Source organism: Streptomyces sp. NPDC048255 (assembly GCF_040652415.1).
In the GTDB taxonomy this organism is placed as follows: Bacteria; Actinomycetota; Actinomycetes; order Streptomycetales; family Streptomycetaceae; genus Streptomyces.
The window spans coordinates 172,829-229,109 of record NZ_JBEZMA010000003.1 but is presented as its reverse complement, the minus strand read 5'-3'; the positions used below and the strand labels follow the sequence as shown (position 1 = coordinate 229,109).

The following is a 56,281-nucleotide window of genomic DNA, read 5'->3' as shown; positions in this document are numbered from 1 at the left end:
TACCGGCACTTCGCGGGCAAGGACGCCATGCTCGCCGAGCTCCTGGTGGGCATCAGCGAGCGGCTGCTGACCGGCGGCCGGCACCGGGTGGCGGAGGCGGCGGGCGACCCGGCCCAGGTCCTGGCCTCCCTCATCGACGGGCACATCGACTTTGCGCTGGACGACCGGGCGCTGATCACCCTGCACGACCGCGAGCTCGACCGGCTGCGCGACGCCGACCGCAAGCTCGTCCGGCAGCTCCAGCGCCAGTACGTGGAGCTGTGGGTGGACGTCGTGGGGCAGCTGCACCCCGAGGTCGGCGAGGCGGAGGTACGGGTGTCCGTGCACGCGGTCTTCGGGCTGCTGAACTCCACCCCGCACCTGGCCGCCCTGGGCCGGGAGGCCACGGAATCCCTGTTGCGGCGGCTCGCGAACGGGGCCTTCGGGGCGCTGTCGGGGTGAGGAGGCTCGTCCGCTGGGCGAAACGGGCGGGACGGCTCCGGCCGGGCGGCGGCAGAATGGGCCGCATGCCGAAGCCGATAGAGACGCCCGACCACTCCGACGCAACGCCGAGCCGCGCCGAACTCATCGACCACCTCGTCCGCACGCGGATCGCGGGGCAGGTCGCCACCCCGCGCGAGAACAACCTCTCCCACTACCGCAAGCTCGCCAACGGCGACCGGCACTACTGGCTCGGCCTGGAACTGGGCGACCGCTGGAGCGACGAGCAGGACGTGCTCGCCGTGATGGCGGAGCGCTGCGGGGTCGTGGACGACCCGGCCCACCGCTTCGGCCAGGACACCATCGACCCCGAACTGACCGTGGCCGGCCTCGACCGGCTGGCGGCGCGGCTGCGCAAGGCCGCGCTGGACCGGCAGAGCGTGCTCTTCGCCACCGGGCACCCCGGCGGCCTGCTGGACGTCCACCGGGCCACGGCGGCGGCCCTGCGCGCCGCGGGCTGCGAGATCGTGGTCATCCCGGGCGGGCTGACGGCCGACGAGGGCTCGGTGTGGCAGTTCGCGGACGTGGCCGTGCTGGAGCGCGGCGCGACCCTGTGGCACACCCATTCGCCGGAACCCATGGCCGCGATCCTGGACGGGCTGGCCGCGCTCGGCCGCCCCCAGCCCGACCTGGTCGTCGCCGACCACGGCTGGGCCGGCTGCGCGGCCCAGCGGGGCCTGGACGCGGTGGGCTACGCGGACTGCAACGACCCGGCGCTCTTCCTCGGCGAGGCCGAGGGCACCCTCCAGGTGGCGATCCCCCTGGACGACCACGTCCGCGACCCGCGCCACTACGACCCGATGGTCGCCTACCTGCTCTCCGCCGCGGGCCTGGCGGCGTAACGGCCCTTGTCAGTGGCGGCGGTTACCTTCGATCGCATGCCGACCGAGCCGAAGCCGCACCACTCGCTGACCGTACTGGCCGACGATCCCCAAGGGCGTTCCCTGGGGCTGGAGTTGCCGCCGGGATCCCTGGTGGACCGCCCCGGAAGGCGGTGGCGGCGCGCGCCGCTGCTCTGGATATCCGACGGGCCCGTGGGCCCCGGCGTCCTCGCCGCGTACCGGAGCCTGCCGGCCCTGGCCGCCGCGGGCCTCCAGGCGGTGCTGCTCCAGGACCGCAGCGGCCTGGAGACCTGGTGGGACGACAGGGACCTGGCCCCGGAGCGGATGTCCGACCCCGACGACCACCACGTCGAGCCGGTGCTGCGCGAGTTCTGGGCCGCCGTGGTCCCCGATCCCGGGGAAGGCGCGGAGGGCGCGGAGCTGATCGCCCCCTTCGGCCGGGACTGGCCGGGGCTGGCGGCGGCCGGGACCCCGGTGGAGGACCCGGAGGCGGCGGCCGGGGAACTGGCCGACGAGCTGATCCTTCAGGGCGTCCTCAAGAGCCCCCGGCTCGCGCTGGTCCCGGCCGGCCGGGGCGCCGACGTGCTCGCCGCGATGGGCTGGTGCGGACCGCTGAACCACGAGAACGACGTGGCCCTCATCAGCGCCGTCCTGCGCTCCTGGGAGGAGCGCTTCGGCGCCCGCGTCATCGCCCTCGGCTTCGACGAGCTCCACGTCTCGGTGGCCGCCCCGCCCCGGACCACGGCCGAGGCCCTTCCCGTGGCCGCGGAGCACTTCGCCTTCTGCCCGGACAACGTCTGGCAGGGCTCCGGCAGCGTGCGCGCCTACACGGACGAGGCGGTCACCGGAAGCAGCCACTGGGCGTTCTGGTGGGACTGAGCCCCGAAGGAGCGCCGGGCGGGGACGCCCGCCGGGCGGGGACGCCGTGACGGCATCCCCGGTCAGCCGCGCGGGACGCGTACGACACCCTCCTGGATGACGGTCACGGCCAGGCGGCCGTCCTGCGTCCAGATGCGGGCCTGGCCCAGGCCCCGGCCCGCCGCCGCCGAGGGCGACTCCTGGTCGTACAGCAGCCACTCGTCCGCGCGGAACGGCCGGTGGAACCACATGGCGTGGTCCAGCGAGGCGCCGACCACGTCGCCGACCGCCCAGCCGCCCCGGCCGTGCGCGAGCAGCACCGAGTCCAGCAGGGTCATGTCGGAGACGTACGTGGCCAGGCAGGTGTGCAGCAGGGCGTCGTCGCGCTCCAGCTTGCCGGCCGTGCGGAACCACACCTGGGTGCGCGGCTCCACCGGTTCGCCGATGCTGCCCCAGGGCGGGGTCGTGGCGTACCGCAGGTCCACCGCGCCGCGGGCCTCGATCAGGCGCTCCACGGTGCCCGGGTCGCGGAAGATCTCCCGGTACGCGGGCAGGGACTCGGCCGCGGTGGGCAGGGTCTCCGGATCGGGGGCCGGGGGCATGGCGGCCTGGTGGTCGAGTCCCTCCTCGTACGTCTGGAAGGACGCGGAGAGGTGGAAGATCGGCTGGCCGTGCTGGACGGCGACGACCCGGCGCGTGGTGAAGGAGCGCCCGTCGCGGATCCGGTCGACCGAGTACACGATGGGCGCGCCCGTGTCCCCGGTGCGCAGGAAGTACGAGTGGAGCGAGTGCGCGGTGCGGTCCGCGGGGACGGTCCGGCCGGCCGCGACGAGCGCCTGGGCCGCGACCTGACCGCCGAAGACGCGCGGTACCAGCGAAGGCCGGCTGGTACCGCGGAAGATGTTCTCCTCGATCTGCTCCAGGTCGAGCAGATCGAGGAGCGACGTCAGTGCCTCGTTCATGGGGGAAGGGTAGGTCCGGGGGACCCGGATTCCTCTGAGTTCCTTACAGGCCCATCGACTTGGCGATGATGGACTTCATGACCTCGCTGGTGCCGCCGTAGATGCGGTTCACGCGGTTGTCGGCGTACAGGCGGGCGATCGGGTACTCGTTCATGTAGCCGTAACCGCCGTGCAGCTGGAGGCACTTGTCGATGACGCGGTGCGCGACCTCGGTGCAGAACAGCTTCGCGGAGGCGGCCTCGGCGGCGGTCAGCTCACCGGCGTCCAGGGCCTCCAGCGCGCGGTCGGCGACCGCCTCGGCGGCGTCCACCTCGGCCTGGCAGGCGGCCAGTTCGAACTTGGTGTTCTGGAAGTGCGCGACCGGCTTGCCGAAGACGGTGCGCTCCGTCACGTACTGCTGGGCGAACCGGATGGCGGCCTTGGCCTGCGCGTACGCGCCGAAGGCGATGCCCCAGCGCTCGGAGGGCAGGTTGGCGCCGAGGTAGTAGAAGCCCTTGTTCTCCTCGCCGAGCAGGTCCTCGACGGGGACCTTCACGTCGACGAACGCCAGCTCGGCGGTGTCGGAGGTGCGCAGGCCGAGCTTGTCCAGCTTGCGGCCGATGGAGTAGCCCTCGGACTTGGTGTCCACGGCGAACAGGGAGATGCCGAAGCGGCGGTCCTCGGCCGAGGGGGCGGAGGTGCGGGCGCAGACGATCACGCGGTCGGCGTGCACACCACCGGTGATGAAGGTCTTGGCGCCGTTGAGGACGTAGTGGGTGCCGTCCTCGGAGAGCTTGGCGGTGGTCTTCATGCCCGCGACGTCGGAGCCGGTGCCCGGCTCGGTCATCGCCAGGGCCCACATCTCCTCGCCGGAGACGAACTTCGGGAGGTAACGCTTCTTCTGCTCGTCGTCGGCGAGCATCTTGATGTAGGGGAGGGCGAGCAGCACGTGCACGCCGGAGCCGCCGAAGTTCACGCCCGCGCGCGAGGTCTCCTCGTAGAGCACGGCCTCGAACTTGTGCGTGTCCAGGCCCGCGCCGCCGAACTCCTCGGGGACGTTGATGCCGAAGACGCCCAGCTCACCGAGCTGGTAGTAGAACTCGCGCGGCGCCTGGCCGGCCTGGAACCACTCGTCGTAGACGGGGACGACCTCGGCCTCGATGAAGGCGCGGATGGTCTCGCGGAACGCCTCGTGGTCCTCGTTGAAAACGGTACGGCGCACGGCCGGCCTCCCTTTTGCGGCTAAACCGCCGCCGCTCTCGCGGAGGTGGCTGCGCGCCGTCGTGGTTGCTCAATTGATGGCAGATGTCTAAGCGCTTGCTCAATTAAGTTACCGGCGGGTTGTCCTGCGTGTCCAGAGTACGTAGCGCAAACCACAGTTCCATCCGGGTGTCCGGGTCGTCGAGGTCGGTGGCGAGGAGCGCCGCGGCGCGCGCGATGCGCTGGCGGACCGTGTTGCGGTGGACGGACAGGGCGGTGGCGGTGCGGTCCCAGCTGCCGTGGTGGGCCAGCCAGGCGCGGAGGGTTTCGCGCAGGGCGGGCGACAGGGGTCCGAGCAGGGCCTCGGCGTGGGCGCGGGCCTCGGCCGGGTCCAGCAGGGTGCCCAGGCCGCCGTCGGTGTGGCGGGCCAGCGCGGTGCGGGCCGCCTCCGCCCGGCGCAGTGCCCGCCGGGCCTGCGCCTCGGCCGTGGGCAGCTCCGCGGGCGCGGCCGGTGCGCTCACCCCGAGGCGCCAGCCGGGCTGCGGGCCGGGCTCGCGGTCGGTGAGCAGGCGTACGGAGTCCCCGCGCGCGTCCAGCAGTACGGTGCCCAGCGCTGCCGCGAGGGCCTGCGGGTCGCCGGAGCCGTGGGCGAGCACGACGTGCCAGGGGCCTGGCGGCAGGGCGGAGGCGGGGTCGCGGTCGAGGAGCAGGCGGGTGAGGGCGGCGGCCTCTGTCCTGGCCGGACGGTGCGCGGTGAGCAGGGTCAGCAGCACCGCCGCGACGGAGGCGATGGTGTGGTCGCCCGGGGCCCGGGCCGGGGTGGCGAGGGCCAGCACGTGGCCGCCGCCGACGGCGTAGGCGGCCAGGTGCGTGCCGCCGAGGGTGTCGGTGGCCGTGGTGACGGTGCCGGGCGCGACCCGGCGGGCCAGTGCCGAGAGGGCGGCGAGCGCGTCCGGGGCGGGGGCGGGGCCGGCGGCGGCGAATGGCTCCGCCGGGGTGGCGGGGGTGGCCGTCGTGGCCGCGGGGCCGGGGGCAGTCGGGGTGCGGGGTGGGGTGGGGCCCCGCCGGAGGGTCTCCTCGGCTCGCGCACTTGGGTCCGGCTGCGTCAGTTCGGCCCGGGTTGCGCGCTCGTCCTGCGGGGACCCTCCGGCGTGTCCCCACCCCACGCTCTGGCTCCGGGAGTTCGGGGCGGCCGCTGTCGGGGGTTCGGCCCGGGTTGCGCGCTCGTCCTGCGGGGACCCTCCGGCGTGTCCCCACCCCACGCTTTGGCTCCGGGAGTTCGGGGCGGCCGCTGTCGAGGGTTCGGCCTGGGTTGCGCGCTCGGCCTGTGGGGGGAGCAGTGCGGCCCAGCCGGTCAGGGTTGCCGCCAGGCGGGACAGTACGGAACGGACCGGGTCGGGGCGGGCCGCGGCCGCCGCGAGGGACTGCTGGGCCTCGGTGACCCGGCGCAGTTCGCGCGTACGGGCCTCCGCCATCAGCCGCCAGACCGTACGGGCCACCGCGGTGAAGGGGGTCCCCGGCGGGACCTCCAGCAGCGGCAGCCCGTACCGGTCGCAGGCCTCGGCGAGGCCGGCCGGCACCTGCTCGTGCACGGGCGCCACGCCGAAGCCGAGCGCCGCGACCCCGGCCCCGGCGAGCCGGGCGACGTAGGCCTCGGCGTCGCCCGGGGCGGTGCCGGCCGTCAGGAGCAGCTCGCCGCCCAGCAGGTAGGGGGAGGGGTCGGCCATCTCGGAGGCGTGCACCCCGTGCACCTCGGCTCCCGCGGGCCCCGCGAGGTGCGCCAGGCCCAGCTCGCGGTCGCGCAGCAGCGCGCCGAGCGGCACCGGAGGGGTGGGCGGGGCTTCCATGGATACTCCGTACAGGTCGGGGACCTTCTATGGATAGAACGTACACTTCGCCGCCTTGTGGGCACCGGCTTACGCTCGAAGCACCGCACTCGTAGGACCTTCAGAAGGGCACCCCCCATGAGCACGCAGCCGCGCGGCCCCGTCGACTCCTCCCGCATCCCGCGCTACGCGGGCCCCGCGACCTTCGCCCGGCTGCCGCGCCTCGACGAGGTCGGCTCCGCCGACGTCGCCGTCGTCGGCGTGCCCTTCGACTCCGGCGTCTCCTACCGCCCCGGCGCCCGCTTCGGCGGCAACGCCATCCGCGAGGCCTCGCGCCTGCTGCGCCCGTACAACCCGGCCCAGGACGCCTCCCCCTTCGCGCTCGCGCAGGTCGCCGACGCCGGCGACATCGCCGTGAACCCCTTCAACATCAACGAGGCCGTCGAGACGGTCGAGGCCGCCGCCGACGAGCTGCTCGGCGCGGGCTCCCGTCTGATGACCCTCGGCGGCGACCACACCATCGCCCTGCCCCTGCTGCGCTCCGTCGCCAAGAAGCACGGCCCGGTCGCCCTGCTGCACTTCGACGCGCACCTGGACACCTGGGACACCTACTTCGGCGCCGAGTACACCCACGGCACCCCGTTCCGCCGCGCCGTCGAGGAGGGCATCCTCGACACCGAGGCGCTCTCCCACGTCGGTACCCGCGGCCCGCTCTACGGCAAGCAGGACCTGGACGACGACGCCAAGATGGGCTTCGGCATCGTCACCTCCGCCGACGTCTACCGGCGCGGCGCCGACGAGGTCGCGGACCAGCTGCGCCAGCGCATCGGCGACCGTCCGCTGTACATCTCCATCGACATCGACGTGCTGGACCCGGCCCACGCGCCCGGCACCGGCACCCCCGAGGCGGGCGGCATGACCTCCCGCGAGCTGCTGGAGATCATCCGCGGCCTGTCCTCCTGCAACCTGGTTTCGGCGGATGTCGTCGAGGTCGCCCCGGCGTACGATCACGCCGAGATCACCTCGGTCGCGGCCTCGCACACCGCGTACGAGCTCACCACGATCATGAGCCGTCAGATCGCGGCGGCGAAGGCGAAGGGCAACTAAGCACCGTGACGCACGACCACGACCTGGTACTCCGTCCCACCGAGGCCCAGACGGCGGCCGCACTCGCGCCGCCGCCGGGCCGCACGGGCGGGGACCTGGTCGTGGAGACGCTGCGCTCGCTCGGCGCGACGACCGTGTTCGGGCTGCCCGGCCAGCACGCGCTCGGCATGTTCGACGCGGTGGGCCGCTCCGACCTGCGGCTGATCGGCCTGCGTACGGAGAACAACGCCGGCTTCGCCGCCGACGCCTACGGCCGGATCACGGGCGAGGCCGTGCCCCTGCTGCTGTCGACCGGCCCGGGCGCCCTGATGGCCCTGCCGGCCCTGGCCGAGGCGGCGGCCGCGTCCGCGCCGGTGCTCGCGATCGCCTCCCAGGTACCGGTCGCGGGCCTGGGCGGCGGCCGCCGGGGCCATCTGCACGAGCTGCGCGACCAGGCGGCCTCCTTCCGGGACGTGGTCAAGTCCGTCCACGTGGCCCGCACCCCCTCCCAGATCCCCTCGGTGGTCGCCGAGGCCTGGGAGTCGGCGCTCACCGCCCCGCACGGCCCCGTCTGGGTGGAGATCCCCGAGGACGTCCTGCGGGCCGAGACCCTCGTCCCGCAGGTCACGGGCATGGACGCGACCCCGCACGAGCTGGCTCCGCGCCCCGAGCTGACGGCGGTGGCCGCGCACTGGCTGGCGAAGGCCGCCCGCCCGGTGATCGTCGCGGGCGGCGGGGTCGTCCGCGCCGACGCCGCGGGCAAGCTCAAGCAGCTCGCCGAACGGCTGAACGCGCCCGTGGTCACCACCTTCGGCGGCAAGGGCGCCTTCCCCTGGACCCACCCGCTCTCCCTCCAGTCCTGGCTGGAGGACCGCCACATGACCGACTTCCTGGAGGATGCGGACGTCCTGCTGGTCGTCGGCTCGGGCCTGGGCGAGCTGTCCTCGAACTACCACACCTTCTTCCCCACCGGCCGGGTCATCCAGATCGAGGCCGACCTCGGCAAGCTGGAGTCCAACCACCCGGGGCTGGGCATCCACGCGGACGCCCGCCTGGCGCTCCAGGCCCTGCTGGAGACGGTCCCCGTACGCGAGGACCCGTACGCCCCCGACCGCGTCAAGCTGGTCCTCTCGGACATCGCCGAGCGGCTGTCCGGCCAGGACGTGGGCCTGGAGCAGCAGCTCCTCACCTCGATCCGTGCGGCCCTGCCCGCCCGCTCCCCGTCCTTCTGGGACATGACGATCCTGTCCTACTGGGCGTGGTCGGCCTTCGACGCCAAGCACCCCAACACGATGCACTCGGCCCAGGGCGCGGGCGGCCTCGGCTACGCCTTCCCGGCGGCCCTCGGCGCGTGCGTGGCGGAGCCCGGCACCCCGGTCCTGGCGGTCTCCGGCGACGGCGGCGCGATGTACTCGATCGCGGAGCTGGCCACGGCCCGCCAGCACGACCTGGACGTCACCTGGCTCATCGTGGACGACGGCGGTTACGGGATCCTGCGCGAGTACATGACGGACTCCTTCGGCCGCGCCACGGGCACGGAACTCACCCGCCCCGACTTCGTCGCCCTGGCCGCCTCCTTCGGCGTCCCGGCGGCCACCACGACCCCGCAATCGCTGAAGGACGACCTGAAGAAGGCCCTCGCCACTCCAGGACCCTCGCTGCTGCTGCTCCCGGCCACGCTCAGGATGTTCGCCCCGACCCACCTTTAGGGTCCGCCCGGCGGGCCGCAGGGCCGGAGGGTCCGATGCGCCTCAGATGACCTCGGCGTAGAGGGTGACGGCCAGCATCCAGGTCGCCGACAGGATCCCCGCGCACCACCTGCGGGCCTTCGGCCAGTCGCACTCCATGACCGCGGGGATCCCCCACGGGGGCATCAGGACCAGGGCGGCCACGAGCAGGCCCGCCGGGTAGTGCGGGGGCACGGGCCGCTTCGCGCGCAGGCGCTCGCGGCGCCGGCGCCGGCGCAGTGCGCGCTGCTGCTGAGGTGTACGAGGTCTCGGCATGCCGTCGCGGTCCCCGGGAGCCCGTGATTCCAAACGCGCGGCCGATCGGGTGAAGCCGGGCCGCCTCCGGTCGCGGACCCGCGCGTAAACCCGTTCGATTGTTGCGTCGGGATGAAATCCGCCGGTCGGCGTGTTGGGGGAGGCGGCAGGACAGGACCAACGGGGAGGCACCACGTGGCGGCGGCGCAGACGGCGGCTGGGGACAAACAGGGCTGGGGCAGGAGGCTCGCCGCCTATACCTGGCGGTACAAGGTCAACGTCCTGCTCGCGCTCGGATCCTCGCTGGCCGGCATGGCCGTCATGGCCCTCGTACCGCTGGTCACCAAGGTCATCATCGACGACGTCATCGGCGACCGGAGCAAGCCCATGGGGCTCTGGGCCGGTCTGCTCATAGGCGCCGCGCTCCTGGTCTACGTACTGACCTACATACGCAGGTACTACGGCGGGCGTCTCGCCCTCGACGTGCAGCACGACCTGCGCTCCGACATGTACGACACCATCGCCCGGCTCGACGGGCGGCGGCAGGACGAGCTGTCCACCGGGCAGGTCGTCGGGCGGGCGACCAGCGACCTCCAGCTGATCCAGGGCCTCCTCTTCATGCTGCCGATGACCATCGGCAACTTCCTGCTCTTCGGGATATCCCTGGGCATCATGCTGTGGCTGTCGCCGCTGCTGACCCTCGTCGCCCTGCTCATGGCACCCGCCCTCTGGTTCATCGCCAAGCGCAGCCGCAAGAAGCTCTTCCCCGCCACCTGGTACGCCCAGAGCCAGGCCGCCGCCGTCGCGAGCGTCGTCGACGGAGCGGTGACCGGCGTCCGCGTCGTCAAGGGCTTCGGGCAGGAGGAGCAGGAGACCGGCAAGCTGCGCGCCGCCGGACGGCGCCTGTTCGCCGGGCGGATGCGCTCCATCCGCCTCAACTCGCGGTACACCCCCGCGCTCCAGGCCGTACCCGCCCTCGGGCAGGTGGCCATCCTGGCCCTCGGCGGCTGGATGGCCACCAGGGGACAGGTGACCCTCGGCACCTTCGTCGCCTTCTCCACCTACCTCGCCCAGCTCGTCGGCCCCGTCCGCATGCTCGCCATGGTCCTCACCGTCGCGCAGCAGGCCCGCGCGGGCGTCGAGCGGGTCGTCGAGCTCATCGACACCGAACCCGTCATCGCGGAGGGCACCCACACCCTGCCCGCCGACGCGCCGGCGACCGTCGAGTTCGACCGGGTCGTATTCGGGTACGACCCCGAGCGGCCCGTCCTCGACGGGTTCTCCCTGTCCGTCGCGGCAGGCGAGACCGTCGCCGTCGTGGGCGCCTCCGGCAGCGGCAAGTCCACCCTCTCGCTGCTCCTGCCGCGCTTCTACGATGCCGACAGCGGCGCCGTCCGCGTCGGCGGGCACGACGTCCGCGACCTGACCTACGCCTCGCTGCGCGCCGCCATCGGGCTGGTCCCCGAGGACTCCTTCCTCTTCTCCGACACCATCCGCGCGAACCTCGCCTACGGGCACCCGGACGCGACCGACGAACAGGTCGAGGCCGCCGCCCGCGCCGCCCAGGCGGACGGCTTCATCCGGGCCCTGCCCGCCGGGTACGACACCAAGGTCGGCGAACAGGGGCTCACCCTCTCCGGCGGCCAGCGCCAGCGCATCGCGCTCGCCCGCGCCCTCCTCACCGACCCGCGGCTGCTGCTCCTCGACGACGCCACCTCGGCCGTCGACGCCCGCGTCGAGCACGAGATCCACGAGGCGCTGCGGGCCGTCATGGCCGGCCGCACCACCGTGCTCATCGCCCACCGCCGCTCCACGCTCGCCCTGGCCGACCGGATCGCCGTACTCGACCGCGGGCGGCTCGCAGACATCGGCACGCACGAGGAGCTGGAGCGCCGCTCGGCCCTGTACCGCAGGCTGCTCACCGACCCCGACGCCCTCGGGGTCGCCTCGCCGCGGACCCCCGAGGCGCTGCCGATGGGCGAGTTCGAGCGCGACGTGGAGCGGGACCGCGCGCAGGACCTGGAACGGGACATCGAACTCGAAGCCGAGATCGACTCCGAGCCGGTCAACGCCAAGCGCAGGGTCGCGGGCGGGATCACCCCCGAGCTGTGGCGGCGCCAGGAGGAGCGCGCCGGAGCCGCCGGTCCGGGCGCTGCGGCCGCCGCTCCCGCAGGCGGGAGCGGTGCCCCGGGGCATTCCATGGCCGGGTCCGTCGCCGGGATGCCCGCCACCCCCGAACTGCTCGCGCAGGTGGCCGCGCTGCCGCCCGCCGACGACACGCCCGACGTGGACGAGACGCGGGCCGCGGCCGCCGAGGAGAGCTACGGCCTGCGCCGGCTGCTGGGCGGGTTCTGGGCGCCCCTCGCCATCAGCCTGGGCCTCGTCGCCGCCGACGCGGGCGCCGGGCTGCTCCTGCCGATCCTGATCCGGTACGGCATCGACCAGGGGGTGGAGCAGGCCGCCCTCGGCGCCGTCTGGGCGGCCGCCGCCGTCGCCCTCGTGGTGGTCGTCGGGCAGTGGGCCGCGCAGTTCGCCGAGACCCGGATGACGGGCCGGACCGGCGAGCGCGTCCTCTACGCCCTCCGCGTCAAGATCTTCGCCCAGCTCCAGCGACTCGGACTCGACTACTACGAGCGTGAGCTGACCGGCAAGATCATGACCCGGATGACCACCGACGTGGACGCCCTGGCCACCTTCCTGCAGACCGGACTCGTCACCGCCGTCGTCTCCGTCTTCACCTTCTTCGGCATCCTCGTCGCCCTGCTCGTCCTCGACGCCGGGCTGGCGCTGATCGTCTTCGCCACCCTCCCGGTGCTGGTGATCGGCACGATCGTGTTCCGCCGCAAGTCGGTCGCCGCGTACGAACTCGCCCGCGACCGGGTCAGCCTCGTCAACGCCGACCTCCAGGAGTCCGTCGCCGGGCTGCGCATCGTGCAGGCCTTCCGCCGCGAGCGCTCGGGCGCCGCCCGCTTCGCGGAGCGCAGCGACTCCTACCGCCAGGCCCGCGTCCGCGGCCAGTGGCTGATATCGGTCTACTTCCCCTTCGTCCAGCTGCTCTCCTCGGGAGCCGCGGCCGCCGTGCTGATCGTCGGCGCGGGCCGGGTGGAGGCCGGGACCCTGACCACCGGCGCGCTGGTCGCCTACCTGCTCTACATCGACCTGTTCTTCGCCCCCGTGCAGCAGCTCTCCCAGGTCTTCGACGGCTACCAGCAGGCCACCGTCTCCCTCGGCCGGATCCAGGGTCTGCTGCGCGAGCCCACCACCACGCCGCGCCCCGCCGACCCCCGCGAGGTGCCGGAGCTGCGCGGCGAGATCGCCTTCGAGGACGTCCGCTTCCAGTACGGCACCGCCGAGGAGCGGGGCGAGAAGGGGGAGGCGCTGGCCGGAATCAGCCTGCGCATACCCGCCGGGCAGACCGTCGCCTTCGTCGGCGAGACCGGAGCCGGCAAGTCCACGCTGGTCAAGATGGTGGCCCGGTTCTACGATCCGACCTCCGGCCGGATCACCGCCGACGGCGCCGACCTGCGGGAGCTCGACCTGACGGCGTACCGCCACCGGCTCGGGGTCGTCCCCCAGGAGTCCTACCTCTTCCAGGGGACCGTCCGCGACGCCATCGCCTACGGGCGGCCCGAGTCGAGCGACGCCGAGGTGGAGGCCGCCGCCCGCGCGGTCGGCGCCCACGACATGATCGCCACCCTCGACGGCGGCTACCTGCACACCGTCGCCGAGCGCGGCCGCAACCTCTCCGCCGGGCAGCGCCAGCTGATCGCGCTCGCCCGCGCCGAACTCGTCGACCCGGACGTGCTGCTCCTCGACGAGGCCACCGCCGCGCTGGACCTGGCCACCGAGGCCCAGGTCAACCAGGCCACCGACCGGCTGGCGGGCAAGCGGACCACCCTGGTGGTCGCCCACCGGCTGACCACCGCCGCCCGCGCCGACCGGGTCGTGCTGATGGACCGCGGCCGGGTCGTGGAGGACGGCACCCACGCCGAACTCCTGGCCCGCGGCGGCCGGTACGCGGAGCTGTGGCGCACCTTCGCCGGAGAGGACGAGCGCGCCGCGGCCTGACGGGGGACGACCGCGGCTTGCGGCCCCCGTGGTCCAGGCCGCGGCCCGTGGCTCAGAGTTCGCCGAAGAGCAGGTTGCCCGGGGCGTCCTCGTCGGTGCTCGTGTAGTACTCGCGGACGGCGGCGAGGAGTTCGTCCACGGACAGGGTGCCGTCGCCGTCCGCGTCGATCCGCCGGAAGAAGGCCTCGGTGTCGGCCAGGCTCAGCCTCGTGTCGAAGGCCTCCTGGCCCTTGTGGAACTCCTCCGGGCTGATGAGGCCGTCGCCGTCGGTGTCCACGACCGTCAGGAAGGCCTTCACCATCGGCCGGAAGGAGCGGTCGTAGGCCGGACCGCCGTCCGCGTAGAGCCGCGTCATGCCCAGCTTGTACTCCTCGGGCGTGACCTTGCCGTCCCGGTCGAGGTCCAGCTCGGTGAAGAGTTCCTGCCAGAAGTCGACGAGCCCGGTCATCACCTGCGTGGCCTTCGGCGAGTTGGCGGGCTCCGCCAGGGCCGACAGCAGCCGGGACCCGAGCGCGATGATGTCGTGCTCGTCGATGACCCCGCTCCCGTCGGCGTCCAGGTGCGTGAAGGCGCGCTCCAGCTTGCGGTCGAGGAGATCGGTCGTCATGTGAGTGGCCTTTCGCGGCTACGGTGAGCTGGTGACTGGTCACCTAGCGTAATCTCCTCGCTGATCGTGAACTCCCGCTCTCCCGCCAGGGAGTTGTGGATGCACTCTTACGAGGTATGACCGGCCGGTGCGCAGGGGCCCGGAACCCGATCCGATGTCCTTGCCCACTGCAACCTTCGGGGAGGTACGGGCGTCGTACGTGCGTGCGTTCGTTGTACGTACGACCGATCGGGGGACGCGGTGGTGAAGGGGCGGAAGGGGCGCGGGCGGCGGGTCGCGGTCCTGGGGGTGTTCGGGGCGGCGCTGTGGCTCAGCGTCGGCGGGCTGTTCTCGGCGCCGCCCGCGCAGGCCGCGACGGGGGGCTGTGCGGGCCGGCTGGCCAAGACCCTGCCCTTCGCGACGGGTGAGGTGCGCGTGTACAAGAGCCGCAACCAGGCCTGTGCGGTGACGGTGGCCCGCGAGCCCGGGAAGCGCCGGCAGATGACGGTGAGCATCCAGCCGCGCGGCGGGGTCCCTGTCCGGGACTCCGGGCGATTCACCCGTTATGCCGGGCCCGTCGTCGTCGGTGCGATCAGCCGCTGTGTGTATGTAAAGGGGGACGTGAGCGGCGGATCGGCTGATTCCGGCTGGATCCTGTGCTGAGGGTGCGACCCAACTAGGTCTGTTCAGCAGCGTGTTGACCCGGCTAGGTTCACGGCGACCGAAGTGAACTCAAGGGGAGGGTGAATGCGCAAGACGCTCGGATGGCTGCTGTCGCTCGTGGTGCTGATCGGCACCATGGGTGCGGCCGGCTCCACGGCACATGCGGCCACCGCCGCCACGCCGGCGGCCGCCACGGACATCAAGGACCAGATCCTCGGCATTCCGGGGATGAGCCTGATCGAGGAGAAGCCGTACCCCGGCTACCGCTTCTTCGTACTGAACTACGAGCAGCCGGTCGACCACCGGCAGCCGTGGAAGGGCACCTTCAAGCAGCGCCTGACCCTGCTGCACAAGGACGTCTCGCGCCCGACGGTGTTCTTCACCTCCGGCTACAACGTCAACACCAACCCGCGCCGCAGTGAGCCGACGACCATCGTCGACGGCAACCAGGTGTCCATGGAGTATCGGTTCTTCACGCCCTCCCGGCCCGACGCGGCCAACTGGGCGAACCTGGACATCTGGCAGGCCGCCAGCGACCAGCACCGCATCTTCACCGCCCTGAAGAAGATCTACACCAAGAACTGGCTGGCCACGGGCGGCAGCAAGGGCGGCATGACGGCGACCTACTACGAGCGCTTCTACCCGCGCGACATGGACGGCGTCGTCGCGTACGTCGCGCCCAACGACGTCGTCAACAACGAGGACTCGGCCTACGACCGGTTCTTCGCCAAGGTCGGCACCAAGGAGTGCCGCGACCGGCTGAACGCCGTGCAGCGCGAGGCGCTCGTACGCCGCGAGCCGCTGGAGGCCAAGTACGCGGTCGCCGCCGCCGAGAACGGCTGGACCTTCACCACGGTCGGCGACCTCGACAAGGCCTACGAGGCCGTCGTGCTCGACTACGTGTGGGCCTTCTGGCAGTACAGCCTGCTCGCCGACTGCGCCGCCATCCCGGCCGCCGCCACCGCCACGGACCAGGAGATCTGGGACACGATCGACGCGATCTCCGGCTTCTCCGCCTACTCCGACCAGGGCCTGGCGACGTACACCCCGTACTACTACCAGGCGGGCACCCAGCTCGGTTCCCCGGACATCAAGCAGCCGCACCTCAAGGGCCTGAGCCGCTACGGCTACCAGCCGCCGCGCAACTTCGTGCCCCGCGACATCCCCATGACCTTCCAGCCGGGAGCCATGAAGGACATCGACACCTGGGTGCGCGACAACGCGAACCAGATGCTGTTCGTGTACGGGCAGAACGACCCCTGGGGCGCCGAGCCGTTCCACCTCGGCTACAAGGTCCGCGACAGCTACGTCATGACCGCGCCGGGCGCCAACCACGGGGCCAACGTCGCCCAGCTCCTCGACGGCGAGAAGGCCCTCGCGACCGCGAAGATCCTCAAGTGGGCCGGGGTCGCCCCGGCCGCCGCGCTCGCCGACGCCGGCAAGGCGGCGCCGCTGGCGGCGCCGGACGCGCAGCTCGACCAGCGCGACCTGGAGCGCGAGCCGCAGCTGCGCCCGTAGGGGCATCTCCCCGCCGGGCCACGGACTAGTAGGTCAGTCCGTGGCCCAGCGGGTAGCGGCCCGGGACGGGCACCGGGAGGCGGCCCGAGGGGCGCACCGCCCCGGTCAGCACCCGGGCCGCCGCCCGCATCTCCACGTCGGTCCAGGAGTACGTCGCCAGCTCCGCGGCACACTGCGGCAGCCGGGCCGGGTCGTACGGGTTGCGGACCGCCACCACGACCACCGGCACCCCGGTGGCCAGCAGTTCCGTCACCAGCGTGCGCTGGGCGCTGTCCCCCTCGGGGACGTTGTACGTGCACACCAGGACCGCCGTGTGGCCGGGCGCCCCGGCCACCGCGCGGGCCGGCGGCGTCGCCGCGGCCCGGCAGCCCAGGGCGGTCAGCTCCCGGGCCAGTACGGCCGTAGGGGGCCCCGTCGTACCGCTGGGGGAGGCCGGGTCGGTCCCGGTGACCAGCAGCCGGGGGCCCGCCGCCGCGTCCAGCGGGAGCAGCTTCACCGGATTGGCCAGCAGGGTCGTCGTACCGGCCGCGATCTCGTCGGCCGCGGCCAGGTGCTCCGGGATGCCGACCGCCCGGTCCACCCCTTGCGCCGTGGGCCGCGCCTCCTCGAACAGGCCCCGGCGGACCTTCAGTTCCAGGATCCGCAGCACCGACTGCTCGATCCGCTCCTCCGTCAGCTCGCCCGCCTCGACGGCGGCCAGCACGCTGCGGTGCGCGAGTCCCAGGTCCGGCGGGTTCAGCAGCTGGTCGCAGCCCGCCTTCAGGGCCAGTACGGGCACCCGGTCGTCCCCGTACTTCTGACGGACCCCGGCCATGTCGAGGGCGTCGGTGACCACCACCCCCCGGAAACCCAGGCGTTCGCGCAGGATGCCGGTGACGATCGGCCTGGAGAGGGTCGCCGGGTCCCCCGAGGGATCCAGCGCGGGGAAGACGATGTGCGCCGTCATGACGGCGTCCACGCCCGCCTCCACCGCGGCCCGGAAGGGCGGCTCGTCCAGCTCCTCCCAGACGGCACGGGTGTGGCGCATGACCGGCAGGCCGACGTGGCTGTCGGTCTCGGTGTCCCCGTGGCCGGGGAAGTGCTTGGCGGTGGCCGCCACCCCGGCGCCCTGGTAGCCGCGGACCTGGGCGGCGACCAGAGCCGCCACCGCGCGCGGGTCCGAGCCGAAGGAGCGGACGCCGATGACCGGATTGGCCGGGTTGACGTTGACGTCCGCCACCGGCGCGTAGTCCTGCCGGATGCCCATGGCGGCCAGTTCGGTCCCCGCGATGTGCGCGGCCCGGCGGACCTCACCGGTGGCACCGGCCGCGCCGTGCAGGGCGCCCAGCGCCATCGCCCCCGGGAACAGGGTGGCGGGCCTGCCGATCCGGGCGATGATGCCGTGCTCCTGGTCGGTGGAGAGCAGCAGCGGGATCCGCGCGCCGCTGTCCAGGGCGGCCCGCTGGAGGCCGGCCGAGAGCTCGGCGATCTGGTGCGGGGTACGGGTGTTGTGGGCCCACGCGAAGTAGATGATCCCGCCGAGGTGGTAGCGGGCGACCAGCTCGGCCCCGGTGCGCACCCCGAACAGCTCCAGGTTCTTCTCGGCGTCCGCCGGATCGGGGTCGGTCGCCGCATGCCCGTAGGCCCGGGAGACGAACAGCTGCCCGACCTTCTCGGCCAGGCTCATCCCCTCCACCAGGCGGCGCAGCCGGGCCCGGTCGGGCCGCCGGCCCGGGCGGTCCAGGGGGTCCCGGCCGGGGTTGCGCGAGTCGTCGGGAGCGGACGCGGGACTGCCCCCGACGGCGGCGGAGGCGGCCCCGGCGGCCGTGACGGCGACCATGGCGGCCGCGGTGAGCAGGGTCCGGCGGGAGGCTTCGTTCGGCACGCGCCGGACCCTACTGCCGGGCCGGGCCCCGGGGCGTCAGGGACACTCGGGAGGTCCCCCGGAAGTGGGCCCCGGCCGCGACGGTTCCGGCTGGGCGGCCCAGTGCTCCTGCAGGACCCGTACGGCCTCGGTGATCGCCGGGCGGCGGGCCGCCCCGGTCCTCCACAGGGCGTACAGCCGCCGTACGGGGCCCGGCTCCAGGCGGACGGCCACCGCTCCGGGCGGCAGCGCGCCGGTGCCCAGCCGGGGGACGACCGCCACCCCGAGCCCGGCCGCGACCAGGGCGACGATGGTGTGGTTCTCCTCGGCCACGTGCGCGATGTCGGGCTCGAAGCCGGCCGTGCGCAGGGTCCGTACGAGCCAGTCGTGGCAGACCCGGCCGGGCGGCTGGCACACCCAGCGCTGACCGCCGAGCTCGGCCCGGCTGACGGCCCGCCGGGTGGTGAAGGGATGCCCGGCCGGGACCACCAGTTCGCACAGGTCGTCCCCGATCACCGCCTGCTCGATCCCCTCGGGCGCCGGCAGGGGCGCGATGTCCCAGTCGTGGGCCACCGCCAGATCGGTCACGCCGCGGGCCACCAGGTCCACGGACAGGTGGGGGTCCACCTCCGTGAGGCGTACGTCCAGCGCCGGATGACGGCGGGCCAGGTCGGCCAGCACGCCCGGCAGCAGCCCGCGCGCCGCCGAGGCGAAGGCGGCCACCGTCAGCAGCCCGCTCGGCTGCCCGCGCCGCTCCTCCAGGGTGGTCTCGGCCCGTTCGACGATGGCGAGCAGCTCCTGGGCCGTGTCCGCCAGGTGCCGGGCCTCCTCGGTCAGCGCGACACCCCGGCCCCGCCGTTCCAGCAGGGTGGTCCGGGTCTCCCGCTCCAGCTTGGCGATCTGCTGCGAGACCGCGGAGGGGGTGTAGCCGAGGGCGGCCGCCGCGCCCGCGACCGAACCGTGGACGGAGACGGCGTGCAGGGCGCGCAGCCGGGCGAGGTCGAGCACGGATCCATCGTGGCAGGAGCCCCACCCGTAAGCAATGCTTCATCCATCCCGGAAGAGATCCGTGCTGGTGCTTCACTGTCGCGGCGCCGATGCTCGGATCATGCGTCCCGTACACACCGCACTCGCCGTGCTCGTCGCCGCCGTCTGGGGCTTCAACTTCGTCGTCATCGAGATCGGGCTCGGCCACTTCCCGCCGCTGCTGCTGTCCGCCCTGCGCTTCCTCGTCGCGGCCCTGCCCGCGGTGTTCCTCGTCGGGCCCCCCAAGGTCGCCTGGAAGTGGATCCTCGGGGTCGGCGCGGTCCTCGGCATCGCCAAGTTCGGGCTGCTGTTCACCGGCATGGACGCCGGGATGCCGGCCGGGCTGTCCTCCCTCGTGCTCCAGGTCCAGGCCGTGTTCACGGCCGTCCTCGCGGCGGTGCTGCTGCGCGAGCGGCCGGGCCGGATCCGGGTGCTCGGCATGGGCGTGGCCCTCGCGGGGATCGCCGTGGCCGCGGCGGACGGGGGGACCTCCGGGCCGGTGCTCGGCTTCGCGCTGGTCGTCGCGGCCGCCGCCTGCTGGGGCGTCTCCAACGTCCTGACCCGCAAGGCCTCCCCGCCCGACGCGCTGAACTTCATGGTGTGGGTGTGCACGGTCCCGGTGCTGCCGCTGTTCGCGCTCTCGCTGCTGCTGGAGGGGCCCGAGCGGGACCTGGCCGCACTGCGCGCCCTGGACTGGTCCGGGCTCGCCGTCATCGGGTACGTCGCCTGGGTGTCCACTGTGTTCGGCTTCGGCGCCTGGGGGTACCTGCTGCGCCGCTACCCGGCCTCAGCCGTGGCCCCGTTCTCGCTGCTGGTGCCGGTGTTCGGGATGTCCTCGGCGGCGCTGGTGCTGGGGGAGCAGGTCTCGGGCACGCGATGGCTGGCGGCGGTGCTCCTGGTCGGCGGGGTGGCGCTCACCTCACTGGCCCCGGCCCGTGCCCCGGACCGTACGGGGGCCGGTGCGGGCGTCAGCGCGGGGAGTCCTCCTGCAGCGGCAGCCGCCAGTCCTGCCCCGTGAGGGTGACCCCGTACGAGCGGTGGGGGCGCTCGGCGACCAGGGTGAAGCCCGCCCGCAGGTACAGGGAACGGGCCCCGTGCAGTACGTCGTTGGTCCACAGCACCAGCTCGCGGTAGCCCACCGAGCGGGCGAAGGCGACGACCGCGTCGACGAGGCGGGTGCCGATGCCGTGGCCCCGGCCCGCCGGGTCCACCAGCAGCAGCCGCAGCCGGGCGGTGCCCGGAGCGCCGTCCTCGCGCACGCACATCACCGAGCCGACCGGGCGGCCGTCCAGCTCGGCGATCCAGACGCGTTCCAGATACGGGTCGTGGTCCTGGGCGAAGTCCGCGACGATCCGGGCCACCAGGCCCTCGAACTCGGCGTTCCAGCCGTACTCGGCGGCGTAGAGCGCCCCGTGCGCCTGCACGATCCAGCCCAGGTCGCCGGGCTCGGGATCGCGCAGCCGCACCGCTGCTGCCTCGGGCGTGTCCATGGCCTCCGAGGATAGCCCGCTACTTCTTCCCGCCGCCCAGGATCTGGCCCAGCAGGTCGCCCAGGCCGCCGCCCGCCGGGGCCGCGCCGGGGGCCGCAGCTCCGGGGGCGGGGGCTCCGGCGGCCGGGGCGCCCGCGCCCTTTCCTGCGGCCGCGCGCTTGGCGAAGACCGCCAGCAGCACGGGGATCAGCATCTCGATGACCCGGCTGATGGTGGGGGCGGGGATGCCGGTCTTCTTCGAGACGGCGTTGGCCACGGGCTTGGCCACCTTGGCGAGCACCCCGGCCATCATTCCGCCGCTGAGCATCCCGCCGACACCGCCGAGCGTGGCCACGCCCTGGAGCGGGGGCTCGGTGACCTCCGCGAGGGCCTGGCGCACCTCCACCCCGTCCTCGTCCTCGGCGCCGGCCTTCTGCTGGAGGTCGCCGGTCATGGCGCCGACGGTCTCCGTGACGGTGCTGCGGGCGCCGTCTTTGTCCGTGCCGAGCAGTCCGGCGATCTCGGTCAGCTTGTCGTCGCCGAGCTCGTGGAGCACGTCGTCCTGGAATGAAGATTCGCTCATGTCCGAAACGCTACTTCCGTGCCGATTCACCGGCACCTTGGGTAGGCGTTTGGTAACGGAAAGGTAAATCTGTAGATCAGAGTGCAACCCTCCACCGGCATCGGGGGTCGTATGTTGCGTCGGGACTTCCGGGAGGGGATCTGGGGGGATCGGGAAGTCCGGCACGGGAGGGGTAACCGTGAGGGGGTCCGGCCGCGAGGCCGGACCCCCTTTGGTCCTTCCGCAGGTCCTTCCGCAGGGTGCGCCGCCGCTTCGTCCACAGGCCCGGCGCGCTGTCGGCGCCGCACGGTAGCTTCGTGCCATGGCAACCGACGGGGTGGTGCAACAGGCAGTGGTGGAGGGGGTGCTCGAGCGCATCACCTACGCCAACGAGGACAGCGGCTACACGGTCGCGCGCGTCGACACCGGCCGCGGCAGCGGCGACCTGCTCACCGTCGTCGGCGCCCTGCTCGGCGCGCAGCCCGGCGAATCGCTGCGCATGGAGGGCCGTTGGGGCTCCCACCCGCAGTACGGCAAGCAGTTCACGGTGGAGAACTACCGCACCGTGCTCCCCGCCACCATCCAGGGCATCCGGCGCTACCTCGGCTCCGGCCTGATCAAGGGCATCGGCCCGAAGATCGCCGACCGGATCGTGGAGCACTTCGGCACCGACACCCTCGACGTGATCGAGGGCGAGCCCAAGCGGCTGATCGAGGTACCCGGGCTGGGCCCCAAGCGGACGAAGCTGATCGGGGCCGCCTGGGAGGAGCAGAAGGCCATCAAGGAGGTCATGGTCTTCCTCCAGGGCGTCGGCGTCTCCACCTCCATCGCGGTCCGCATCTACAAGAAGTACGCCGATGCCTCCATCTCGGTGGTGAAGAACCAGCCCTACCGGCTCGCCGCCGACGTCTGGGGCATCGGCTTCCTCACCGCCGACCGGATCGCCCAGGCCGTCGGGATCCCGCACGACAGCCCGGAGCGGGTCAAGGCCGGGCTCCAGTACGCCCTGTCCCAGTCCACCGACCAGGGCCACTGCTTCCTGCCCGAGGACCGGCTGATCGCCGACGGGGTCAAGCTGCTCCAGGTGGACACCGGCCTGGTGATCGACTGCCTGGCCGAACTCGCCGCCGATCCGGAGGGGGTCGTACGGGAGTCCGTGCCCGATCCGCAGGGCGGCCCGGACCCGCTGACCGCCGTCTACCTCGTGCCCTTCCACCGGGCCGAGCTCTCGCTGGTGGGCCAGGTGCGTCGGCTCCTGCACGCCGAGGACGACCGGATGCCCGCCTTCCAGGACGTGGACTGGGACAAGGCGCTGGGCTGGCTCGCGGGCCGGACCGGGGCCGAACTCGCCCCCGAGCAGCGGGACGCGGTCCGCCTCGCGCTCACCCGCCGGGTCGCCGTCCTCACCGGCGGGCCGGGCTGCGGCAAGTCCTTCACCGTCCGCTCGATCGTGGAGCTGGCCCGGGCCAAGAAGGCCAAGGTCGTCCTCGCCGCGCCCACCGGGCGGGCGGCGAAGCGGCTGGCCGAGCTCACCGGGGCCGAGGCCTCCACGGTGCACCGGCTGCTGGAGCTCAAGCCCGGCGGGGACGCGGCGTACGACCGGGACCGGCCGCTGGACGCGGACCTGGTCGTGGTCGACGAGGCCTCGATGCTGGACCTGCTGCTGGCCAACAAGCTGGTCAAGGCCGTGGCGCCGGGCGCGCACCTGCTGCTGGTCGGGGACGTGGACCAGCTGCCGTCCGTCGGCGCCGGGGAGGTGCTGCGGGACCTGCTGGCCGAGGGCGGCCCGGTGCCCGCGGTCCGGCTGACCCGGATCTTCCGGCAGGCCCAGCAGTCGGGCGTGGTCACCAACGCCCACCGGATCAACACGGGCGTGCTGCCGATCACCGACGGGCTGCCGGACTTCTTCCTCTTCCCCGAGGAGGACACCGAGGAGGCCGGGCGGCTCACCGTGGACGTGGCCGCCCGCCGGATTCCGGCCAGGTTCGGGCTCGACCCGCGCCGCGACGTCCAGGTGCTCGCACCCATGCACCGGGGCCCGGCGGGCGCCGGAAACCTCAACGGCCTGCTCCAGCAGGCCATGACCCCGGCCCGGCCGGACCTGCCGGAGAAGCGCTTCGGCGGCCGGGTCTTCCGGGTGGGCGACAAGGTGACCCAGATCCGGAACAACTACGAGAAGGGGGCCAACGGCGTGTTCAACGGCACGGTCGGCGTGGTCACCGGTCTCGATCTGGACGAACAGCGCCTGACGGTACGGACGGAGGAGGACGAGGAGATCGGCTACGAGTTCGCGGAGCTCGACGAGCTGGCCCACGCGTACGCCGTCACCATCCACCGTTCCCAGGGGAGTGAATATCCGGCAGTGGTGATCCCCGTCACCACCGGGGCTTGGATGATGCTCCAGCGAAATCTGCTCTACACGGCGGTGACCAGGGCGAAGAAACTGGTCGTCCTCGTCGGGTCCCGCAAGGCCCTCGGCCAGGCGGTGCGTACCGTTTCCGCAGGCAGGAGGTACACGGCGGTGGCGCCCAGGCTGTCCGGCCGGATACCGGTGGGAAACATCACCTAAATGATCGATCATTTGGGGTTCCGCCACCGGTGCGGAGGGGGCAGGATGAGCAGCTTGGCGGCACTCAGTGCCGTCAAAAGCACCAAACGCCGACCCCGAGTGCACTCTCCTGCGCCAAATGGGGGAAGGTAGAGGCAGTCAGGGCACCTCGAAGAAGAGGCACTACGTCGGTGAGGGATGACGTGAGCGACAACTCTGTAGTACTCCGGTACGCGGACGGTGAATACACCTACCCGGTGGTCGAAAGCACCGTCGGTGACCAGGGCTTCGACATCTCGAAGCTGAGGGCCCAGACCGGGCTCGTCACTCTGGACAGCGGCTACGGCAACACCGCGGCGTACAAGTCCGCGATTACCTACCTCGACGGTGAGCAGGGCATCCTGCGTTACCGCGGTTACCCGATCGAGCAGCTGGCCGAGCGTTCGACCTTCATCGAGGTCGCGTACCTGCTGATCAACGGTGAGCTGCCGACCGTCGACCAGCTCGCGTCGTTCCGCAACGAGATCACCCAGCACACCCTGCTGCACGAGGACGTGAAGCGCTTCTACGACGGCTTCCCGCGTGACGCGCACCCGATGGCGATGCTGTCCTCCGTGGTCAGCGCGCTGTCGACGTTCTACCAGGACAGCCACAACCCCTTCGACGAGAAGCAGCGCCACCTCTCGACGATCCGGCTGCTGGCCAAGCTCCCGACCATCGCGGCGTACGCGTACAAGAAGTCGGTCGGCCACCCGGTGGTCTACCCGCGCAACGACCTCGGCTACGTCGAGAACTTCCTGCGCATGACCTTCTCCGTGCCGGCCCAGGAGTACGACCTGGACCCGGTCGTGGTGTCGGCGCTCGACAAGCTGCTGATCCTGCACGCGGACCACGAGCAGAACTGTTCGACCTCCACCGTGCGTCTGGTCGGCTCCTCGCAGGCGAACATGTTCGCCTCGATCTCCGCCGGCATCTCGGCCCTGTGGGGTCCGCTGCACGGTGGCGCCAACCAGTCCGTCCTCGAGATGCTGGAAGGCATCAAGAACGACGGCGGCGACGTCGACGCCTTCATCCGCAAGGTGAAGAACAAGGAGGACGGCGTCCGCCTGATGGGCTTCGGGCACCGCGTCTACAAGAGCTTCGACCCCCGGGCGAAGATCATCAAGGCGGCGGCGCACGACGTCCTCTCGGCGCTCGGCAAGAGCGACGAGCTGCTGGACATCGCGCTCAAGCTGGAAGAGCACGCGCTGGCCGACGAGTACTTCGTCGAGCGCAACCTCTACCCGAACGTGGACTTCTACACCGGTCTGATCTACCGGGCCATGGGCTTCCCGACCGAGATGTTCACCGTGCTCTTCGCGATCGGCCGGCTGCCCGGCTGGATCGCCCAGTGGCACGAGATGATCAAGGAGCCGGGTTCCCGCATCGGCCGCCCGCGCCAGATCTACACCGGTGAGGTCCTGCGCGACTTCGTCCCGGTCGAGGCCCGCTGACCCGAGGTCCTTCTCCACCCGCGGCCGCACGGCCGCACGCGAGGCTTGCGAAAAGCGCCCCGCCGCCGATCCCCCCACGGGTCGACGGTCGGGGCGCTTTCCTTTCCCCGGAGCGGATTCCCCCCACGGGACCCGGACCGGGGCGTCAGTGTCTGCCGGGACCCGTTTCGGGTCGGGAGGGCCGCTCAAAGCTTCCCGCGGGCACGCGTCCCGGCCGGCTGGTGCCGCGGACGTCCCCCAAGACCTCCGTGGAACGCCCCCCAAGACGTTCCTGGCACCGTCCCATTAGACCCGTGCCGACCCCGGATGGTTACGTTGCGATCACTGTGATCTGCGTCTCCCGTGAAGGAAGTGTGTGCGGTCCGGGGAGGTGATCCACTAGCGGAAGGAACGCAACCGGAGGCTGTTCGTCACGACGAAGACCGAGGAGAAGGCCATCGCGGCCCCCGCGATCATGGGATTGAGCAGCCCGGCGGCCGCCAGGGGCAGGGCGGCCACGTTGTAGCCGAAGGCCCAGAACAGGTTGCCCTTGATGGTGGCCAGGGTCCGGCGCGAGAGCCGGATCGCGTCCGCGGCCACCCGCAGGTCACCCCGTACCAGCGTGAGGTCGCCCGCCTCGATGGCGGCGTCCGTCCCGGTGCCCATGGCCAGGCCCAGGTCGGCCTGGGCCAGCGCGGCCGCGTCGTTGACCCCGTCGCCGACCATGGCGACCGTACGGCCCCGCGCCTGGAGTCCGCGTACGACGTCCGCCTTGTCCTGCGGGAGCACCTCGGCGATCACCTCGTCGATGCCCACCTCGCGGGCCACCGCCTCGGCCACGGCCCGGTTGTCGCCGGTCAGCAGGACCGGGGTGAGACCGAGCGCCCGCAGCCGGGCGACCGCCTCGGCGCTGGTCTCCTTCACCGCGTCGGCCACCGTCAGGACCCCGCGCGCCGCTCCGTCCCAGGCCACCAGTACGGCGGTGGCGCCCTCGGCCTCGGCGGCCGCCTTGGCCCCCGCGAGACCGTCGGGGAGGGTGATCGACCAGTCGGCCAGCAGCCGCTCGCGGCCCACCAGGACGGCATGTCCCTCGACCACGCCCTGCACGCCCAGCCCGGGGAGGCTGTGGAAGCCCTCGGGGACCGGCAGCCGGCCCGCCCGGTCGGCCGCGCCGGTGGCGATGGCCCGGGCGATCGGGTGCTCGGAGGCGTGCTCCAGGGCTCCGGCCAGGCGCAGCAGCTCGTGCTCCTCGACGCCCGGGGCGGGGTGCACGCCGGTCAGGGTCATCCGGCCGGTGGTGACGGTGCCGGTCTTGTCCAGTACGACGGTGTCCACGCGGCGGGTGGACTCCAGCACCTCGGGGCCCTTGATCAGGATCCCGAGCTGTGCGCCCCGTCCGGTGCCGACCATCAGTGCGGTCGGGGTGGCCAGGCCCAGGGCGCAGGGGCAGGCGATGATCAGCACGGCCACGGCCGCGGTGAAGGCGGCGGCGGGGTCGTCGGTGATCAGCAGCCAGGTGACCCAGGTGCCGAGCGCGAGCAGCAGTACGACCGGTACGAAGACCCCGGAGATCCGGTCGGCGAGGCGCTGCACCTCGGCCTTGCCGTTCTGGGCGTCCTCGACCAGCCGCGCCATCCGGGCGAGCTGGGTGTCGGCGCCGACCCGGGTGGCCTCGACGACCAGGCGGCCGGAGGCGTTGACGGTGGCGCCGGTGACGGCGTCGCCGACGGAGACATCGACCGGGACCGACTCGCCGGTCAGCATGGAGGCGTCCACGGCGGAGCTGCCCTCGACGACCGTGCCGTCGGTGGCGATCTTCTCGCCGGGGCGTACGAGGAAGCGGTCGCCGACGGCGAGCGCGCTCACCGGGATGCGGACCTCCCGGCCCGCGCGCAGGACGGTGACGTCCTTGGCGCCCAGTTCCATCAGCGCCTTGAGGGCGGCGCCGGCCTTCCGCTTGGAGCGGGCCTCCAGGTAGCGGCCCAGGAGGATGAAGCTGACGACGCCGGCCGCCACCTCCAGGTAGATGGCCGAGGAGCCGTCCGTACGGGAGATCGTCAGGTCGAAGCCGTGCCGCATGCCCGGCATGCCCGCGTGGCCGAAGAACAGGGCCCACAGGGACCAGGCGAAGGCGGCCAGGGTGCCGACCGAGACCAGGGTGTCCATGGTGGCGGCGCCGTGCCGGGCGTTGGTCCAGGCGGCCCGGTGGAAGGGGAACGCGCCCCAGACGACGACCGGGGCGGTGAGGGTCAGGGAGAGCCACTGCCAGTTGTCGAACTGGAGGGCCGGGACCATCGCGAGCAGGACGACGGGGAGGGCGAGGGCGGCGGAGACGAGCAGCCGCTGGCGCAGCGCGCCGAGTTCGGGGTCGCGTACGGCCGCCGTCGCCGGGGTGTCGGCGGCCGGCTCCGGCTCGGGTGGCGCGGGCTCCTCGGCGGTGTAACCGGTCTTGACGACGGTCGCGATCAGGTCGGCGACCTGGACGTCCCCGGTGTAGGAGACGTGGGCCTTCTCGGTGGCGTAGTTCACCGTGGCCTCGACGCCGTCCATCCGGTTGAGCTTCTTCTCGATGCGGGCCGCGCAGGAGGCGCAGGTCATCCCGCCGATCGAGAGCTCGACCGCTGCTATGGGCCCGTCGTGCACTGTGCTGGTCATGTTCCGGCTCCAGGGGGAGGGCCGGGCCGTACGGAACCAGTATGAGCTGGCCGGTACGGCCCGGCGGGGTACTGCCGCGTACTGCTGGGTGCTGCGGGTGCTGCCGAAGGGAGGAGGTGCTCAGGCCCGGCCGGCGAACTCGTACCCGGCCTCGTCCACGGCGGCGCGGACGTCCTCGTCGGCGAGCACGGCGGCGGAGACCACGGTGACCTCGCCGGTCGCGGCGACGGCCTTGACCGAGCTGACGCCCGGCAGGGCGGAGAGCTCGCTGGTCACCGCGCCCTCGCAGTGCCCGCAGGTCATGCCGGTCACCCGGTAGACGGTGGTGGTCTGGGTGTCCGTCTCGGCGGTCATGTCGTTCTCCTCTTCAGGGGCGTGTCCGGTCACCGGAGGGGCGGCGGATCCCTCCACCGTCCTCCCGACACTCCAAGACTATACCCCTAGGGGGTATCGAAGCGAGTATCCGGGGCCGTGTTCCGCGAGGGCCGGGGGTCAGTCCTCGCGGCGGCCCCGGTTGCCGGGGCGGCGCGCCACCCACGCGCGGACGGTGTCGGCGTACCAGTAGGGCTTGCCGCCCTCCACGTGGTCGGGAGCGGGCAGGAGCCCGTGCTTGCGATAGGAGCGCACGGTGTCCGGCTGGACGCGGATGTGGGCGGCGATCTCCTTGTAGGACCACAGCTGTCGGTCGCTCATCACGACACCTCCTTGTCCACGCCGCGGGGCCGGCCGGGAGGCCGTCGGGGGAGCCGGCGCGTGGACAGTGACGATCACTCGGGTTGTGCCCAAGGAACGACGCCGGGTGAGGGCAGGGGAGGGGCTGTCGACCGCCTGTGACGGAAAACCCGCGTAATGCGGATATGCGTGACACAAAGGGGACCCCTGTGACAGACGCGCCACAGGGGTCGCCCGGTATCCGAGGACCGGGACAGGAGGAGAAGGAGGGGACGGGGAAGGGAGGGGAGCAGAGGGGCCGGGCCGGCCGGCCCGGTTGAGCCCGCCGCCGGAGGCGGGCTCAGCGCCGGTACAGCGCCGGCCGCTCCACCAGCTCCACCAGGGTCCGTACGCCGCTGCGCGCGGCCGCCAGCCCCGCCTCCGAGACCGCGGCCGCCGCGTAGCCGTCCCAGGCGTCCGGTCCCGCCACCCGGCCCCGCGCGGCAGCCGCCACCCAGCGCCGCAGCTGGCGGTCGTAGGCATCGGCGAAGCGCACCGTGAAGTCCTGGTCGACCTCCCCGCCCCACCGGCCCCCCGACTGCACGACCATCGCCTGGCCGTCGCCGATCCGGGCCGTGCCGGACTCGCCGACCGCCTCGCACTGCACCTGGTAGCCGAAACCGCAGTTGACGAAGATCTCCACGTCGACGAGGGCCCCGCCGGAGGTCTCCAGCAGCACCAGCCGGGGATCGCGCAGCCCCTCGGGAGCCGCCGAGGAGGACCGGGGGGAGAGCACCGACACCGCCGTGACCTCCTGCCCCAGCAGCCAGCGGGCCGCGTCCACCTCGTGCACCACGGAATCGCTGATCAGCATGTCGCTCGTGAAGAACGACGGCGAGGAGACGTTGCGGTGGCGGCAGTGCAGGAAGAGCGGCCGCCCGATGCCGCCCGCGTCCAGCAGCTCCTTCAGCCGCTCGTACTCGGCGTCGTGCCGCCGCATGAACCCCACCTGCACCAGGCGCCGGCCCAGCCGCCGTTCCGCCTCCATCACGCGCAGCGCACCCGCCGGGTCCGGGGTCAGCGGCTTCTCGCACAGCACCGGCAGTTCCCGCTCCAGGGCGTGCAGGATCGCTTCCTCGTGCGCGGGCCCGGGGGAGGCGATCAGTACGGCCTGCACGCCGGGCGCGGCTATCGCCGCCGCCGGGTCGGTGTGCGCACTCGCGCCGTCCAGGCGGCCCGCGACCTCCTTGACCCGGTCCCCGTCCGGGTCGGCCACGGCCACCACCCGGGCCCCGCCCACCGTGCGGCCGATCCGGCCGACGTGGTCGGCGCCCATCTTCCCGGTGCCGATGACGGCGATACCGAGCGTGCTGGTCATGTCGGTTCCCTTCAGGCGCCGCAGGAGCGCAGGTAGGCACGGGTACGGCGGGCGATCGGCAGCGGCCGGTCGGGCGGGCAGGGGTACATGTCCTGCTCCACGATGGCGAACAGGTCCACCCCGAGCCGCTGGGCCGCCGCCAGTACGGGCTCCAGCGCGGGCACCCCCGACGGCGGTTCGCACATCACCCCGAGGCCCACGGCCGGGCCGAACGGCAGCTGCCGTCGGGTGACTTCGGCGAGGATCCGCGGGTCCACCTGCTTGAGGTGGAGGTAGCCGATCCGCTCGGCGAAGGTCTCGATGGCCTCGACGCTGTCGCCGCCGCAGTACGCGTAGTGCCCGGTGTCCAGGCAGAGGGAGACGAGATCGGGGTCGGTGGCGTCCAGGAAGCGGGCCACGTTCTGCGGGGTGTCGATGTGGGTGTCGGCGTGCGGGTGGACGACGATCCGCAGTCCGTACCGGTCCTGGACCTCCCGGCCCAGCCGCTCGGTCTGGGTGGTCAGTTCGCGCCACTGACCGGCGGTCAGGGTGCGGTCCTCCCGTACCTCCCCGGTCTTGTCGTCCCGCCAGAAGGAGGGGATCACGACGAGATGCGCGGCGCCCATGGCCTGGGTGAGCGCCGCGATCCGCGACACGTGCGCCCAGGTGTCCTCCCACACGGCGGGCCCGTGATGGAGTCCGGTGAAGACGGTTCCGGCCGAGACCCGCAGCCCGCGCTTGGCCGTTTCCTCGGCGAGTCGGGCGGGATCGGTGGGCAGATAGCCGTAGGGGCCGAGCTCGATCCACTCGTACCCCGCGTCGGCGACCTCGTCGAGGAAACGCTCCCAAGGGGTCTGCCGGGGATCGTCGGGAAACCAGACACCCCAGGAGTCCGGAGCCGAACCGATGCGGATACGGGTCAACGCGGGCGGGGAGGACGTCATAGCGGCCACCTTAGGCGGGAGACGAGGGAGACGAGTGGGAGGACTGACTGTGACCGGCACCGGCGATCCGTTGGCGTTCGACCTGATCACGATGGGCCGGATCGGGGTGGATCTCTACCCGCTGACGACCGGCGTACCACTGGCCGAGGCGGAGACCTTCGGCAAGTTCCTGGGCGGCTCCCCGGCGAACGTGGCCGTCGCCGCGGCCCGGCTCGGGCGGCGGGTGGCGCTGATCACCCGCACCGGCGCGGACCCCTTCGGCGGGTATCTCCGCTCCGAACTGCGGGGCTTCGGCGTGGACGACCGGTGGGCGACCGAGGTCGCCGGCCTCCCCACGCCGATCACCTTCTGCGAGATCTTCCCGCCGGACCGGTTCCCGCTGTACTTCTACCGGCTGCCGAAGGCCCCGGACCTGGAGATCGCGCCGGACGAGGTGGACCTGGAGGCGGTACGCGCGGCCCGCGTGTTCTGGATGACGGGGACGGGCCTGAGCGAGGAGCCCTCGCGGGCGGCGACGCTGACGGCGCTGGAGGCCCGCGCCCGGTCGGGGACGACGGTGTTCGACCTGGACTGGCGGCCGATGCTGTGGCGGGAGAAACCCGGGCCGTACTACGAACGGGCGCTGGGGTGGGCGACGGTGGCCGTCGGGAACACCGAGGAGTGCGAGATCGCCACGGGGCAGTCGCGGCCGTACGAGGCGGCGCGGGCGCTGCTCGCCGCCGGGGTGGAACTGGCGGTGGTCAAACGGGGCCCGGAAGGCGTCCTGGCCGTCCACCGCGACGGGACGGTGGCGGAGGTCCCGCCGGTGGCGGTCGAGGTGGTCAACGGGCTGGGCGCGGGGGACGCGTTCGGCGGGGCGCTGTGCCACGGGCTGCTCGCCGGGTGGGAGCTGGAGCGGGTCGTCCGCTTCGCGAACGCGGCCGGGGCGATCGTGGCTTCCCGGCTGGCGTGCTCTTCGGCGATGCCGTTCTCCGGCGAGGTCGAGGAGGTGTTGGGGCGTGCCGGTGGTGTCTGAGTGGGGGATGTCCTGGACGAGGCTGGTCGTCCTCGACCTGGCGCCGGGGGAGGTGTACGCGCACGGGTGCGGGGAGTCGGAGTGGATCGTGCTCCCCCTCGTGGGCGCGTGCGAGGTCCGCTGCCGGGCGCTGCCCGGACCCGCGCCTCAATCGCCTCCGCAGCTTCAAGACCGGGGCTCCGCCCCGCACCCCGCTCCTCAAACGCCGGAGGGGCTGAATGATGCGGCGGGGCCGGATATTTCAGCCTCGCCGGCGTTTGAGGCGCGGGGGTCTGGGGGCGGCGCCCCCAGCAACGGTCCGCAGACGTTCGAACTGCGCGGCCGCGACGGGGTGTTCGCAGGGCCGACCGACTTCGCCTACCTGCCCCGGGACGGCTCCGCCGACGTCACCTCGGCAGAGGGAGGACGCTTCGCCCTCGCCGGGGCCCGGTGCGAGCGCCGGCTGCCCGCACGGTACGGCCCGGCCGCAGACGTGCCCGTAGAGCTGCGCGGCGCGGGTCAGTGCTCCCGGCAGGTCAACAACTTCGCCGCGGCCGGGGCGTTCCCCGCCGACCGGCTGATCGCCGTAGAGGTGCTCACCCCCGGCGGGAACTGGTCCTCGTACCCGCCCCACAAGCACGACGAGCACCACCCCGGCGAGGAGTCCCGGCTGGAGGAGATCTACTACTTCGAGATCGCCCCGCACGGGGACACCCCCGGGCTCGGCTACCAGCGCGTCACCCCCTCCCCGGCCGGGAAGACCGAGGTCCTGGCCGAGGTGCGGACCGGGGACGCCGTGCTCATCCCGGACGGCTGGCACGGGCCGTCCATCGCGGCCCCCGGGCACGACATGTACTACCTGAACGTGATGGCCGGACCGGGCCGGACCCGGGAGTGGCTGATCCGGGACCACCCGGACCACGGCTGGATCCGGGACACCTGGGCGGACCAGGCCGTGGACCCCCGGCTGCCCTTCTACCGCGCGGAGGACCGATGAGGCTCACCGTCGCCCAGGCCCTCGTACGGTTCCTGGGCTGCCAGTACACCGAGCGCGACGGCCGCAGGCAGCGGCTCATCGCCGCCACCTGGGGGATCTTCGGGCACGGCAACGTCGCCGGGATCGGGCAGGCCCTGCTGGAGAGCGGCCCGCAGACCATGCCCTTCCTCCAGGGACGCAACGAGCAGGCCATGGTGCACGCCGCCGTCGGATACGCCCGTCAGTGCGGGCGGCTCTCCGCGCACGCCGTCACCACATCGATCGGGCCCGGCGCCACCAACCTCGTCACCGGCGCCGCCCTCGCCACGATCAACCGGATCCCGGTGCTCCTGCTCCCCGGCGACACCTTCGCGACCCGGCCCGCCGACCCGGTGCTCCAGCAGCTCGAAGTGCCCTACGCGGGGGACGTCTCCGTCAACGACACCCTGCGGCCCGTCTCCCGCCACTTCGACCGGATCACCCGCCCCGAGGCCCTGGTTCCTGCCGCCCTCCAGGCCATGCGGGTGCTCACCGACCCGGTGCAGAGCGGCGCCGTCACCCTCGCCCTGCCGCAGGACGTGCAGGCGGAGGCGTACGACTGGCCCGAGGAGTTCTTCGCCGACCGGGTGTGGGCCGTCCGCAGGCCCCGGCCCGACCGTACGGAGCTCGCGGCCGCCGCCGAGGCCGTACGGGGCTCCGCGCGCCCCCTGCTCGTCGCCGGCGGCGGGATCCGGCACAGCGGGGCCCAGGCGGCGCTGGCCGCCTTCGCCGGGGCCACCGGGATCCCGGTGGCCGCCACCCAGGCGGGCAAGGGCGCCCTGCCGTACGACCACCCCGCGGACGTGGGCGGGATCGGGCACACGGGGACGGCCACCGCCGGCGCCCTGGCCCGGGAGGCCGATCTCGTCATCGCCGCCGGGACACGGCTGACCGACTTCACCACCGCCTCCGCCACACTGTTCCAGAACCCTGCCGTCCGCTTCATCGGCCTCAACCTCGACCCGTACGACGCCCACAAGCTCGCCGCCCGGCCGCTGGTCGCCGACGCCCGCGAGGGGCTCGACGCGCTGCGGGAGGCGGTTTCCGGCCACCGGGTGGATCCCGCGTACGAGACGGCGTACGGGCAGGCGAGGAGCCACTGGGAGGCCCGCGTCGACCGCGCCTACGCCGTGCCCGCCCCCGACGAGGACGCCCCGCCCACCCAGGCCCAGGTCCTCGGGCTGCTCGACGCCCTCGTGGACGGCACCGACATCCTGGTCAACGCGGCCGGATCCCTCCCCGGCGACCTGCACAAGCTGTGGCGGGCCCGCTCGGCCGACCAGTACCACGTCGAGTACGGGTACTCCTGCATGGGCTACGAGCTCCCGGCCGCGATCGGGGTGGCGCTGGCCGCGCCCGGCCGCCCGGTGTGGGCGCTGGTCGGCGACGGGACGTACCTGATGAACCCGACGGAGATCGTCACGGCCGTCCAGGAGGGAATCCCGGTCAAGGTGGTCATCCTCGACAACCACGGGTACGCCTCCATCGGAGGCCTGTCGCAGGCGGTGGGCGGCGAGGGCTTCGGTACGGCCTACCGCTTCCGGGCGGCCGACGCCTCGTACACCGGCGACCCCCTTCCGGTGGACCTCGCGGCCAACGCGGCCTCCCTCGGGATGGCCGTGATCCGCGCCCGCACCGTACGTGACCTGCGGGAAGCCCTCGCCGAGGCCCGCTCGGCGACGCGTCCCACATGTGTCTACGTACAGACCCGAACGCCCGACACTGTGTCGGGCCCACCCCCGGCAGCGGCGTGGTGGGATGTTCCTGTGGCCGAGACCGCGACCCGTAAGGCGGCGGCCCAGGCCCGTGAAGAGTACGACCGGCAAGCCGCGCAGCGACGTCGCCATCTGTGAAGGAGCAAGGCATGAAGACCGTCAACCACTGGATCGGTGGCAAGACCGTCGAGGGCGCGTCGGGCAACTACGGCCCGGTCACCGACCCGGCCACCGGCGAGGTCACCACCCAGGTCGCCCTGGCTTCGGCCGAGGAGGTCGACGCGGCGGTACAGGTCGCCCAGGAGGCCTTCCAGACCTGGGGCCAGTCCTCGCTGGCCGCCCGCACCAAGGTGCTGTTCGCCTACCGCGCCCTGCTGGACGCCAACCGCGACGCCATCGCCGAGCTGATCACCGCCGAGCACGGCAAGGTCCACTCGGACGCGCTGGGCGAGGTCGCGCGCGGCCTGGAGATCGTCGAGCTGGCCTGCGGGATCACCACGCAGCTCAAGGGCGAACTGTCGACCTCGGTCTCCAACCGGGTCGACGTCTCCTCCATCCGCCAGCCGCTGGGCGTCGTCGCGGGCATCACGCCCTTCAACTTCCCCGCGATGGTCCCGATGTGGATGTTCCCGCTGGCCGTGGCCTGCGGAAACACCTTCATCCTCAAGCCGAGCGAGAAGGACCCGTCGGCGTCCAACAAGCTGGCCGAGCTGATGACCGAGGCCGGTCTGCCCGCGGGCGTGCTGAACGTGGTCCACGGCGACAAGGTCGCGGTGGACGCCCTGCTGGCCCACCCCGGCATCGCGGCCGTCTCCTTCGTCGGCTCCACCCCGATCGCCCGGCACATCCACACCACCGCCTCGGCCAACGGCAAGCGCGTACAGGCCCTGGGCGGCGCCAAGAACCACATGCTGGTGCTCCCTGACGCCGACCTGGACGCGGCCGCCGACGCGGCCGTCTCCGCCGCCTACGGCTCGGCCGGCGAGCGCTGCATGGCGATCTCCGCGGTCGTGGCCGTCGGCTCCATCGCCGACACGCTGGTCGACAAGATCCGCGAGCGCGCCGAGAAGATCAAGATCGGCCCCGGCAACGACCCGACCTCCGAGATGGGCCCGCTGATCACGGCCGCCCACCGCGACAAGGTCGCCTCGTACGTCAAGGGCGCGGCCGCCCAGGGCGCCGAGGTGGTCCTGGACGGCACCGGCTACACGGTCGAGGGCAACGAGAACGGCCACTGGATCGGCCTGTCCCTGCTCGACCACGTGAAGACGGACTCCGACGCCTACCGCGACGAGATCTTCGGCCCGGTGCTGTGCGTGCTGCGCGCCGAGACCTACGAGGAGGGCGTGGCCCTCATCAACGCCTCGCCGTTCGGCAACGGCACCGCGATCTTCACCCGCGACGGCGGAGCGGCCCGCCGCTTCCAGCTGGAGATCGAGGCCGGCATGGTCGGCGTGAACGTCCCGATCCCGGTGCCGGTGGGCTACCACTCCTTCGGCGGCTGGAAGGACTCCCTCTTCGGCGACCACCACATCTACGGCAACGACGGCATCCACTTCTACACCCGCGGCAAGGTCGTCACGACCCGCTGGCCCGACCCGGCGGACGCCCCGGCCGGCGTGGACCTGGGCTTCCCCCGCAACCACTGACGCCCACCAGGCGCCGCACACCGCAGAACCCCCGGCCAACCCTCACCGGCCGGGGGTTCCTGCTGTCTCCGGGGGGTGGCCGGTCAGTGGGTGTCCGCCAGGTCCGGCTGCGGCTGGGGGTGTTGCCCGGCGCGGCGGTGTCTGCGGCGCAGGGTGTGGAGGATCAGGGCCAGGCCCGTCAGGATCAGGGCGGCGCCCGCGGCGGGCCACGGGACGGCGACGAAATCGGCCTCGGAGCGTGAGGACAGGTCGGGGTGGGTGGTCGCGCCGGCGCTGATCCTCACGGTCACCCAGTCCAGCTGCGGCGCGTCCGGCCAGGGTTCGGTCAGCTCGACGCGCTGGCCCGGGAGGAGCACCAGCTTCAGTTCGCGGGCCGGCCGGTCCAGGACCCGGCGTCCGAACAGGCCCTCGGCGGAGACCGTCACCTTGGGCTCGACGACCACGTTGCCCCGGTTCACCAGGGCGTACGAGACGGTGGCGCGGGCGTCGCGGACCCAGGGCAGCAGTGGCGCCGACCGGCTGACCTCCACGTCCTCCACGCTCAGCCCCGGGGTCAGCGGCCCCGGCACCCGGAAGTACAGCCGGGCCCCCACCGAGCGCTTCACCCCGACCTGGACCTTGCCCTCCTTCTGCACGCCCTCCACGGCGGTGCCCAGGGCGACGATCCCGCCGACGTGGTCGCCGGGCGTCGCGTCCGCCGGGACCTTCACGGTGAAGGGGATGTCCTTGCGGCCCCTGGCCGGCACGGTGACCGTCTTCGCCGTCTCCGGCGGCAGCGATATCCAGGTGCCGACGTCCTTGGGCGCCGTCTCCACCGGCAGCAGGGCGAAGGCGCCGCCTGACGGGGTGTTCACGGCGTCGGTGGCGAAGACCTGGAACGTCAGCTCCTGGTCGGAGGAGTTCAGGATCGTCACGCTGTCGACGACCGTGGTGCCGGCCGCGCCCTGGTGGAAGAAGTACGCGCGGTCGGTGATCGGCGCACCGGCCGGGGGCGTGGGGAAGACCGCCCAGGTCCCGTTCTCCGCGGCCGCGGCGGGGCCCGCGGCCGGGAGCAGCAGCCCCAGCGGGCCGAGGAGACCGAGCAGGCCGAGGAGGAGCCCGTAGCGGAGGGTGCGGGCGGTGCGGGTGCGGATGCGGGTGCGCATGGGCGGGTCTCCAGTCGGGGCCGACAGGGGAAGGGTGGCGCGGCGCCGGAGCGCCGCGCCACCCTGGAGGGAGCGGGGCCGTACGGGTCAGGCGATGGAGAAGGTGACCACCGACTGGTAGGTGTCGGCGAACATGAACGGCGGGAGCTGGATCATCCCCGCGCCGCCGACGGCGAACTCACCACCGGTCAGCTCCTCCCCGCCCGCGGCCTGGGAGGCGACCTTCATCGGGGTGTCCGAGATGGCGCCCGGGGCGCCGGCGGTGCAGGTGCTCGGGCTGTCCGCGTTGGTCACGGTGCAGGAGGGCTGGATGCCGAGCTGCGCCTTGGCCATGCTGTGGCCGGTGGCCTCGTTCAGGAACGGCGTACGGGTGGCCGTGACGTCCCAGCCCAGCGTGCCGCCGCGGAAGTCCTGGACGGACATCGCGGTGAACTGGCCGACGACCGACTGCGGCTTGCCGTTGATGGTCACCTTGCCGAAGCTGACGGCCGGGTTGCCGCTCTGGGGGCCGATGGCCAGCGGACCGGGCAGCACCTCGACGTCGACCGGGTTCTTCACGCCCGGCTGGTCCTCCAGGAAGACGAAGTCCTTGTACGGGGTGATGGCCCCGTCGATCCGGATCTGGTCGGCCTTCTTGGTGACCGTGACCTCACAGGTCGCGGCGCCCGCCGCGGTGGCGGTGCCGTTGCCGGTGTCGCCGGTCGGTGCGCCCGCCAGCAGGGCGGAGCAGGTGACGGGCCCGGCCGGGAAGTTGGCGCCGGTGACGGTGACCGCGGTGCCCGCCTTGCCGCTGTTGGGCGTCAGCTTGGTGGTGACCGGGTCCTTGGGCAGCGCTTCCACGGCGACCGAGCCGAGGGCGGCGCTGGGGCGCGGTGCCGGGACGCAGGTGGTGGTGAAGACCGAACCGGAGAGGTCCGCGTCGGTCACCGCCAGGTCGAGGGCGACGGGGACGATGGTGCCCTCGGTGCCGTCCGGGATCGTGATGGTGCCCGAGAACGCGGCCGGGTCGAGGGGCTGTCCGGCCACGACGGTGACCGTCTCGGGCGGGCTGGTGACCACCTGGGTGGTCGTCCCGACCTTGAGGGTGATCTTGGAGGTGTTCACCGTGGTGACGGAGAAGCTGGGGATCAGCGGGCTCGCGCCCGGGTCGATCGTGATCGGGACGACGTCGCCGGCCTTGGCCCCGTCGGGCAGGGTGACCGTGTAGTTCTGGTTGCCCGAACCGTCCGGCTGCGGCGCCGGGGCGTCGCAGTTCTCGAAGACGGGGGTGGTCTTGGTCGCGGCCTGAGCGGTCCCCGACAGACCCACCACACCGCCCGTCAGGGCCAGGGAGAGGGCTCCGGCCCCGGCCAGCACTCTTCGTCTGAGCATTCTCGTACTCACAGGGTCGCGACTCCTTCGTCATGACGAACCCCTCCCCCCACCCGCTGTGTGGGGGAGGCCGAGCCGGTGCGGTGGCCGATATTGACGCGTCGCGGTGATGAGAAGTCAATGGATTGTTTTCGCCCGAAGCACACACACATTGATGTCCCATCAGGTCGGGTCCGGCGCGGGCGCTGCCTCTGGGAAGGGTGGGACGGGCCGGAGGGACGAGCCGGGCCGGGCGATGGGTCGGGGCCGGGCCGGGTCGGGGCCGGGTCGGGCGGCCGGGCGCGGCGGGCCGGGGCGGGGCCGGCGGGCGGGGCCGGACGGGAGCGGTCCGGCCCGGCCCCCGCCTCAGCGTGCGGTCGGCGTGTGCAGCAGCAGGTTCGGCGTACCGGCCGGGAGCGCGGTGATCGCGTCCGGCACGGCGCCGCTCACCAGCGCCGCGGACACCTGCGCCGGGGTCCGCGCCGCCGTGCCCGCCAGGACCAGCGCGGCGGCGCCCGCCACGTGCGGGGCCGCCATGGAGGTGCCGGAGGACCGGGCCGTGGCGGTGGCCGAGCCCTTCCAGGCCGAGGTGACGGACACGCCCGGCGCCGACAGGTCCACGCAGGGGCCGTGGTTGGAGAACGGCGCCCGCCGGTCCGCGGCGTCGGTCGCGCCGACGGTGAGGGCCTGGGGGACGGCCGCCGGGGAGCCCCCGCAGGCGTTCTTGCCGTCGTTCCCGGCGGCCACGGTGACGGTGATCCCGGCGGCGACGGCCCGCTTCACCGCAGTGTCGAGGGCGACACTGCGGGTCCCGCCGATGCTCATGTTCGCCACCGCGGGGGTGCCCGGGGCCTTGGCGGCATCCTTCACCAGCCATTCGAGCCCGCCGACCATCGCCGACAGCCGCGCGGCGCCGCGGCAGTCGGCCACCTTCACGGAGACCAGCGAGACCCCCTTCGCGACCCCGTACGTCTGCCCGCCCGCGGTCGCCGCGACGTGCGTGCCGTGGCCGTTGCAGTCCCCGGAGGACCCGAGGAACACCCCGTTGTAGCCGGACCGGGCGCGGCCGCCGAACTCCTGGTGGCGGACGTTGATACCGGTGTCGACGATGTAGACGGTGACACCCTCGGCCGTGGTGGCGTACGTGTACGAGTCGTCGAGCGGGAGCCGGCGCTGGTCGATGCGGTCCAGCGGCCAGGGCGCCTGTGGCTGGGTGCCGGTGGTGTGGAACTCCGTGTCCGGCTCGACGGAGGCCACCCTCGGGTCGGCGGCGAGGACGGCGGCCCGGGCGGCGGTGGTGCGGACGGCGAAGCCGTGCAGCACGGTGTCGTAGACGAGCCCGACCTCGTCCCCCGCCTCCGCCGCCTCGACGGCGAGCGCGCGGGTGGGGGCGCGGGGGGTGCTGTCCGCCAGGATCACGACGTAGGGGGCGGTGGGGGTCTCGGTGGCGGCGGCGGTGGGGGGCGGCAGGGCGGTGGCCGCCGCCAGCAGGGCGGCGGCCGGGAGGAGCGTGGTCAACGCGGTCGATGCGGTCATGCGGCCGATGCTCGGCGAGCGGTGCCGCGGGCGCGCGGAGGGTGCGCCGAGTGGGCGCACGACACGCCGCCGCAGGGCTGCTTTGCGGACACTCCGCCGGGCGACGGCACGGCACCCGCTACGGGGTGATGGCCCAGCCGCGCATCGAGAAGACGCCCTCGTCGCGTGCGCCGGCCGAGGCGTAGGTGGCCAGGGCGGCCTCGTTGTCGGTGTCGACGCCCACCCACATGCCGTAGCAGCCGCGCGCCTTCGCCTCCTCGGCGAGCGCCAGGGTCAGGGCGCGGCCGATGCCGAGGCGCCGGTGTCCCTCGTCCACGGAGAGCTCGTACAGGCACATCTCGGTGCCCTTGTCGGGATGGGTCATCTCGACGCCGGAGACCATGCCGACGGGTACGCCGTCCACGTAGGCGAGGAGCATCAGGTGCCCCGGCGCGGCCAGGAAGCGCTCGCACCACTCCGCGCGGGCGGGGCTGTCGAAAAGACCCTCGGCGGCTTCGAGCTCGGCGGCGGTACGGGCCCGGCGGATGTCCATGGCGGCCACGATAACGACGGTACGGAACCCGGGGCATCCGAATTCGGCCCGGCACGTACGGCCCGGCCCGCCACGTACGGCTCGGCTCGGCCCGGCGGGGCCCGCACCCGCGCGGCCCGGTGCGGCGAACGGCGCAGCAGGCGGTCCGGCGGACGGGCCGGACGCCGCTACGCGTGCACGGTGGGGGCCGCTACGCGCGCAGGGCCAGGGCCGCCGCGTAGCCGGTGGGGGCCGGGAGGTCCGTCAGGGTCCAGCCCGGGACGCGGGCCGGGGTGGCGGCGGAGCCGACGTACGGGTCGGCCAGGCCGAGCGCCAGCCCGGTGCCCGTGGCCTTGAGGTACGCCTCCTTGCGGGACCACACCCGGGCCAGCGCCGTCCGGCGGTCCGGCTCCGGGAGGGCGGTCAGTTCGGCGGTCTCCGCCGGGTGCAGGGTGTTCAGGATGTCGGCGACGGCGGCCGCGCCGGGGATCCCCTCCACGTCGATGCCGACCGGCACCCCGGCGAAGGCCAAGTAGGCCACGTCCGCGCTGTGCGAGAGGGAGAAGTGGAGCGCGCCGCCGGCCACGGCGGGACGCCCGTGCGGCCCGCCGCAGCACGGGCAGTCCTCCCGCACCAGGGTGACCTTCTCCGGGGCCAGCCCCAGATAGCCGCCGAGCAGCACGCGCAGTCCCACGTGCGAGGCGAGGTAGCGGCGCCGGTCCCCCTCGCGCAACAGCCGCCCCGCCCGGTCGCGTTCGGCCGCGTCCAGCATCGCCGTCGCGCCGTCGAGCGAGTGCCCGCCGACCACGTCACGCGTGATGTCCAGGGACCACACCGCCGCGTCCGCACCCTTGGGGAGAGCCCCGGTCCGCGGTGCGTCGCCGTCGAGCTGGTTCACGTATTCGATCACCTGATGAGCGTAGACGAGCGGGCTGCCGGACGCAGGGGGGTGTCCGGCGACGCCGCCCGGCGGCTCCGACGGCAGGGCGTCCCGGACGGGGGAGACGCGCGGCGGGTCCCTGGGCGAGACTGCGGTGAGCACGGACAGCCGACCGACGATCCGACCACGAGGTGCGCACGAGCATGACGACAGGCCTGGACAGCAACAGGTGGTTCCGCAGGTACCCCGCGTCGGCCGCCCCCCGGCGCCGGCTGGTGGTCCTGCCGCACGCGGGCGGCTCCGCGAGCTTCTACCACGCCTGGGGCCGCGCCTTCGGCGCTGACACGGAAGTCCTGGTGGCCGCGTACCCGGGCCGGCAGGAGCGGTTCACCGATCCGTGCATCGACCGCATGGACGTGCTCGCCGACGAGGTCACCGCGGCGCTGCTGCCCCTCGCCGACATACCCCTGACGCTCTTCGGCCACAGCATGGGCGCCTCGCTGGCCTACGAGGTGGCGCTGCGCCTGGAGGCGCGGCACGCCGTGCGGCCCACCGCCGTCCACGTGTCGAGCCGCAGGGCCCCGCACCGGCTGACCGCGCGCAACCTCTACCTGGAGGGGGACGCGGCACTGCTCGACGAAGTGCGCAGGCTCGGCGGGACCGACTCCGCCCTCCTGGACGACCCGGACGTCCAGGAACTCGTACTGCCCGCGCTCCGGGCCGACTTCACCATCGTGGGCACCTACGGCCCGCGCAGCGCCGTCCCGCTCGGCTGCCCCGTCCACGCCTGGACCGGTGACGCGGACCCGCACACCTCGGTGGGGGAGATGGAGGCCTGGGGCGATGTCGCGCCCCGCGGATTCCAGCTGCGGGTGCTGCCCGGCGGCCACTTCTACCTGGTCGAGCAGCACGACGCGCTGGTACGCGGGATCGCGGAGCAACTGGTCCCCGTCGGCTGACGCGGACCCCCGCGTGCCGGCCGGCCACGCCCGCGGACTCAGCGGCCGGGAGGTACGCCGCCCCGCCCCGCGGGAGTACGGGGCGGCGTACTGCCCGGTGAGGAGGTGCCGTCCGTCCAGGCGTACACGTGCTTGCCGCGCACGGCGACCTGGTACTGGCGGACGTCCCGGCACTCGGCGCGCTCCTCGCCGCCGGTGTCGCCGGGCCACCACCGGGCGGCCGGCTTCGGTCCGGGCATCGGCTTCGGCGTCCCCGCCGCGCACTGGGGGCCGTCCAGCGGGGTCGCCCCGAGCGTGAAGCGGATCAGCCTGGCCTGGCCGCCGGTGTGCGCGCGTATGCGGACGTCGGTGGCGTCCCCGGGTATCCAGGACGGCAGGACGAACGGGCTCCGCCCCCGGGTGGGGGCGTCGGCGGCGCTCGCGAAACGCCTGCCCTTCTCCTGGAACACCTGCTCGTCGATCGTCTCGGTCACGGGGTTGGGCGGGAGGTTGGGCAGGGCGAACGCGGCGCTGGCGAGGGCGCCCAGGGTGGCGGCGACGATGACGAGCGGACGACGGTTCATGCCCTACAGTCTCGGCCGCCGGGCCCTGTTGCCGCGTCCCTCTGCAGGACGAACCGCGCCTTCGCCGCAAGTCGCACACGCACTCATACCTGAGTCCCGGCTCTCCCTCCAGGGAGGGAGGACCGGGGCGGGACAGGACGGTTCGGAGCGGGACAGGACGGTTCGGAGCGGGACAGGACGGTTCGGAGCGGCTCGGGACGGACCGGGTGGACCGGCGTGGACCGGCGTGGACCGGGCGGACCGGGGTGGATCCCCCGCACGGGACAGTAACCCCGCGGCTCCTGGGGGCGTTGGCCGGGAGCGACCGACCGACCGCATACCCGCCCGCCCCGACCCGCCCGAGGAACGCCATGCGCAGCCGTACCGGATCCGTTCTCGCATCGGCGGCAGCCGGCGCGCTCCTCCTCGTCACGGCGACCACCGCCTCGGCGGCCCCGGCGCCGGTCCCGGCGGACAAGCCGCAGGTGTTGAGCCGCTGGACGCAGACCGGCGCCGCCAGTTACCAGGCCTGGGCCGAGGCGCGCGGCGACCGGGGCGCCTGGGCCGCGTACGGGTTCGACTGGTCGACCGACTACTGCACCGCCTCCCCGGACAACCCCCTCGGCTTCCCCTTCGCCCTGGCCTGCGCGCGCCACGACTTCGGCTACCGCAACCACCAGGCGGCGGGCCGGTTCCCCGCCGCCAAGTCCCGCCTGGACGAGGCCTTCCACGCCGACATGACGCGGGTCTGCGCCCAGTACGGGGGCGCCCGGCGCGGCTCCTGCGAAAGCACCGCCTGGACCTACTACCAGGCCGTCAGGCTGTTCGGCGTCTCCCAGGAGGGCGGGACCACCCCGCCCCCCGCCCCCGCCGCCACCCGGCCCTGACGGACGGCCCCCGCAGGATCCAGACGTCCCCCGCAGGATCCGGACGGATCCCGCGGTTCCCGGCGGCCCCTCAGCCCGTGAGCCGCGTACGCAGCGCCGCGATGTGCGCGGGCGTCGTCCCGCAGCAGCCGCCGACGAGGTCCAGCCCGTACCGTTCGACCCGTTCCGCCATCGACTCCGCGAACTCCTCGGGCCCGCAGGCGACCGGAACGTAGCGGTCCACCGGGGTCCACTCCTCGACGCCGGAGCGGTCCTCCACGTTCGGATAGGCCCCGACGGGTACCGGGCTGTGCTTCGCGAGCACCGACAGCGCGGCGTCCAGGTCGCCGAGGGCGACGCAGTTGACGAGGACCGCCCCCGCCCCGGCCGCCGCGACCGTATGGACCGCGTCCTCCAGAGGCTCGCCCGACAGCAGCAGGCCGCCCTCCCGGCAGACGAAGCTGACCCAGACCGGAAGGCCGGCGCGGACGCAGCTCTCGGTGACGACGACCGCCTCCCGGACCGTGTTCAGGGTCTCGGCCAGGACCAGGTCGACCTTCTGCTCCGCCAGCCGGGCCGCCAGCCAGCCGTGCTCCTCGGCGAGTTCGGCGTCCGTCGGCACCAGGTCCGGCCGGTAGCAGTCCTCTACGGTCGTCATCCCGGCGGCGACCCTGACCGCGGGTCCGCCCCCCGCCGGCGGATCCGCCGCCGACCGGGCGTCCGAGACGGCCCGGCGCACCAGCTCCCGCGCGAACGCCTCGTCGGCGCCCGCCGCACGCAGCGCCCGCAGATTGGTGCGGAAGGTGTTCGCCGAGACCAGTCCGGCCCCGGCCCGCCGGTAGGCCTGGTGGATCCCGCGCAGCTGCTCCCGCCCCGTGTCGGACAGCAGCGCCTCGCTGGTCCACCAGGGGTCGGTGACGGAGCGGCCGAGGCGCTGGAGTTCCGTGCCCTTGGGCCCCTCCAGCACCGTGACCGCGGACGTTCCCGGTATCCCGGCGCTCATAGGGCCTGGCGCAGGTCGGCGGCGAGGTCCCGGTGGTCCTCGATGCCCACTGCCAGCCGGATCAGGTTGTCGGAGATCCCCAGGGCCTTGCGGGTCTCCGGCGGCACCGGCCGGTGGGTCATCAGGGCCGGGCACTCGATCAGCGAGTGCACGCTGCCCAGGCTGACGGCGACACCGAACAGCTCCACCCGCTTCAGGAGTTCCTGCGGATCACCGAGGTACTCGAAGGAGATGATCGATCCGAAACCGGACATCTGACGGGCCGCGACGGCGTGGTGCGGGTGGCTGTCCAGTCCGGGGTAGTGCACCCGGCCGACCTTCGGCGAGGCGAGCAGTTCCTCGGCGAGGAGCGCGGCCGTGCGGTTCTGCCGTTCCACGCGCAGCGACATCGTCTTGAGGCCGCGGTGCAGCAGGTAGCAGTCCAGCGCGCCGGGGATGTTCCCGTAGGAGGTGCGGTACGAGAAGAAGTCCTTGTGGTGGTCGTCGCTCTGGTAGACGAGCGCACCGCCGATGACGTCGGAGTGCCCGGATATGAACTTCGTGGTGCTGTAGAGCGAGATGTCGGCGCCCAGCTCCAGCGGTTGCTGGAGCGCGGGGCTGGCGAAGGTGTTGTCCACCAGTACGGGGATCCCCGCGGGCCGGGCCAGCGCGCTGATCGCGGCGATGTCGGCGATCTTCAGCAGCGGGTTGGTCGGCGTCTCGACCCAGATCAGGCCCACGTCGTCGCCGAGGGCGCCCTCGAGCGCCGCCGGGTCCGAGAGGTCGCGGTACTCCACGGTGATGCCGTACTTGCCGAGGCTGGAGAAGAGGGAGTACGTGCCGCCGTAGACGTCGTCGGAGGAGATCAGGCGCTGGCCCGGGGAGAGCAGCGAGAGCGCCGTGGCGCCGGCGGCCTGGCCCGAGGAGAAGGCCAGGGCGTGCGCGGCGTTCTCCAGGGAGGCGAGGCACTGCTCCAGGGCCTCGCGGGTGGGGTTCTCGCCGCGGCCGTAGAAGTAGCGCAGTTCGCTCTGCGAGCGCTGCTCGAAGGTCGTGGCCAGGTGGATCGGCGGCACGATGTCACCGGTGCCGGCGGCGGCCTGCTGACCGACCTTGACGAGCTTGGTGTCGAACTCCATGAGGTGGAACGCTCCTGAGGACGGGGAGGAAGGGCGGGACGGAAGGGGTGGTGCGGGAAGCAACGGGGAGAGGGACCGGGGAGGTCAGCCGGCCTTGACGGCGGTGAAGCAGTAGCCGAGCCCGGGAACGCGCAGGGTGCCGTCCTCGGTCTCGAACTCCCGGGCCGCGCTGAGGAAGGCGTTCCAGGTGCGCGGATCGCGTTCGTCACCGAACCGCTGCGCGATCTGCCCGCGCAGCCAGCCGGGCAGCAGGTCCCAGGAGAACTCGGCGAACTCCTCCGCCGACTCCGGCGTGAAGGACAGGGCGCACTCCTCGTACGAGACCTCCGCGAACCCCGCCGTGCGCAGCCGGCCGGCCAGCGCGGCCGGGTCGGACATGGCGAACGGCCCGGGCACCCCGGCGGGCGGCGCACCCAGTCCCAGCCGGGCCCCGACGATCCCGAAGGCCAGGCTCAGCAGCGGGACCTTCGGGGCGGCGGCCCAGACGGCCGCGGTCAGCACCCCGCCGGGGCGCAGCAGCCGGTGGGCCCGGTCCAGTACGGCGTCGGCGTCGGGCAGGAACATCAGGCTGAAGCGGCTGGTGACGGCGTCGAAGGAGGAGTCCTCGAAGTCGAGCTGCTCGGCGTCCACTTCGCGGAACTCCGTGTTCTTCAGGCCGAGCTCCGCGGCCCGCCGGCGGGCCGCGTCGAGCATGTCGCCGGCCTGGTCGGTTCCGACGACGGTGCCCTTCTCGCCGACGCGCAGCGCCGCGTCCAGGGCGGGCTGCCCGGTGCCGCTGCCGAGGTCGAGGACCCGGGACCCTTCGACGAGGCGGGCCCCGTCCAGCAGTCTGTGGGTGACGGGCGCCGCTCCCGACTCGAACAGGCCGTACCAACGGTCCCAGCCGGAACTGAGGTTGTTCCAGTTGTCCTTCTGCTGCGCCTTGAAGACGACCGGGTCAAATCCTGCGGTGGTCACTTCCACACCCCTCGTTCTCGTTGTCTGTACGTGCGCGGGCCTGCCGTGCACGGCTCGGTGCGAAGCGCCGTGCACGGCAGGCCGGTGGATCGGTGGGCCGGTCAGCCGGCCAGGAAGCGGTCGTTGGGGTGTTCGTTCGACCAGAAGCCCTTCTCGACGCTCTTCAGCGACTCGACCAGCAGGTCGACCTCGTCGCGGGTGTTGTAGACGCCGAAGGAGGCGCGGACCGTGCCCACGATGCCGAGGCGGTCCACGAAGGGGACCGCGCAGTGCACGCCGGTGCGGGTGGCGATCCCGAAGGTGTTGAGGTGGTTGCCGACGTCGTACGGGTGGATGCCGTCGACCGAGAAGGAGACGATGCCGCCCTGGGGCGCCTGCGCCCCGTAGACGGTGATGCCGTCCAGCGCGCGCATCCCCTCGGCGGCGCGGCCCGCCAGGTCCGCGTCGTGCGCGGCGATCCGGTCGAGGCCGAGCTCCTCGAGGTAGTCCATCGCGGCGGCCAGGCCCACGGCGCCGGCGATGTTCGGGGTGCCCGACTCGAAGAGGTGCGGCGCGGGGAAGACCGAAAGCGGGCCGTCGTAGGTCACGTTCCGGACCATGCCGCCGCCGAGCAGCAGGGGCTTCATGCGGCTCAGGTGCTCGGCCTTGCCGTAGAGGACGCCGATGCCGAGCGGCCCGTACATCTTGTGGGCGGAGAAGCAGTAGAAGTCGGCGTCCAGCGCGGTCACGTCCACGCTGCGGTGGGCCACGGCCTGTGCGCCGTCGACGACCACGACGATGCCGCGGGCGTGGCAGAGGGAGATGATCTCCGCGACCGGGGTCAGGGTGCCCTGCACGTTGGAGACGTGGGCCACCGAGACCAGCTTGGTGCGCTCGGTCAGCTGGTCGCGGAAGGAGTCCAGGGACACCTCGCCGTTCTCGTCGACCGCCGCGATCTTCAAGGTGGCGCCGGTCTGCTCGCACAGGTGGCGCCAGGGCAGCAGGTTCGAGTGGTGTTCGAGGCCGCTGATCAGCACCTCGTCGCCGCTGGAGACGATCAGCGGGCCGAAGCCCTGGGCCACTAGGTTCACCGACTCGGTGGTGCCCTTGGTGAAGACGATCTCCTCGCTGTCACCGGCGTTCAGGAAGCGCTGCACGCGCTCGCGGGACTGCTGGTAGCGGTTGGTGGCGCGCATGCTGAGGGTGTGCACGCTGCGGCCGACGTTGCTGTTCTCGTTGCAGTAGAAGTGGTGCATGGCGTCCAGCACCTGGCGCGGCTTCTGCGTCGTGGCCGCATTGTCGAGGTAGACCGGACGAATACCGTCGAGATCCGCTTCCAGTATGGGGAAGTCGGAGCGGACGTCCCGGCTGAAGTCAGTGGAGGAGTGGGTATCGGCCATCAGTTCACCTGCTTGAAGAGTGAGAAGAACCCGTCCACGAGCTCATGCGGCAGTGGCGTGGTCTTCTGTGGCGAGTAAGGCCGGTCGCGAGGAGGTACGTAATCCTCCGAACCGGGTGAAGGAATCCGTCCGCGGGAATCCCTGAGGTGCGCCCCGAAGTAGAACCAGCAGATTTGGCTGACGGTCTCGGAGAGAAGCACCGGATGGCAGTCCGCCGGGTACATGTGACTGTGGTCCCAGGCTGCCAAGTGTTCGCCATGTGCGGTGAAGGGGTTGCCTCGCGCAATGTGGCCGAAGAAGTCGTGTACGGCACGGAAGACGTCGTTGTGGGCGAACCGGACGCCGTCGATGGTGTATTCGGAAGGCTCCACCATCGGATGTGCCACCGAGTGCGGGGTCGAGCCGCCGTCTCCGTGGCCCCGGCTGGTCAGGTAGACGTAGAGGGTGCCCGAGTTCACCACTTCACGCCATAAATGTGCAGAACTTGTGTAGGGCTGGCCGCTCTCCAGCCAGGGTCGGACCTCTACGCCCGCCTCGCGCATGGCGTCGAACTGCTGCCGGGTCTCCGACTTGAGGATCTCGTACTGGCGCCGCGACTCGGCGTCCGTGCAGGAGTCGGGGGCGCTCTCGTACCAGTCGGCAATGGTGAAGCAGAGGTCCTCGTCGAGCTCGAGTTCGACCAGAGTGGGGAATCGATGTCCTGGAGCCCGGAATTCCACATATCGCCGGGCGATGGACATCGCGTCGACCCTCATCCTGCCCGCCTTCCCGGCGGGAGGGTCCGCATAGTCGAACGGTCGGGCTCCGGTCCCGTGGGCGGGTCCGGCGGGAAGAGCAAGAAGATACTTACAGGTAACTCGCAGCTGAAGGGCGCCTTAACGGCGCACCTACATCGCCCCCGTGCCTCGCGCATAATCAAACCCCCTTTCGGCGCTAGAACTTAACGTTCGAACTCCGCCGACACAAGGGGTTTCGGCCAGCCGGACACGCGTTGGCCAGAGGTTCGCGGGAGTGTCTGAAAATCGACGTTGCGCACATCGGGGCGCCCAACTCCTGCACAAGGCAACGACCTCACCCCTACACTCACCCAATTGTGTGATCAATTCACCGAGGAGGTGACGACGCGTGAAACCCCGACCTGGCGTGACGACCGCGGCCGCCGGCGGAACGGCCACCCCATCCACCTCCGCGGGACCGTGGAGACTGGTCCTGCTGTGCGGTGTCCAGCTGCTCATGCTGCTCGACTTCTCGATCGTCAACGTGGCCCTGCCTCGGATCGAGGGATCGTTAGGCTTCTCCCACAGCGGAGTCCAGTGGGTCGTCAGTGCCTACGCGCTGACCTACGGCGGCCTGCTGCTCCTGGGCGGGCGGCTCAGTGACCAGCTCGGACGCCGCCGCGTACTGATTCCCGGCCTCGCCCTCTTCGGGGTGGCCTCGCTGATCGGCGGCCTGGCCGAGAGCCCCGGCCTGCTCGTGGCGATGCGCGCGCTGCAGGGCGTCGGGGCCGCCTTCATCGGGCCGGCCGTGCTGTCCCTCATCACCACCGGCACCGCTCCGGGGCCGGAGCGGAACAAGGCGCTCGGCTGGTTCAGCGCCGCCTCCGCCAGCGGATTCGCCATCGGCGTCCTGGCCGGCGGGGTCCTCACCCAACTCGTCGACTGGCGCTGGGTGTTCTTCGTGAACGTGCCCCTGACGGCGCTCGCGGTGCTCGCCGCGTACAGGCTCATTCCGGCCGATGGCAGGCCCTCTGCCGAGAACCGCTACGACGTGCCGGGTGCGGTCCTCTCCACGCTGGGCGTCAGCGGGGTCATCTACGGGCTGACCACCCTCGGCGGCGACAGGGCCACCGGCCTCGCGGCCATCGGCGCCGGCCTCGTGATGCTCATCTGCTTCGTCGTGGTCGAGAGCAGGTCCTCGAACCCGCTGGTCCCGCTGAGCATCTTCCGCACGCGCAGCGTCTCGGTCGCCAACCTCGCCGCGCTGCTCGTCCCGGGCGTGATGGGGGCCGTGGCCCTGGCCCTGTCGCTCTTCCTCCAGCAGGTCCAGCAGCGGGACGCGCTGGAGACCGGACTGGTCTTCCTCACCCTCGGCGTGGCCGTCGTCTTCGCCGGTCCGATCGCCGCCCTCCTGGTCACCAAGATCGGCCCCAAGGCGGTGTGCGCGGGCGGATCCGCGATCGTGGCCGCGGGCGTGCTGGTCCTCAGCCGGATCACCCCGGACTCCTCCTACGCCGGCGTCCTGCTGCCGGGGCTGGTGCTGACCGGGATCGGTTTCTCGTCCTTCTTCGCCGCTTCCACCATCACCGCCACGATGGACGTCCCCGGCGAGCAGCAGGGCCTGGCGGGCGGACTGCTCAACGCGTCCGTGCAGTTCGGCACGGCCCTGTGCGTGGCCCTCCTGATGGCGGTCGCCGAGGCCGGCGCGGACGCCGACGACGTGGTCTCCGCCGCGACGCGTGCCGACAACTACGGCAACGCCTTCGCCATCGGGGCGGCCGTCGCACTCGGTACGGCCCTCCTCGTCCTGGTGGCGCTGCCGGGCCGCTCCCGCGCCGGCGCCCAAGCGCACGGGAACTGAACCCCGAGCGTCCGTGCCCCGGGCGACAAGCCTGGTCAACTACCCATAAATCTGCCTAGAGTTGAGACATGACTGATCTTCCTCAGCACGACATCGCCGACCCGTCGCTCAGGGCTCAGGGAGTTGCCCGTATCGAATGGGCCGAGCGTTCCATGCCCGTTCTGCGGCAAATCCGAGAGCGCTTCGCCAAGGAAAAGCCCTTCGAGGGCCAACGGTTCGCGGCGTGTATGCACATGACCACGGAGACCGCCGTCCTGCTGCGGACGCTGAAGGCGGGCGGCGCCGAGCTGGCCGCCTGCGCCAGCAATCCGCTGTCCACGCAGGACGACACCATGGCGGCCCTGGTCCACGAGTACGGCATCAGCGTCTTCGCCCGCAACGGCGTCGACCGCGACGCGTACTACGCGCACATCAACGCGGCGCTCGACATCCGGCCCGACTTCGTCTTCGACGACGGCTGCGACCTGGTCAACACCCTCCACACCACCCGCACCGAGCTGATAGAGGGCATCAAGGCGGGCTGCGAGGAGACGACCACCGGTGTCGTCCGGCTGCGCCAGATGGCCGCGGACAGCGCCCTGCGCTTCCCGATGGTCGCGGTGAACGACACCGACACCAAGCACATGTTCGACAACCGGTACGGCACGGGCCAGTCCTCCCTCGACGCGATCATGCGCGCCACGAACCTGCTGTTCGCGGGCAAGACCGTCGTCGTCGGCGGCTTCGGCTACTGCGGCAAGGGCCTGGCCGAGCGGGCCGCGGGCCTCGGCGCGCACGTCGTCGTCACCGAGATCGACCCCACCAAGGCGCTCGACGCGACCATGCAGGGCTACCGGGTCATGCCGATGCTCGACGCCGCCCGGATCGGCGACGTGTTCATCACGGTCACCAGCAACCGCGGCGCGCTGCGCCCCGAGCACTTCGAGGTCATGAAGGACGGGGCGATCCTCGCGAACGCCGGTCACTTCGACATCGAGGTGGACGTGGCCGGGCTGGGCGAGATGGCGGTGGAGAAGCGCTCGCGCATCCGCCACCAGACCGACGAGTACATCATGGCCGACGGCCGCCGCCTGCTCCTGGTGGCGGAGGGCCGGCTGGTCAACCTCGGCGCGGCCGAGGGCCACCCCGCCTCGGTGATGGACATGTCCTTCGCCGACCAGGCCCTGACGGCCGAGTGGCTCACCAAGACCTACGAGTCGCTGGAACCGGGCGTGCACGACGTGCCGACCGAGATCGACAAGCTCGTGGCCCGCGTGAAGCTGGAGACGATGGGCATCCAGATCGACACCCTCACCAGCGACCAGGAGACGTACATGAACTCCTGGGAGTTCGGCTCCTAGTCGCGGGAGCGGCCGACCTCACGGGTCCGCCGGGCAGGGAGTCCGTTTCCCCGCCCGGCGGGCCCGTACGTCTTGGCGGACCGTACGCCTTCGGCCGGTCAGCGGGCGGGGGCGGCGGGCTCGACGGTCACCGCGGTCATGACCAGCCCGTCGCGGGCCAGCCAGCGGCCGGAGAAGACGGCGAGCCGCCGCCCCCCGACCACCGGGCCGGGGCGCAACAGGCGGGCCGAGAAGGTCCCCGTGGCCTCCTCGATCTCGATGTCCGCCTCCTCGAAGGCCAGTTCCAGCCCGGTCAGCGGGTACCAGGCCTTGAACACGCTCTCCTTGGCGCTGAACAGGATCCGGTCCCAGGCGGTCGCCGGGGAGCGGTCCAGCAGCGCGCCCACCGACCGCTGTTCGCGGGGCAGCGCGATCGTCCGGAGGACGCCGGCGGGCAGCGGCTGGTGCGGTTCCGCGTCGATGCCGACCGCCGCGGCGACGCCGGATCGGGCCACGGCCGCCGCACGGTAGCCCGCGCAGTGCGTCATGCTGCCGACGACGCCGGCCGGCCACTGGGGTGCGCCGCGCCGGTTGGTGACCAGGGCCACCGGCGGCTGCCCGAGCCGGCCCAGCGCGCGGCGCGCGCAGATCCGTACGGTCGTGAACTCGCGCTGCCGCGAGGGCACCGCCTTCGCCACCAGCGGCGCTTCCTCCGGGAGGATCCCCTCACCCGGCTCCAGCAGGTCGCCCGTCAGGTCGCCCCGCGCCTCCACCGCTACGACGCCACCGGGCAGGATCTCCTCGATCACCAGGTGTCGCCCTGCGCCCGGGGCGGCAGCGGCAGGATCTGGCGCAGGGGTTCGCGCGGCGGCCTCGGGCGCCACTCGCGGGGGTAGCCGAGGGAGACCTCCTCGAAGCGGACGCCGTCGCGCCAGATGACCCGCGGGATGTGCAGGTGTCCGTAGACGACGGAGACGGCCCGGAAGCGCAGGTGCCAGTCGGCGGTGAGCTCGGTGCCGCACCACTGGGCGAAGTCGGGGTAGCGCAGGACGCGGGTCGGTTCGCGGGTCAGGGGGAAGTGGTTGACCAGGACCGTCCGTTGCCCAGGGTCGAGCGCGGACAGCCGCTGCTCCGTCTCGGCCACCCGGGCGCGGCACCAGTCGTCCGCCCCGGGGTAGGGGTCGGGGTGCAGCAGGTACTCGTCGGTGCAGACGACCCCGGCCGCGTGCGCCAGGCGCAGCGACTCCTCCTTGGTGCCGGCGCCGGGCACGCGGAAGGAGTAGTCGTAGAGCACGAAGAGCGGGGCCACGGCCACCGGGCCGCCCTCGCCCTCCCACACCGGGTACGGGTCCTCGGGGGTGGCGATGCCCAGGCCGCGGCAGAGCTCGACGAGGTGCAGGTACCGCTTCTCGCCGCGCAGGTCCACCGGGTCGTCGGGGGGCGTCCACAGTTCGTGGTTGCCCGGCGCCCAGATGACCTTCGCGAAGCGCTCGCTGAGCAGCTTCAGCGCCCACTCGACCCTCGCGTACTCCTCGGCGACGTCACCGGCGACGATCAGCCAGTCCTCGTCCGATCCGGGCCGCAGCGATTCGACGACGGCCCGGTTGTCCTTGTGCGCGATGTGCAGATCGCTGACGGCGAGCAGCCTGCCGTTCCCCACGACGCCCCCTTTTCCGGCCCCGTTCCCGGCGCCCCACCCATGGGTTCACGATCTTAGGCGCACTCCTCCGGCGGACGGCGGAAGTCCGGGCGGCCTACGCGACGGGGGGTGCGGCCACGTACTCCTCGGCCGCCCGCATGGCTTCGTGGGCGGTGCGCCGGCCCATCAGGACGCACAGGGTGTAGGCCGCGTCGTCCAGGGACCGGCGGGCCTCCGGGTCGGCCGGAGCGGCATGGAGGCGGGCCAGGCTGGTACGGAAACGATCGAGTGCGTCGGACGCGCGGGTGAGGCTAGGAAGCAGCCCGCAGGTCTGCTCGGTGGCAGGGGTCCGGGCGACCCGGATCGCCAGTTGCAGGGCCCGTTCGATCCGTCGCGGCAAGGGCGCGCCCCGGGAGTACCCGACCAGTGCGGCGGTCACCTGCCGCTCGGTGGTCCCGGCCGTGCTCGCCGTGGCGGCGAGGATCTGCCGCGCCGCCGGAGCCGTACAGGGGGTGAGCGCCATCAGCCTTCCGAGTGTCCACGCCTTCGCCGGATCCTCGATGCCGTGCCCTGTCGCGCGCTGCCGGGTGTCCTGGGACGGGTCCGCGGCGGCAGGCGGCGCAGGGTCGGGAGCGGCGGGTGGTATCACGGTGGGCATCCCTTCATCCACGGGCGGCCGCCCTGTCCGTACGCAAGACGGTACGGGAGCGTCCCTCACGGTAAGGCGCATCGATTCAACGGAGCGTAACGGAACTCTCCCGGCTCCCGCTCGCCACAGCATGCCCTCCCGGCTCCGCCCCCGCCGGGGCTCCGCACCCCCTGCGGCCCTCGCGTCGAGGGGCGGAGCGGGCGCTTACCACTCACCGTGGCGGGTAGGCGCCCGGCAGGAACCGCTTCCGGCAGGCGGGAGGAGCCATGACCCGGCGAGTCGACGAGGTGATGACCGGGAATCCGGTGACGGTCGAAAAGCTGACCTCACTGGCCGAAGCCGCACGGGTGATGCGGGACGCCTCCATCGGGGACGTCCTCGTCGTCGACGAGGGCCGGCTCCGCGGCATCCTGACCGACCGGGACCTCGTCATCCGCGCCATGGCCGAGAACAGGGACCCCGCCGATACGACGGTGCAGGCGATCTGCAGCACCGATCCGGTCACCGTCAGACCGGGCGACGGCGTCGACCGGGCCATCGATCTGATGCGCCGGCACGCGCTGCGGCGCCTGCCCGTGGAGACCGAGGACGGCGAACTCGTCGGCGTCGTCACTCTGGGCGATCTCACGGTCGAAAGGGATCCAGGGTCGGCCTTTGCCGCCATAGCGGCCGCCGAACCCGACACCTGAGACTCGCGCCCCGGCGGTCTTCCGGCGCCTTCCGGGGCTTTTCCGCGGTCTTCCGGCGCGTCCGGACCAAGCGGCAATTCCGGCACCGGGCGGTGGAAAAAGGGCTTACGGCGCCGCTACGGGGAAATCGCTAAGGTGCCGCTCACCTGCACGAAAGCCCTCCGCCAGGGAGGGCTCGGGGTCGTGGAGAAAAAGTGCCCCCGGCAGGACTCGAACCTGCGGCCAAGTGCTTAGAAGGCACCTGCTCTATCCACTGAGCTACGGGGGCCGGAAGGTGGCCGTGGTGGCCTGGAGCCCCTTCGTGGGGGTGGGACTGGGGTCCGTGCCGGGTCAAGGATAGGGCTCCGGTTGCCTTGTCCCGGTTGCTTCACTCGCGTGCCACGATGTGGAGGTTCGGTGAAGCGGTCCCGATAATCGCAGGCAGGTGCGATTCTCGCACCGCTTTTGCGCCGTGGCGCCCTGGGTGTTGTGCACTCGTTATGCCTGCGCCCCACTCGTCCGCGGTGTCCAGAATGTCCCACTGGAGTCGCGGTCGGCGCGCAGAGGACGTATAAGCTTCAAAAATGGTCCTAAATTGGGCATTCTTCGCATGTGGTGACCTTGGATGTACGGCCTCAGCTGCTCGATGCCCTGTCCGCCCTGCGCGACCGGGTCGCGTCCGTGCGTCTGCCGCTGCCTCTGCCCGGCGCCCCGCGCGCCCGCCAGACCAGAGCCGAGCTGCTCGCGCAGCTCGATGACTACCTCGTACCCCGGCTGAAGGCGCCCGAGGCGCCACTGCTCGCCGTCGTCGGCGGATCGACCGGGGCGGGCAAGTCCACCCTCGTCAACTCCCTCGTCGGCCGGCAGGTCAGCGAGGCCGGGGTGCTCCGCCCGACGACCCGCACCCCGGTACTCGTCTGCCATCCGGATGATCATCACTGGTTCGCCGGAATGCGGGTGCTGCCCGACCTGATGCGGGTGTGGGTGCCGCACGGAGAGGAGGAACCCGTCCCCGCCGCCAGGAACCGGTACCGCGACCGCGGCCCCGCGACCGGCGGCCACACGACCCGCGAGATGCGGATCGAGACCGTCTCCACCCTGCCCCGCGGCCTCGCCATCCTCGACGCCCCCGACATCGACTCCCTCGTCGTCGAGAACCGCACCCTCGCCGCCGAACTCATCTGCGCCGCCGACGTCTGGGTCATGGTCACCACCGCCTCGCGGTACGCCGACGCC

Annotated in this window: 48 protein-coding genes, 1 tRNA gene and 1 pseudogene (2 of these 50 cut by a window edge); 21 read left to right on the top strand and 29 right to left on the bottom strand. The window is 72.6% G+C overall.

Annotated elements, in window-relative coordinates:
- The 3 genes in view from AB0D94_RS04905 to AB0D94_RS04895 are tightly spaced (at most 56 nt apart) and all read left to right on the top strand, a layout consistent with a single transcriptional unit that may run on beyond the window.
- Positions 1–441: the 3' portion of a TetR/AcrR family transcriptional regulator gene (locus tag AB0D94_RS04905; RefSeq protein WP_362045534.1), read on the top strand. The gene continues 138 nt to the left of window position 1, outside the view; only the last 441 of its 579 coding nucleotides appear in the window; its start codon lies off the left edge, out of view; its stop codon occupies positions 439–441.
- Positions 442–497: 56 nt separating this feature from the next.
- The gene (locus tag AB0D94_RS04900) at positions 498–1,322 is read left to right on the top strand and encodes a phosphatase (protein ID WP_362045531.1); all 825 of its coding nucleotides are present in this window, start codon (positions 498–500) and stop codon (positions 1,320–1,322) included.
- A 36-nt stretch (positions 1,323–1,358) separates the two neighbouring features.
- Positions 1,359–2,201: a DUF4253 domain-containing protein gene (locus AB0D94_RS04895; RefSeq protein ID WP_362045528.1), complete on the top strand. Its 843-nt coding sequence runs from the start codon at positions 1,359–1,361 to the stop codon at positions 2,199–2,201.
- A 62-nt stretch (positions 2,202–2,263) separates the two neighbouring features.
- On the opposite strand, the gene AB0D94_RS04890 is transcribed toward AB0D94_RS04895, so the two are convergent.
- From AB0D94_RS04890 to AB0D94_RS04880, 3 genes are all read right to left on the bottom strand, one after another.
- The gene (locus AB0D94_RS04890; protein ID WP_362045525.1) at positions 2,264–3,142 is read right to left on the bottom strand and encodes an acyl-CoA thioesterase II; all 879 of its coding nucleotides are present in this window, start codon (positions 3,140–3,142) and stop codon (positions 2,264–2,266) included.
- A 43-nt stretch (positions 3,143–3,185) separates the two neighbouring features.
- Positions 3,186–4,343 carry an acyl-CoA dehydrogenase family protein gene (locus AB0D94_RS04885; RefSeq protein ID WP_362045522.1) on the bottom strand — a complete coding sequence of 386 codons (1,158 nt, stop codon included), beginning with the start codon at positions 4,341–4,343 and terminating at the stop codon, positions 3,186–3,188.
- A 103-nt stretch (positions 4,344–4,446) separates the two neighbouring features.
- Positions 4,447–6,168 (bottom strand): PucR family transcriptional regulator, encoded by a 1,722-nt coding sequence (locus AB0D94_RS04880; protein ID WP_362045519.1) that lies wholly within the window; start codon positions 6,166–6,168, stop codon positions 4,447–4,449.
- A gap of 117 nt (positions 6,169–6,285) precedes the next feature.
- Here AB0D94_RS04880 and speB point away from each other — a divergent pair, with 117 nt between their 5' ends.
- Together speB and AB0D94_RS04870 are read left to right on the top strand one after the other, a co-directional pair.
- Positions 6,286–7,254, top strand: coding sequence for an agmatinase (speB, locus tag AB0D94_RS04875; RefSeq protein ID WP_008741599.1), 969 nt, complete (start codon positions 6,286–6,288; stop codon positions 7,252–7,254).
- Between the two features lie 5 nt (positions 7,255–7,259).
- Positions 7,260–8,942 carry a thiamine pyrophosphate-binding protein gene (locus tag AB0D94_RS04870; RefSeq protein ID WP_362045515.1) on the top strand — a complete coding sequence of 561 codons (1,683 nt, stop codon included), beginning with the start codon at positions 7,260–7,262 and terminating at the stop codon, positions 8,940–8,942.
- A 42-nt stretch (positions 8,943–8,984) separates the two neighbouring features.
- Here the strand turns inward: AB0D94_RS04870 and AB0D94_RS04865 are convergent, their stop codons facing one another.
- A complete protein-coding gene (locus AB0D94_RS04865) occupies positions 8,985–9,236 on the bottom strand; it encodes a hypothetical protein (RefSeq protein WP_362045512.1) in 252 nt (83 codons plus the stop codon).
- Between the two features lie 174 nt (positions 9,237–9,410).
- On the opposite strand from AB0D94_RS04865, the gene AB0D94_RS04860 reads away from it, so the two are divergent.
- Positions 9,411–13,283, top strand: coding sequence for an ABC transporter ATP-binding protein (locus tag AB0D94_RS04860; protein ID WP_362045509.1), 3,873 nt, complete (start codon positions 9,411–9,413; stop codon positions 13,281–13,283).
- Between the two features lie 52 nt (positions 13,284–13,335).
- Here AB0D94_RS04860 and AB0D94_RS04855 read toward each other — a convergent pair whose 3' ends face one another.
- Entirely contained in the window at positions 13,336–13,890 is a 555-nt protein-coding gene (locus AB0D94_RS04855; protein ID WP_362045506.1) for an EF-hand domain-containing protein, read from the bottom strand.
- Positions 13,891–14,133: 243 nt separating this feature from the next.
- Here AB0D94_RS04855 and AB0D94_RS04850 point away from each other — a divergent pair, with 243 nt between their 5' ends.
- Entirely contained in the window at positions 14,134–14,532 is a 399-nt protein-coding gene (locus AB0D94_RS04850) for a hypothetical protein (protein ID WP_362045503.1), read from the top strand.
- A gap of 84 nt (positions 14,533–14,616) precedes the next feature.
- Positions 14,617–16,050, top strand: a complete 1,434-nt coding sequence (locus AB0D94_RS04845; protein WP_362045500.1) for an aminopeptidase — start codon at positions 14,617–14,619, stop codon at positions 16,048–16,050.
- A 25-nt stretch (positions 16,051–16,075) separates the two neighbouring features.
- Here the strand turns inward: AB0D94_RS04845 and AB0D94_RS04840 are convergent, their stop codons facing one another.
- Together AB0D94_RS04840 and AB0D94_RS04835 are read right to left on the bottom strand one after the other, a co-directional pair.
- On the bottom strand, positions 16,076–17,914 hold the full coding sequence (locus tag AB0D94_RS04840; RefSeq protein ID WP_362045497.1) for a glycoside hydrolase family 3 N-terminal domain-containing protein: 1,839 nt from the start codon (positions 17,912–17,914) through the stop codon (positions 16,076–16,078).
- Positions 17,915–17,950: 36 nt separating this feature from the next.
- A complete protein-coding gene (locus AB0D94_RS04835) occupies positions 17,951–18,901 on the bottom strand; it encodes a LysR substrate-binding domain-containing protein (RefSeq protein WP_362045494.1) in 951 nt (316 codons plus the stop codon).
- 100 nt (positions 18,902–19,001) lie between these two features.
- On the opposite strand from AB0D94_RS04835, the gene AB0D94_RS04830 reads away from it, so the two are divergent.
- Entirely contained in the window at positions 19,002–19,937 is a 936-nt protein-coding gene (locus tag AB0D94_RS04830; RefSeq protein ID WP_362045491.1) for an EamA family transporter, read from the top strand.
- Here the strand turns inward: AB0D94_RS04830 and AB0D94_RS04825 are convergent.
- Positions 19,888–20,379: pseudogene (locus tag AB0D94_RS04825) on the bottom strand (GNAT family N-acetyltransferase); the annotation flags it as partial. The gene AB0D94_RS04830 and the pseudogene AB0D94_RS04825 sit on opposite strands and share 50 nt — an antisense overlap.
- 49 nt (positions 20,380–20,428) lie before the next feature.
- Positions 20,429–20,971, bottom strand: a complete 543-nt coding sequence (locus AB0D94_RS04820) for a DUF937 domain-containing protein (protein ID WP_362045488.1) — start codon at positions 20,969–20,971, stop codon at positions 20,429–20,431.
- A gap of 316 nt (positions 20,972–21,287) precedes the next feature.
- Here AB0D94_RS04820 and AB0D94_RS04815 point away from each other — a divergent pair, with 316 nt between their 5' ends.
- Together AB0D94_RS04815 and AB0D94_RS04810 are read left to right on the top strand one after the other, a co-directional pair.
- Positions 21,288–23,519 carry an ATP-dependent RecD-like DNA helicase gene (locus tag AB0D94_RS04815; RefSeq protein WP_362045800.1) on the top strand — a complete coding sequence of 744 codons (2,232 nt, stop codon included), beginning with the start codon at positions 21,288–21,290 and terminating at the stop codon, positions 23,517–23,519.
- A gap of 182 nt (positions 23,520–23,701) precedes the next feature.
- Positions 23,702–24,991 carry a citrate synthase gene (locus AB0D94_RS04810; RefSeq protein ID WP_031149943.1) on the top strand — a complete coding sequence of 430 codons (1,290 nt, stop codon included), beginning with the start codon at positions 23,702–23,704 and terminating at the stop codon, positions 24,989–24,991.
- A gap of 378 nt (positions 24,992–25,369) precedes the next feature.
- On the opposite strand, the gene AB0D94_RS04805 is transcribed toward AB0D94_RS04810, so the two are convergent.
- From AB0D94_RS04805 to AB0D94_RS04785, 5 genes are all read right to left on the bottom strand, one after another.
- On the bottom strand, positions 25,370–27,625 hold the full coding sequence (locus AB0D94_RS04805) for a heavy metal translocating P-type ATPase (RefSeq protein WP_362045483.1): 2,256 nt from the start codon (positions 27,623–27,625) through the stop codon (positions 25,370–25,372).
- Positions 27,626–27,745: 120 nt separating this feature from the next.
- Positions 27,746–27,979: a cation transporter gene (locus tag AB0D94_RS04800; RefSeq protein ID WP_362045480.1), complete on the bottom strand. Its 234-nt coding sequence runs from the start codon at positions 27,977–27,979 to the stop codon at positions 27,746–27,748.
- A gap of 138 nt (positions 27,980–28,117) precedes the next feature.
- Entirely contained in the window at positions 28,118–28,318 is a 201-nt protein-coding gene (locus tag AB0D94_RS04795; protein ID WP_030384769.1) for a MerR family transcriptional regulator, read from the bottom strand.
- A 319-nt stretch (positions 28,319–28,637) separates the two neighbouring features.
- Positions 28,638–29,654, bottom strand: a complete 1,017-nt coding sequence (locus AB0D94_RS04790) for a Gfo/Idh/MocA family oxidoreductase (protein ID WP_362045476.1) — start codon at positions 29,652–29,654, stop codon at positions 28,638–28,640.
- 11 nt (positions 29,655–29,665) lie between these two features.
- Positions 29,666–30,577, bottom strand: a complete 912-nt coding sequence (locus AB0D94_RS04785; protein ID WP_362045473.1) for a sugar phosphate isomerase/epimerase — start codon at positions 30,575–30,577, stop codon at positions 29,666–29,668.
- Between the two features lie 34 nt (positions 30,578–30,611).
- On the opposite strand from AB0D94_RS04785, the gene iolC reads away from it, so the two are divergent.
- From iolC to AB0D94_RS04765, 4 genes are read left to right on the top strand one after another with little or no spacing between them, the layout of a single operon-like run.
- Positions 30,612–31,592, top strand: coding sequence for a 5-dehydro-2-deoxygluconokinase (gene iolC / locus AB0D94_RS04780; protein WP_362045470.1), 981 nt, complete (start codon positions 30,612–30,614; stop codon positions 31,590–31,592).
- Positions 31,593–31,599: 7 nt separating this feature from the next.
- Positions 31,600–32,568, top strand: coding sequence for a 5-deoxy-glucuronate isomerase (gene iolB / locus AB0D94_RS04775; RefSeq protein WP_362045797.1), 969 nt, complete (start codon positions 31,600–31,602; stop codon positions 32,566–32,568).
- Positions 32,565–34,439, top strand: coding sequence for a 3D-(3,5/4)-trihydroxycyclohexane-1,2-dione acylhydrolase (decyclizing) (iolD, locus tag AB0D94_RS04770; protein ID WP_362045467.1), 1,875 nt, complete (start codon positions 32,565–32,567; stop codon positions 34,437–34,439). The genes iolB and iolD overlap by 4 nt, the downstream gene beginning before the upstream one ends.
- Positions 34,440–34,450: 11 nt before the next feature.
- Complete coding sequence (locus AB0D94_RS04765; RefSeq protein ID WP_362045464.1) at positions 34,451–35,950, top strand: CoA-acylating methylmalonate-semialdehyde dehydrogenase; 1,500 nt, start codon at positions 34,451–34,453, stop codon at positions 35,948–35,950.
- An 83-nt stretch (positions 35,951–36,033) separates the two neighbouring features.
- Here AB0D94_RS04765 and AB0D94_RS04760 read toward each other — a convergent pair whose 3' ends face one another.
- From AB0D94_RS04760 to AB0D94_RS04740, 5 genes are all read right to left on the bottom strand, one after another.
- Positions 36,034–37,095, bottom strand: coding sequence for a DUF916 domain-containing protein (locus AB0D94_RS04760; protein ID WP_362045461.1), 1,062 nt, complete (start codon positions 37,093–37,095; stop codon positions 36,034–36,036).
- Between the two features lie 87 nt (positions 37,096–37,182).
- Positions 37,183–38,478 carry a hypothetical protein gene (locus tag AB0D94_RS04755; RefSeq protein WP_362045458.1) on the bottom strand — a complete coding sequence of 432 codons (1,296 nt, stop codon included), beginning with the start codon at positions 38,476–38,478 and terminating at the stop codon, positions 37,183–37,185.
- Positions 38,479–38,811: 333 nt separating this feature from the next.
- On the bottom strand, positions 38,812–39,981 hold the full coding sequence (locus AB0D94_RS04750) for a S8 family peptidase (protein ID WP_362045455.1): 1,170 nt from the start codon (positions 39,979–39,981) through the stop codon (positions 38,812–38,814).
- A gap of 118 nt (positions 39,982–40,099) precedes the next feature.
- Entirely contained in the window at positions 40,100–40,513 is a 414-nt protein-coding gene (locus AB0D94_RS04745) for a GNAT family N-acetyltransferase (RefSeq protein ID WP_362045794.1), read from the bottom strand.
- Positions 40,514–40,703: 190 nt separating this feature from the next.
- Entirely contained in the window at positions 40,704–41,402 is a 699-nt protein-coding gene (locus AB0D94_RS04740; protein WP_362045452.1) for a 4'-phosphopantetheinyl transferase superfamily protein, read from the bottom strand.
- A 173-nt stretch (positions 41,403–41,575) separates the two neighbouring features.
- Here AB0D94_RS04740 and AB0D94_RS04735 point away from each other — a divergent pair, with 173 nt between their 5' ends.
- Positions 41,576–42,331 (top strand): alpha/beta fold hydrolase, encoded by a 756-nt coding sequence (locus tag AB0D94_RS04735; RefSeq protein ID WP_362045449.1) that lies wholly within the window; start codon positions 41,576–41,578, stop codon positions 42,329–42,331.
- Positions 42,332–42,369: 38 nt separating this feature from the next.
- Here the strand turns inward: AB0D94_RS04735 and AB0D94_RS04730 are convergent, their stop codons facing one another.
- Positions 42,370–42,894 (bottom strand): hypothetical protein, encoded by a 525-nt coding sequence (locus AB0D94_RS04730; protein ID WP_362045446.1) that lies wholly within the window; start codon positions 42,892–42,894, stop codon positions 42,370–42,372.
- Between the two features lie 350 nt (positions 42,895–43,244).
- Between AB0D94_RS04730 and AB0D94_RS04725 the strand changes: the two genes are divergently transcribed.
- Entirely contained in the window at positions 43,245–43,760 is a 516-nt protein-coding gene (locus AB0D94_RS04725) for a phospholipase (RefSeq protein WP_362045443.1), read from the top strand.
- Positions 43,761–43,830: 70 nt separating this feature from the next.
- On the opposite strand, the gene AB0D94_RS04720 is transcribed toward AB0D94_RS04725, so the two are convergent.
- From AB0D94_RS04720 to AB0D94_RS04700, 5 genes are all read right to left on the bottom strand, one after another.
- Positions 43,831–44,742 (bottom strand): homocysteine S-methyltransferase family protein, encoded by a 912-nt coding sequence (locus tag AB0D94_RS04720; protein WP_362045440.1) that lies wholly within the window; start codon positions 44,740–44,742, stop codon positions 43,831–43,833.
- On the bottom strand, positions 44,739–45,857 hold the full coding sequence (locus tag AB0D94_RS04715) for an aminotransferase class I/II-fold pyridoxal phosphate-dependent enzyme (protein ID WP_362045437.1): 1,119 nt from the start codon (positions 45,855–45,857) through the stop codon (positions 44,739–44,741). The genes AB0D94_RS04720 and AB0D94_RS04715 overlap by 4 nt, the downstream gene beginning before the upstream one ends.
- An 84-nt stretch (positions 45,858–45,941) precedes the next feature.
- Positions 45,942–46,814 (bottom strand): methyltransferase domain-containing protein, encoded by an 873-nt coding sequence (locus AB0D94_RS04710; RefSeq protein ID WP_362045434.1) that lies wholly within the window; start codon positions 46,812–46,814, stop codon positions 45,942–45,944.
- A gap of 101 nt (positions 46,815–46,915) precedes the next feature.
- Positions 46,916–48,193, bottom strand: a complete 1,278-nt coding sequence (locus AB0D94_RS04705) for a cysteine desulfurase (protein ID WP_362045431.1) — start codon at positions 48,191–48,193, stop codon at positions 46,916–46,918.
- Positions 48,193–48,948: a crotonobetainyl-CoA--carnitine CoA-transferase gene (locus AB0D94_RS04700; RefSeq protein ID WP_362045428.1), complete on the bottom strand. Its 756-nt coding sequence runs from the start codon at positions 48,946–48,948 to the stop codon at positions 48,193–48,195. The genes AB0D94_RS04705 and AB0D94_RS04700 overlap by 1 nt, the downstream gene beginning before the upstream one ends.
- A gap of 370 nt (positions 48,949–49,318) precedes the next feature.
- On the opposite strand from AB0D94_RS04700, the gene AB0D94_RS04695 reads away from it, so the two are divergent.
- Both AB0D94_RS04695 and AB0D94_RS04690 read left to right on the top strand, forming a co-directional pair.
- Positions 49,319–50,770 (top strand): MFS transporter, encoded by a 1,452-nt coding sequence (locus AB0D94_RS04695; protein WP_362045425.1) that lies wholly within the window; start codon positions 49,319–49,321, stop codon positions 50,768–50,770.
- A gap of 68 nt (positions 50,771–50,838) precedes the next feature.
- The gene (locus AB0D94_RS04690; RefSeq protein ID WP_362045422.1) at positions 50,839–52,110 is read left to right on the top strand and encodes an adenosylhomocysteinase; all 1,272 of its coding nucleotides are present in this window, start codon (positions 50,839–50,841) and stop codon (positions 52,108–52,110) included.
- 98 nt (positions 52,111–52,208) lie between these two features.
- On the opposite strand, the gene AB0D94_RS04685 is transcribed toward AB0D94_RS04690, so the two are convergent.
- From AB0D94_RS04685 to AB0D94_RS04675, 3 genes are all read right to left on the bottom strand, one after another.
- Positions 52,209–52,898: a 4'-phosphopantetheinyl transferase superfamily protein gene (locus AB0D94_RS04685; protein WP_362045419.1), complete on the bottom strand. Its 690-nt coding sequence runs from the start codon at positions 52,896–52,898 to the stop codon at positions 52,209–52,211.
- Positions 52,895–53,749 (bottom strand): metallophosphoesterase, encoded by an 855-nt coding sequence (locus AB0D94_RS04680; protein ID WP_362045416.1) that lies wholly within the window; start codon positions 53,747–53,749, stop codon positions 52,895–52,897. Before AB0D94_RS04680 ends, AB0D94_RS04685 begins: the two co-directional genes overlap by 4 nt.
- 94 nt (positions 53,750–53,843) lie before the next feature.
- Positions 53,844–54,386 (bottom strand): DUF5133 domain-containing protein, encoded by a 543-nt coding sequence (locus tag AB0D94_RS04675; RefSeq protein ID WP_362045413.1) that lies wholly within the window; start codon positions 54,384–54,386, stop codon positions 53,844–53,846.
- Between the two features lie 257 nt (positions 54,387–54,643).
- On the opposite strand from AB0D94_RS04675, the gene AB0D94_RS04670 reads away from it, so the two are divergent.
- Positions 54,644–55,066 carry a CBS domain-containing protein gene (locus tag AB0D94_RS04670; protein ID WP_362045410.1) on the top strand — a complete coding sequence of 141 codons (423 nt, stop codon included), beginning with the start codon at positions 54,644–54,646 and terminating at the stop codon, positions 55,064–55,066.
- Positions 55,067–55,261: 195 nt separating this feature from the next.
- Here the strand turns inward: AB0D94_RS04670 and AB0D94_RS04665 are convergent.
- Positions 55,262–55,334, bottom strand: a tRNA-Arg gene (locus AB0D94_RS04665).
- Between the two features lie 332 nt (positions 55,335–55,666).
- Here AB0D94_RS04665 and AB0D94_RS04660 point away from each other — a divergent pair.
- Positions 55,667–56,281, top strand: the start of a protein-coding gene (locus AB0D94_RS04660) for a dynamin family protein (RefSeq protein WP_362045791.1). 1,005 nt of this gene lie beyond the right edge of the window; the window shows 615 of its 1,620 coding nt (coding positions 1–615); its start codon is at positions 55,667–55,669; its stop codon lies off the right edge, out of view.

Excerpts from the sequence above, each read along its gene's own strand:
- iolB (WP_362045797.1), top strand. The coding sequence starts at position 31,600 with ATGTCCTGGACGAGGCTGGTCGTCCTCGACCTGGCGCCGGGGGAGGTG.
- AB0D94_RS04745 (WP_362045794.1), bottom strand. The coding sequence starts at position 40,513 with ATGGACATCCGCCGGGCCCGTACCGCCGCCGAGCTCGAAGCCGCCGAG.
- speB (WP_008741599.1), top strand. The coding sequence starts at position 6,286 with ATGAGCACGCAGCCGCGCGGCCCCGTCGACTCCTCCCGCATCCCGCGC.
- AB0D94_RS04670 (WP_362045410.1), top strand. The coding sequence starts at position 54,644 with ATGACCCGGCGAGTCGACGAGGTGATGACCGGGAATCCGGTGACGGTC.
- AB0D94_RS04855 (WP_362045506.1), bottom strand. The coding sequence starts at position 13,890 with ATGACGACCGATCTCCTCGACCGCAAGCTGGAGCGCGCCTTCACGCAC.
- iolD (WP_362045467.1), top strand. The coding sequence starts at position 32,565 with ATGAGGCTCACCGTCGCCCAGGCCCTCGTACGGTTCCTGGGCTGCCAG.
- AB0D94_RS04830 (WP_362045491.1), top strand. The coding sequence starts at position 19,002 with ATGCGTCCCGTACACACCGCACTCGCCGTGCTCGTCGCCGCCGTCTGG.
- AB0D94_RS04900 (WP_362045531.1), top strand. The coding sequence starts at position 498 with ATGGGCCGCATGCCGAAGCCGATAGAGACGCCCGACCACTCCGACGCA.
- AB0D94_RS04865 (WP_362045512.1), bottom strand. The coding sequence starts at position 9,236 with ATGCCGAGACCTCGTACACCTCAGCAGCAGCGCGCACTGCGCCGGCGC.
- AB0D94_RS04790 (WP_362045476.1), bottom strand. The coding sequence starts at position 29,654 with ATGACCAGCACGCTCGGTATCGCCGTCATCGGCACCGGGAAGATGGGC.
- AB0D94_RS04805 (WP_362045483.1), bottom strand. The coding sequence starts at position 27,625 with ATGACCAGCACAGTGCACGACGGGCCCATAGCAGCGGTCGAGCTCTCG.
- AB0D94_RS04735 (WP_362045449.1), top strand. The coding sequence starts at position 41,576 with ATGACGACAGGCCTGGACAGCAACAGGTGGTTCCGCAGGTACCCCGCG.
- AB0D94_RS04705 (WP_362045431.1), bottom strand. The coding sequence starts at position 48,193 with ATGGCCGATACCCACTCCTCCACTGACTTCAGCCGGGACGTCCGCTCC.
- AB0D94_RS04765 (WP_362045464.1), top strand. The coding sequence starts at position 34,451 with ATGAAGACCGTCAACCACTGGATCGGTGGCAAGACCGTCGAGGGCGCG.
- AB0D94_RS04760 (WP_362045461.1), bottom strand. The coding sequence starts at position 37,095 with ATGCGCACCCGCATCCGCACCCGCACCGCCCGCACCCTCCGCTACGGG.
- AB0D94_RS04785 (WP_362045473.1), bottom strand. The coding sequence starts at position 30,577 with ATGACGTCCTCCCCGCCCGCGTTGACCCGTATCCGCATCGGTTCGGCT.
- AB0D94_RS04725 (WP_362045443.1), top strand. The coding sequence starts at position 43,245 with ATGCGCAGCCGTACCGGATCCGTTCTCGCATCGGCGGCAGCCGGCGCG.
- AB0D94_RS04675 (WP_362045413.1), bottom strand. The coding sequence starts at position 54,386 with ATGCCCACCGTGATACCACCCGCCGCTCCCGACCCTGCGCCGCCTGCC.
- AB0D94_RS04895 (WP_362045528.1), top strand. The coding sequence starts at position 1,359 with ATGCCGACCGAGCCGAAGCCGCACCACTCGCTGACCGTACTGGCCGAC.
- AB0D94_RS04720 (WP_362045440.1), bottom strand. The coding sequence starts at position 44,742 with ATGAGCGCCGGGATACCGGGAACGTCCGCGGTCACGGTGCTGGAGGGG.
- AB0D94_RS04715 (WP_362045437.1), bottom strand. The coding sequence starts at position 45,857 with ATGGAGTTCGACACCAAGCTCGTCAAGGTCGGTCAGCAGGCCGCCGCC.
- AB0D94_RS04690 (WP_362045422.1), top strand. The coding sequence starts at position 50,839 with ATGACTGATCTTCCTCAGCACGACATCGCCGACCCGTCGCTCAGGGCT.
- AB0D94_RS04800 (WP_362045480.1), bottom strand. The coding sequence starts at position 27,979 with ATGACCGCCGAGACGGACACCCAGACCACCACCGTCTACCGGGTGACC.
- AB0D94_RS04845 (WP_362045500.1), top strand. The coding sequence starts at position 14,617 with ATGCGCAAGACGCTCGGATGGCTGCTGTCGCTCGTGGTGCTGATCGGC.
- AB0D94_RS04820 (WP_362045488.1), bottom strand. The coding sequence starts at position 20,971 with ATGAGCGAATCTTCATTCCAGGACGACGTGCTCCACGAGCTCGGCGAC.
- AB0D94_RS04750 (WP_362045455.1), bottom strand. The coding sequence starts at position 39,981 with ATGACCGCATCGACCGCGTTGACCACGCTCCTCCCGGCCGCCGCCCTG.
- AB0D94_RS04880 (WP_362045519.1), bottom strand. The coding sequence starts at position 6,168 with ATGGAAGCCCCGCCCACCCCTCCGGTGCCGCTCGGCGCGCTGCTGCGC.
- AB0D94_RS04795 (WP_030384769.1), bottom strand. The coding sequence starts at position 28,318 with ATGAGCGACCGACAGCTGTGGTCCTACAAGGAGATCGCCGCCCACATC.
- AB0D94_RS04730 (WP_362045446.1), bottom strand. The coding sequence starts at position 42,894 with ATGAACCGTCGTCCGCTCGTCATCGTCGCCGCCACCCTGGGCGCCCTC.
- AB0D94_RS04890 (WP_362045525.1), bottom strand. The coding sequence starts at position 3,142 with ATGAACGAGGCACTGACGTCGCTCCTCGATCTGCTCGACCTGGAGCAG.
- AB0D94_RS04700 (WP_362045428.1), bottom strand. The coding sequence starts at position 48,948 with ATGAGGGTCGACGCGATGTCCATCGCCCGGCGATATGTGGAATTCCGG.